This window comes from Enterobacter cloacae complex sp. 2022EL-00788 (assembly GCF_026627565.1).
In the GTDB taxonomy this organism is placed as follows: Bacteria; Pseudomonadota; Gammaproteobacteria; order Enterobacterales; family Enterobacteriaceae; genus Enterobacter; species Enterobacter pasteurii.
Genome location: NZ_JAPNMC010000002.1, coordinates 171595 through 224814, shown reverse-complemented (window position 1 = coordinate 224814; position 53220 = coordinate 171595). Strand labels below are relative to the sequence as shown.

The 53220-nt window shown below is 54.0% G+C and carries 72 protein-coding genes, 3 tRNA genes and 2 pseudogenes (1 of these 77 only partly in view); 25 read left to right on the top strand and 52 right to left on the bottom strand.

The window, feature by feature from the left end; all coding sequences use genetic code 11:
- From pheP to OWK27_RS03645, 6 genes are all read right to left on the bottom strand, one after another.
- Positions 1–876, bottom strand: the 5' portion of a protein-coding gene (gene pheP, locus OWK27_RS03670; protein WP_267589858.1) for a phenylalanine transporter. Its footprint begins 510 nt before the window's first position; only the first 876 of its 1386 coding nucleotides appear in the window; the start codon lies at positions 874–876; its stop codon lies beyond the left edge, outside the window.
- 102 nt (positions 877–978) lie between these two features.
- Entirely contained in the window at positions 979–2952 is a 1974-nt protein-coding gene (locus tag OWK27_RS03665) for a PhoX family protein (RefSeq protein WP_267589857.1), read from the bottom strand.
- Positions 2953–3078: 126 nt separating this feature from the next.
- On the bottom strand, positions 3079–5262 hold the full coding sequence (locus tag OWK27_RS03660; protein WP_267589856.1) for a TonB-dependent receptor: 2184 nt from the start codon (positions 5260–5262) through the stop codon (positions 3079–3081).
- Positions 5263–5483: 221 nt separating this feature from the next.
- Positions 5484–5759, bottom strand: coding sequence for a DUF1471 family periplasmic protein YahO (gene yahO / locus OWK27_RS03655; protein ID WP_267589855.1), 276 nt, complete (start codon positions 5757–5759; stop codon positions 5484–5486).
- A 458-nt stretch (positions 5760–6217) separates the two neighbouring features.
- Positions 6218–6601: a LexA family transcriptional regulator gene (locus OWK27_RS03650; RefSeq protein WP_267589854.1), complete on the bottom strand. Its 384-nt coding sequence runs from the start codon at positions 6599–6601 to the stop codon at positions 6218–6220.
- Positions 6601–6840 carry a hypothetical protein gene (locus OWK27_RS03645; protein ID WP_267589853.1) on the bottom strand — a complete coding sequence of 80 codons (240 nt, stop codon included), beginning with the start codon at positions 6838–6840 and terminating at the stop codon, positions 6601–6603. Before OWK27_RS03645 ends, OWK27_RS03650 begins: the two co-directional genes overlap by 1 nt.
- Before the next feature lie 446 nt (positions 6841–7286).
- Between OWK27_RS03645 and OWK27_RS03640 the strand changes: the two genes are divergently transcribed.
- Positions 7287–7676 carry a hypothetical protein gene (locus OWK27_RS03640; protein ID WP_267589852.1) on the top strand — a complete coding sequence of 130 codons (390 nt, stop codon included), beginning with the start codon at positions 7287–7289 and terminating at the stop codon, positions 7674–7676.
- 33 nt (positions 7677–7709) lie between these two features.
- Here OWK27_RS03640 and OWK27_RS03635 read toward each other — a convergent pair whose 3' ends face one another.
- The 45 genes and pseudogenes from OWK27_RS03635 to OWK27_RS03420 form a co-directional block, all read right to left on the bottom strand.
- Positions 7710–9980 carry a GDSL-type esterase/lipase family protein gene (locus OWK27_RS03635; RefSeq protein ID WP_267589851.1) on the bottom strand — a complete coding sequence of 757 codons (2271 nt, stop codon included), beginning with the start codon at positions 9978–9980 and terminating at the stop codon, positions 7710–7712.
- A gap of 57 nt (positions 9981–10037) precedes the next feature.
- A complete protein-coding gene (locus OWK27_RS03630) occupies positions 10038–12515 on the bottom strand; it encodes a host specificity factor TipJ family phage tail protein (RefSeq protein ID WP_267589850.1) in 2478 nt (825 codons plus the stop codon).
- Positions 12502–12894 carry an NlpC/P60 family protein gene (locus tag OWK27_RS03625; RefSeq protein ID WP_267589940.1) on the bottom strand — a complete coding sequence of 131 codons (393 nt, stop codon included), beginning with the start codon at positions 12892–12894 and terminating at the stop codon, positions 12502–12504. The genes OWK27_RS03630 and OWK27_RS03625 overlap by 14 nt, the downstream gene beginning before the upstream one ends.
- A gap of 9 nt (positions 12895–12903) precedes the next feature.
- Positions 12904–13374: a hypothetical protein gene (locus OWK27_RS03620; protein WP_267589849.1), complete on the bottom strand. Its 471-nt coding sequence runs from the start codon at positions 13372–13374 to the stop codon at positions 12904–12906.
- Entirely contained in the window at positions 13374–13871 is a 498-nt protein-coding gene (locus OWK27_RS03615; protein WP_016245414.1) for a hypothetical protein, read from the bottom strand. The genes OWK27_RS03620 and OWK27_RS03615 overlap by 1 nt, the downstream gene beginning before the upstream one ends.
- The gene (locus OWK27_RS03610; protein WP_267589848.1) at positions 13871–16798 is read right to left on the bottom strand and encodes a tail protein (tape measure); all 2928 of its coding nucleotides are present in this window, start codon (positions 16796–16798) and stop codon (positions 13871–13873) included. Before OWK27_RS03610 ends, OWK27_RS03615 begins: the two co-directional genes overlap by 1 nt.
- Positions 16799–16810: 12 nt before the next feature.
- A complete protein-coding gene (locus OWK27_RS03605; protein ID WP_267589847.1) occupies positions 16811–17482 on the bottom strand; it encodes a DUF6246 family protein in 672 nt (223 codons plus the stop codon).
- A gap of 57 nt (positions 17483–17539) precedes the next feature.
- Positions 17540–18283: a phage tail tube protein gene (locus tag OWK27_RS03600; protein ID WP_267589846.1), complete on the bottom strand. Its 744-nt coding sequence runs from the start codon at positions 18281–18283 to the stop codon at positions 17540–17542.
- Between the two features lie 63 nt (positions 18284–18346).
- Entirely contained in the window at positions 18347–18730 is a 384-nt protein-coding gene (locus OWK27_RS03595) for a hypothetical protein (RefSeq protein ID WP_267589845.1), read from the bottom strand.
- Positions 18727–19191, bottom strand: a complete 465-nt coding sequence (locus OWK27_RS03590; protein ID WP_267589844.1) for an HK97 gp10 family phage protein — start codon at positions 19189–19191, stop codon at positions 18727–18729. The genes OWK27_RS03595 and OWK27_RS03590 overlap by 4 nt, the downstream gene beginning before the upstream one ends.
- A gap of 2 nt (positions 19192–19193) precedes the next feature.
- Complete coding sequence (locus tag OWK27_RS03585) at positions 19194–19544, bottom strand: hypothetical protein (protein WP_267589843.1); 351 nt, start codon at positions 19542–19544, stop codon at positions 19194–19196.
- On the bottom strand, positions 19544–19717 hold the full coding sequence (locus OWK27_RS03580; protein ID WP_103856694.1) for a 50S ribosomal protein L13: 174 nt from the start codon (positions 19715–19717) through the stop codon (positions 19544–19546). The genes OWK27_RS03585 and OWK27_RS03580 overlap by 1 nt, the downstream gene beginning before the upstream one ends.
- Positions 19717–20097, bottom strand: a complete 381-nt coding sequence (locus OWK27_RS03575; protein ID WP_125913376.1) for a DUF7370 family protein — start codon at positions 20095–20097, stop codon at positions 19717–19719. The genes OWK27_RS03580 and OWK27_RS03575 overlap by 1 nt, the downstream gene beginning before the upstream one ends.
- Before the next feature lie 2 nt (positions 20098–20099).
- On the bottom strand, positions 20100–20501 hold the full coding sequence (locus OWK27_RS03570; protein ID WP_267589842.1) for a hypothetical protein: 402 nt from the start codon (positions 20499–20501) through the stop codon (positions 20100–20102).
- Between the two features lie 11 nt (positions 20502–20512).
- The gene (locus tag OWK27_RS03565) at positions 20513–21598 is read right to left on the bottom strand and encodes a major capsid protein (RefSeq protein ID WP_267589841.1); all 1086 of its coding nucleotides are present in this window, start codon (positions 21596–21598) and stop codon (positions 20513–20515) included.
- A gap of 11 nt (positions 21599–21609) precedes the next feature.
- On the bottom strand, positions 21610–22041 hold the full coding sequence (locus OWK27_RS03560) for a hypothetical protein (RefSeq protein ID WP_023311436.1): 432 nt from the start codon (positions 22039–22041) through the stop codon (positions 21610–21612).
- 3 nt (positions 22042–22044) lie between these two features.
- Positions 22045–23430: a DUF2213 domain-containing protein gene (locus OWK27_RS03555; protein ID WP_267589840.1), complete on the bottom strand. Its 1386-nt coding sequence runs from the start codon at positions 23428–23430 to the stop codon at positions 22045–22047.
- 209 nt (positions 23431–23639) lie between these two features.
- Positions 23640–24626: a phage minor head protein gene (locus tag OWK27_RS03550; protein WP_267589939.1), complete on the bottom strand. Its 987-nt coding sequence runs from the start codon at positions 24624–24626 to the stop codon at positions 23640–23642.
- On the bottom strand, positions 24574–25962 hold the full coding sequence (locus tag OWK27_RS03545; RefSeq protein ID WP_267589938.1) for a DUF1073 domain-containing protein: 1389 nt from the start codon (positions 25960–25962) through the stop codon (positions 24574–24576). Before OWK27_RS03545 ends, OWK27_RS03550 begins: the two co-directional genes overlap by 53 nt.
- An 80-nt stretch (positions 25963–26042) precedes the next feature.
- A complete protein-coding gene (locus OWK27_RS03540) occupies positions 26043–27602 on the bottom strand; it encodes a terminase (RefSeq protein ID WP_267589839.1) in 1560 nt (519 codons plus the stop codon).
- Positions 27599–28249 carry a hypothetical protein gene (locus OWK27_RS03535; RefSeq protein WP_112032432.1) on the bottom strand — a complete coding sequence of 217 codons (651 nt, stop codon included), beginning with the start codon at positions 28247–28249 and terminating at the stop codon, positions 27599–27601. The genes OWK27_RS03540 and OWK27_RS03535 overlap by 4 nt, the downstream gene beginning before the upstream one ends.
- Before the next feature lie 3 nt (positions 28250–28252).
- Positions 28253–28471: a hypothetical protein gene (locus tag OWK27_RS03530; RefSeq protein ID WP_267589838.1), complete on the bottom strand. Its 219-nt coding sequence runs from the start codon at positions 28469–28471 to the stop codon at positions 28253–28255.
- 120 nt (positions 28472–28591) lie between these two features.
- Positions 28592–29146 carry a hypothetical protein gene (locus OWK27_RS03525; protein ID WP_267589837.1) on the bottom strand — a complete coding sequence of 185 codons (555 nt, stop codon included), beginning with the start codon at positions 29144–29146 and terminating at the stop codon, positions 28592–28594.
- 49 nt (positions 29147–29195) lie between these two features.
- A pseudogene (locus tag OWK27_RS03520) lies at positions 29196–29522 on the bottom strand (Rha family transcriptional regulator); the annotation flags it as partial.
- 10 nt (positions 29523–29532) lie between these two features.
- Positions 29533–30027 (bottom strand): GIY-YIG nuclease family protein, encoded by a 495-nt coding sequence (locus OWK27_RS03515; RefSeq protein ID WP_267589836.1) that lies wholly within the window; start codon positions 30025–30027, stop codon positions 29533–29535.
- A 227-nt stretch (positions 30028–30254) separates the two neighbouring features.
- Complete coding sequence (gene lysC / locus OWK27_RS24345; RefSeq protein WP_420712929.1) at positions 30255–30503, bottom strand: Rz1-like lysis system protein LysC; 249 nt, start codon at positions 30501–30503, stop codon at positions 30255–30257.
- The gene (locus OWK27_RS03510) at positions 30397–30873 is read right to left on the bottom strand and encodes an Rz lytic protein (protein ID WP_094948165.1); all 477 of its coding nucleotides are present in this window, start codon (positions 30871–30873) and stop codon (positions 30397–30399) included. Before OWK27_RS03510 ends, lysC begins: the two co-directional genes overlap by 107 nt.
- Positions 30861–31505: a glycoside hydrolase family 19 protein gene (locus tag OWK27_RS03505; protein ID WP_267589835.1), complete on the bottom strand. Its 645-nt coding sequence runs from the start codon at positions 31503–31505 to the stop codon at positions 30861–30863. The genes OWK27_RS03510 and OWK27_RS03505 overlap by 13 nt, the downstream gene beginning before the upstream one ends.
- The gene (locus tag OWK27_RS03500) at positions 31489–31860 is read right to left on the bottom strand and encodes a phage holin family protein (protein ID WP_048961198.1); all 372 of its coding nucleotides are present in this window, start codon (positions 31858–31860) and stop codon (positions 31489–31491) included. The genes OWK27_RS03505 and OWK27_RS03500 overlap by 17 nt, the downstream gene beginning before the upstream one ends.
- A 173-nt stretch (positions 31861–32033) precedes the next feature.
- Positions 32034–32108: transfer RNA gene (locus tag OWK27_RS03495), tRNA-Thr, on the bottom strand.
- Positions 32109–32113: 5 nt separating this feature from the next.
- Positions 32114–32188 (bottom strand) — tRNA-Asn (locus OWK27_RS03490).
- 98 nt (positions 32189–32286) lie between these two features.
- Positions 32287–32976: a bacteriophage antitermination protein Q gene (locus tag OWK27_RS03485; RefSeq protein WP_267589834.1), complete on the bottom strand. Its 690-nt coding sequence runs from the start codon at positions 32974–32976 to the stop codon at positions 32287–32289.
- Positions 32973–33089: a hypothetical protein gene (locus OWK27_RS03480; protein ID WP_267589833.1), complete on the bottom strand. Its 117-nt coding sequence runs from the start codon at positions 33087–33089 to the stop codon at positions 32973–32975. Before OWK27_RS03480 ends, OWK27_RS03485 begins: the two co-directional genes overlap by 4 nt.
- Positions 33086–33718 (bottom strand): recombination protein NinG, encoded by a 633-nt coding sequence (locus OWK27_RS03475; protein ID WP_267589832.1) that lies wholly within the window; start codon positions 33716–33718, stop codon positions 33086–33088. The genes OWK27_RS03480 and OWK27_RS03475 overlap by 4 nt, the downstream gene beginning before the upstream one ends.
- Positions 33711–33881: a NinE family protein gene (locus tag OWK27_RS03470; protein ID WP_267589831.1), complete on the bottom strand. Its 171-nt coding sequence runs from the start codon at positions 33879–33881 to the stop codon at positions 33711–33713. Before OWK27_RS03470 ends, OWK27_RS03475 begins: the two co-directional genes overlap by 8 nt.
- On the bottom strand, positions 33874–34329 hold the full coding sequence (locus OWK27_RS03465) for a recombination protein NinB (RefSeq protein WP_267589830.1): 456 nt from the start codon (positions 34327–34329) through the stop codon (positions 33874–33876). Before OWK27_RS03465 ends, OWK27_RS03470 begins: the two co-directional genes overlap by 8 nt.
- Before the next feature lie 228 nt (positions 34330–34557).
- Positions 34558–34803: a hypothetical protein gene (locus tag OWK27_RS03460; RefSeq protein WP_267589829.1), complete on the bottom strand. Its 246-nt coding sequence runs from the start codon at positions 34801–34803 to the stop codon at positions 34558–34560.
- A complete protein-coding gene (locus OWK27_RS03455) occupies positions 34803–35381 on the bottom strand; it encodes a hypothetical protein (RefSeq protein WP_267589828.1) in 579 nt (192 codons plus the stop codon). The genes OWK27_RS03460 and OWK27_RS03455 overlap by 1 nt, the downstream gene beginning before the upstream one ends.
- A complete protein-coding gene (locus OWK27_RS03450) occupies positions 35378–35803 on the bottom strand; it encodes a hypothetical protein (protein ID WP_267589827.1) in 426 nt (141 codons plus the stop codon). Before OWK27_RS03450 ends, OWK27_RS03455 begins: the two co-directional genes overlap by 4 nt.
- Positions 35800–36030 (bottom strand): hypothetical protein, encoded by a 231-nt coding sequence (locus tag OWK27_RS03445; protein WP_267589826.1) that lies wholly within the window; start codon positions 36028–36030, stop codon positions 35800–35802. The genes OWK27_RS03450 and OWK27_RS03445 overlap by 4 nt, the downstream gene beginning before the upstream one ends.
- Positions 36027–36602, bottom strand: a complete 576-nt coding sequence (locus OWK27_RS03440) for an ArsR family transcriptional regulator (protein WP_267589825.1) — start codon at positions 36600–36602, stop codon at positions 36027–36029. The genes OWK27_RS03445 and OWK27_RS03440 overlap by 4 nt, the downstream gene beginning before the upstream one ends.
- 1 nt (position 36603) lies before the next feature.
- Positions 36604–37293, bottom strand: coding sequence for a replication protein P (locus OWK27_RS03435; RefSeq protein WP_267589824.1), 690 nt, complete (start codon positions 37291–37293; stop codon positions 36604–36606).
- Positions 37290–38189, bottom strand: coding sequence for a replication protein (locus OWK27_RS03430; protein WP_324291165.1), 900 nt, complete (start codon positions 38187–38189; stop codon positions 37290–37292). The genes OWK27_RS03435 and OWK27_RS03430 overlap by 4 nt, the downstream gene beginning before the upstream one ends.
- Positions 38190–38274: 85 nt before the next feature.
- The gene (locus OWK27_RS03425; protein ID WP_176608612.1) at positions 38275–38820 is read right to left on the bottom strand and encodes a toxin YdaT family protein; all 546 of its coding nucleotides are present in this window, start codon (positions 38818–38820) and stop codon (positions 38275–38277) included.
- 29 nt (positions 38821–38849) lie between these two features.
- Positions 38850–39077 carry a transcriptional regulator gene (locus tag OWK27_RS03420; RefSeq protein ID WP_016042179.1) on the bottom strand — a complete coding sequence of 76 codons (228 nt, stop codon included), beginning with the start codon at positions 39075–39077 and terminating at the stop codon, positions 38850–38852.
- 110 nt (positions 39078–39187) lie between these two features.
- Between OWK27_RS03420 and OWK27_RS03415 the strand changes: the two genes are divergently transcribed.
- The 22 genes and pseudogenes from OWK27_RS03415 (at position 39188) to OWK27_RS03310 (ending at position 50679) form a co-directional block, all read left to right on the top strand.
- Positions 39188–39892 carry an XRE family transcriptional regulator gene (locus tag OWK27_RS03415; RefSeq protein ID WP_267589823.1) on the top strand — a complete coding sequence of 235 codons (705 nt, stop codon included), beginning with the start codon at positions 39188–39190 and terminating at the stop codon, positions 39890–39892.
- 14 nt (positions 39893–39906) lie between these two features.
- Positions 39907–40596, top strand: a complete 690-nt coding sequence (locus tag OWK27_RS03410; protein WP_267589822.1) for a hypothetical protein — start codon at positions 39907–39909, stop codon at positions 40594–40596.
- A 578-nt stretch (positions 40597–41174) separates the two neighbouring features.
- Positions 41175–41459, top strand: a complete 285-nt coding sequence (locus OWK27_RS03405) for a hypothetical protein (RefSeq protein WP_267589821.1) — start codon at positions 41175–41177, stop codon at positions 41457–41459.
- A 281-nt stretch (positions 41460–41740) separates the two neighbouring features.
- On the top strand, positions 41741–41938 hold the full coding sequence (locus OWK27_RS03400) for a DUF1482 family protein (RefSeq protein WP_126525405.1): 198 nt from the start codon (positions 41741–41743) through the stop codon (positions 41936–41938).
- Positions 41939–42008: 70 nt separating this feature from the next.
- Entirely contained in the window at positions 42009–42980 is a 972-nt protein-coding gene (locus OWK27_RS03395; RefSeq protein ID WP_267589820.1) for a hypothetical protein, read from the top strand.
- 7 nt (positions 42981–42987) lie between these two features.
- Positions 42988–43266 carry a host nuclease inhibitor GamL gene (gene gamL / locus OWK27_RS03390; protein ID WP_267589819.1) on the top strand — a complete coding sequence of 93 codons (279 nt, stop codon included), beginning with the start codon at positions 42988–42990 and terminating at the stop codon, positions 43264–43266.
- Between the two features lie 11 nt (positions 43267–43277).
- Positions 43278–43476, top strand: a pseudogene (locus tag OWK27_RS03385) (hypothetical protein).
- Between the two features lie 23 nt (positions 43477–43499).
- On the top strand, positions 43500–43781 hold the full coding sequence (locus OWK27_RS03380; RefSeq protein ID WP_162148171.1) for a hypothetical protein: 282 nt from the start codon (positions 43500–43502) through the stop codon (positions 43779–43781).
- Positions 43778–44401, top strand: a complete 624-nt coding sequence (locus OWK27_RS03375; RefSeq protein ID WP_267589818.1) for a lambda exonuclease family protein — start codon at positions 43778–43780, stop codon at positions 44399–44401. Before OWK27_RS03380 ends, OWK27_RS03375 begins: the two co-directional genes overlap by 4 nt.
- Complete coding sequence (locus OWK27_RS03370; protein ID WP_267589817.1) at positions 44398–44826, top strand: regulator; 429 nt, start codon at positions 44398–44400, stop codon at positions 44824–44826. Before OWK27_RS03375 ends, OWK27_RS03370 begins: the two co-directional genes overlap by 4 nt.
- Positions 44823–44975 (top strand): DUF1317 family protein, encoded by a 153-nt coding sequence (locus OWK27_RS03365; protein WP_006809793.1) that lies wholly within the window; start codon positions 44823–44825, stop codon positions 44973–44975. The genes OWK27_RS03370 and OWK27_RS03365 overlap by 4 nt, the downstream gene beginning before the upstream one ends.
- The gene (locus OWK27_RS03360) at positions 44972–46033 is read left to right on the top strand and encodes a DGQHR domain-containing protein (RefSeq protein ID WP_267589816.1); all 1062 of its coding nucleotides are present in this window, start codon (positions 44972–44974) and stop codon (positions 46031–46033) included. Before OWK27_RS03365 ends, OWK27_RS03360 begins: the two co-directional genes overlap by 4 nt.
- A 2-nt stretch (positions 46034–46035) precedes the next feature.
- The gene (locus OWK27_RS03355; protein WP_267589815.1) at positions 46036–46500 is read left to right on the top strand and encodes a hypothetical protein; all 465 of its coding nucleotides are present in this window, start codon (positions 46036–46038) and stop codon (positions 46498–46500) included.
- Positions 46497–47156 (top strand): MT-A70 family methyltransferase, encoded by a 660-nt coding sequence (locus OWK27_RS03350; protein ID WP_267589814.1) that lies wholly within the window; start codon positions 46497–46499, stop codon positions 47154–47156. Before OWK27_RS03355 ends, OWK27_RS03350 begins: the two co-directional genes overlap by 4 nt.
- Positions 47153–47371: a hypothetical protein gene (locus OWK27_RS03345; RefSeq protein ID WP_032737341.1), complete on the top strand. Its 219-nt coding sequence runs from the start codon at positions 47153–47155 to the stop codon at positions 47369–47371. The genes OWK27_RS03350 and OWK27_RS03345 overlap by 4 nt, the downstream gene beginning before the upstream one ends.
- Positions 47368–47979 (top strand): hypothetical protein, encoded by a 612-nt coding sequence (locus tag OWK27_RS03340; protein ID WP_267589813.1) that lies wholly within the window; start codon positions 47368–47370, stop codon positions 47977–47979. The genes OWK27_RS03345 and OWK27_RS03340 overlap by 4 nt, the downstream gene beginning before the upstream one ends.
- Positions 47980–48070: 91 nt before the next feature.
- Positions 48071–48286 (top strand): TraR/DksA family transcriptional regulator, encoded by a 216-nt coding sequence (locus OWK27_RS03335; RefSeq protein WP_267589812.1) that lies wholly within the window; start codon positions 48071–48073, stop codon positions 48284–48286.
- A complete protein-coding gene (locus OWK27_RS03330) occupies positions 48286–48798 on the top strand; it encodes a class I SAM-dependent methyltransferase (protein WP_267589811.1) in 513 nt (170 codons plus the stop codon). The genes OWK27_RS03335 and OWK27_RS03330 overlap by 1 nt, the downstream gene beginning before the upstream one ends.
- Positions 48761–49000, top strand: a complete 240-nt coding sequence (locus tag OWK27_RS03325) for a DUF4222 domain-containing protein (protein ID WP_267589810.1) — start codon at positions 48761–48763, stop codon at positions 48998–49000. Before OWK27_RS03330 ends, OWK27_RS03325 begins: the two co-directional genes overlap by 38 nt.
- A 9-nt stretch (positions 49001–49009) precedes the next feature.
- Positions 49010–49195 carry a hypothetical protein gene (locus OWK27_RS03320; protein WP_047058280.1) on the top strand — a complete coding sequence of 62 codons (186 nt, stop codon included), beginning with the start codon at positions 49010–49012 and terminating at the stop codon, positions 49193–49195.
- 18 nt (positions 49196–49213) lie between these two features.
- Positions 49214–49639 (top strand): helix-turn-helix domain-containing protein, encoded by a 426-nt coding sequence (locus OWK27_RS03315; protein WP_324291164.1) that lies wholly within the window; start codon positions 49214–49216, stop codon positions 49637–49639.
- Complete coding sequence (locus OWK27_RS03310; RefSeq protein ID WP_267589937.1) at positions 49522–50679, top strand: tyrosine-type recombinase/integrase; 1158 nt, start codon at positions 49522–49524, stop codon at positions 50677–50679. Before OWK27_RS03315 ends, OWK27_RS03310 begins: the two co-directional genes overlap by 118 nt.
- Before the next feature lie 15 nt (positions 50680–50694).
- Here the strand turns inward: OWK27_RS03310 and OWK27_RS03305 are convergent.
- A tRNA-Arg gene (locus tag OWK27_RS03305) sits at positions 50695–50771 on the bottom strand.
- Positions 50772–51074: 303 nt separating this feature from the next.
- On the opposite strand from OWK27_RS03305, the gene OWK27_RS03300 reads away from it, so the two are divergent.
- The gene (locus OWK27_RS03300; RefSeq protein WP_267589936.1) at positions 51075–51737 is read left to right on the top strand and encodes an EAL domain-containing protein; all 663 of its coding nucleotides are present in this window, start codon (positions 51075–51077) and stop codon (positions 51735–51737) included.
- 24 nt (positions 51738–51761) lie between these two features.
- Positions 51762–52478, top strand: a complete 717-nt coding sequence (locus tag OWK27_RS03295) for a helix-turn-helix transcriptional regulator (protein WP_267589809.1) — start codon at positions 51762–51764, stop codon at positions 52476–52478.
- The last annotated feature ends 742 nt before the right edge of the window (positions 52479–53220 follow it).

Genomic DNA, 53220 nt, shown 5'->3' with positions numbered 1-53220 from the left:
GTTCAGATCGTGGAAAATCATCACGAACGGGCTGCTGGCGGATTTCACCTCCACCCACGGGTAGAGCGCCAGCAGAACGACCAGCGAGCCGATGTAGAACAGCAGAATACGGTACACCACCTGGTTGACCGCTTTAGGTATGCTTTTGTGCGGGTCGCGCGCTTCCGCCGCGGTGATGCCAATCAGCTCCAGCCCGCCGAAGGAGAACATGATCACCGCCAGCGAGAGGATCAGCCCCTTCCAGCCGGTCGCCAGGAAGCCGCCGTGCTGCCACAGGTTGTCGATGGTCGCCCGCTCGCCGCCGTGGCCGGAGAACAGCAGCCACAGGCCGAAGCCGATCATGCCGATAATCGCCAGCACCTTGATCAGCGCGAACCAGAACTCGGTTTCGCCGTACAGGCGCACGTTTACCAGGTTAACGGCGTTAATAATGATGAAGAAGGCCGCGGCCCAAATCCACGTCGGCACGTCCGGCAGCCAGTACTGCATATAGATGCCTGCGGCGGTCAGCTCGGCCATTCCCACCAGCACAAACATTACCCAGTAGTTCCAGCCGGAAAGGAAGCCTGCGAACGGGCCCCAGTATTTATAGGCAAAGTGTGCGAAGGAGCCTGACACCGGCTCTTCGACGACCATCTCGCCGAGCTGGCGCATGATCAGGAAGGCGATAATTCCCGCGATAGCATAACCCAGCAGAACCGCCGGACCGGCCATCTGAATGGCGGGGCCGATACCGAGAAACAGCCCGGTACCGATCGCGCCGCCAAGGGCAATTAACTGAATATGTCGATTTTGCAAACCACGTTGCAGCGTCGGATTCTGATCCGACGAGGCTTCAGCGCTACCACGGCCTGAAGCGGATGACGCGTCTTTCACGCCCTACCCCTGTCTCTTTTTTAGAAGGGGCACGTTTTAACACTTCATGCTGGTGGTAGCAAGCTTAACGCCGGGCCACCGTCTGCACCCGGCGGATAAACGTTACGACCCGATGATCCCGCCGTCCGCTTTGGTAATCACCACCGTTGACGATCGCGGGCGGCCGTTCGGGCTGGCGTCAGGCCAGTTAGAGACGGCGCGCGGATTAGCCGGATCGGTAATATCATCCCCGCCCTCTCCCGGATGCTGAATATTAATAAACAGCGTGCGGTTGTCCGGCGTAAACGCAATGCCGGTGATTTCGCACCCGCGCGGGCCGGTCAGGAAGCGGCGATACTCATTGGTGCCCGGAATGGTTGCCACCATCTGGTTATTGCCCATCCCCTCGTACGCTTTCTTATTGATGGTGCTGGAGGAGACGTCGGTCTGGATCCACAGGACGCCCTGGTGATCGAACGACAGCCCATCCGGGCTGCCGAACGCCGCGCCCTGCATGGAGCCTTTAGACTTAGGATCGTCGCCGTCGGTGCGTCCTGCCATGACCAGAATATCCCACTTAAAGCGGGCGGCAGCAGGGTCTGCTCCCTCTTCGTGCCAGTGCATAATATGACCAAACACGTTGTTGGCGCGCGGGTTGGCGGCATCGACCGGCGCCTTACCCTCTTTACCGCGATCGCTGTTGTTGGTGAGCGTACAGTAGACGCTGCCGCTGGCGTGCGGATCGACCGCTATCCACTCGGGGCGATCCATTTTCGTCGCCCCCACCACGTCGGCCGCGAGGCGGGTTTTAATCAGCAGATCGCCCTGGCTTTCGAAACCGTTGCTTTTATCCAGCCCATTTTGCCCGAAGATCAGCGGCAGCCAGTCGCCGCTCCCCTCCTCGTTGAACCGGGCAACGTACAGCGTGCCGGACGTCAGCAGGTTCATATTGGCTTCACGGTTCGCGGGATCGTATTTTTTGTCCGAGACGAATTTATAGATGTACTCAAACTTCTGATCGTCCCCCATGTAGACCACCACGCGGTTATCGGCGGCGAGCGTGACGGCAGCGCCCTCATGCTTGAAGCGACCGAGCGCGGTGTGCTTGCGCGGCGTGGAGGTTGGGTCGTAGGGATCAATCTCTACCACCCAGCCGAAACGGTTGGGCTCGTTAGGGGTTTTATCGACGCTGAAGCGGTCATCCACCTCGTTCCAGCGGTACGATTCATCGCTGTCGCTGATGCCGTAGCGTTTTTCCAGCGGGTTGAGGTCGGCTTTTTTCACAAAAATGTCCGACCAGTTCTCCTCGCAGGTGAGGTAGGTGCCCCACGGCGTATGGCCGTTGGCGCAGTTTTGCATGGTGCCCAGCACGCGCTCCCCCTGCGGGTCGGCGGCGGTTTTCATTAGGTCCTGATGCCGCGCCGGGCCGGTGAGCTGCATTGGCGTATTGACGGTAATACGGCGCGCGAACGAAGACGGACGAACCACCTCCCAGCCGCTGCCCGCTTTTTTCACCTCCACCACCGACACGCCCATCGCGTTCTGCCCCTTGCGGGCCTTGTCGAGGCTCCAGTTCGCCGTACCGTCGGTAAACAGCATCCCGTTGTCGATGTATTCATGGTTCAGCGCCAGCAGGCCATGCTCCGGGCTTTGCCCCCCCTGCGGCAGGCTGAACCACGCCATGCCGTCGTGGTGCATGCCCGCCTGCACGGCCTGTTCGTCCGTGGTGTTGCTGGCGTCCGGCTTAAACGCCGGCATGCTGTTTTTGATCCCCGTCGGGTCACCCCAGCGATAGAACGGGCGGGCAATATAGCCTTCCGGCACTCTTACCGTGTCTTCCGTTGAGACAGCGATACTGGTGAACCCAAGGGAAACCGCTTTTGCCAGCGCGGATGGTTTTGAGACCGCGGCAATGGCGTTCTCAGGTTTGATCAGAAAGGGGAATGAAACGGCGGCACCCGCAACGGCGCCCATCTGGAGAAAACGGCGGCGGGAGAGGAACACCTCCGCCACCTCGGAGAATACCGGGTTAGCGCTGCGGTTAGCGATATCGTCTTGATGTTCTTTTTTAAATACGGATTTGAGGGGTCTGCCCATAGCGGCTTCCTGTCATTGGCCAAGAGGTAAGGAGTTGGCGAACAGTGTAAGAAGCTTTTATTACAATTTTATAACACGATACGGAAGGATGGGGGCATCCCTGCCCCGGATAACGAGGTGAAACGCTTAGAACTCGTAGCCCACCGAGACCTTAAAGGTACGCGGTTCGCCCTGAGTGATGTAGGTGCCGGAATCGTCCACGCTTGACCAGTAGTTTTCGTTAGTCACGTTGTCGATGCCCGCGCGCACCGTCATCTGGTTTTCATTGTGGTTCACCGCGAAGCGATAGCGCATGCCCAGATCCAGCGTGGTGTAGCTGTCCAGCTTTTTGGTGTTCGCGAGGTCGGCATACTGCGCGCCGGAGTGGTTAACGCGCGCGGTAGCGGTCAGGCCCTCAATCGGCCTGATGTCGTACTCTGCGCCCAGCACGGCGTAGAAGTTCGGAATACCGATCGCGTCGTTGCCCTGGTTCACGCCGTTTTTGGTTTTGGTCAGCTCGGCCTGCAGCCAGGTGGCGCTGGCGTTCAGACGCATCCCGAGCGTTGGTTCGCCGAAGACGTTCAGCTCCACGCCACGGTTACGCTGTTCAGCGTCCAGGCCGTAGTGGCCGCTGTCGTCGAGAATAGCCGACGGCATTTTGATCTCAAACAGCGCCAGGGAGCCGCCCACGCGGCCAAAGTCCGCCTTTACGCCCACTTCATTCTGCTTAGAGTGAACGATACCGGTGCTCTGGCCGTAGTTGTTCGCTGAGCGAGGCGCGGTTTCACCGGGCTGTAACGCTTCGGTATGGTTGGCGTAGAGCGAGATTTCCTCCCACGGTTTATAAACCACGCCATAGGTTGGCATCCAGCGGCTGCCGTCAAAACCGTCCGCGTCGTTTTCCGCACCGGTAATTTTGTTGTACCCGCGAATCACCACTTTCTGATGGCGTGCGCCTGCGGTAAACAGCAGTTTGTCGTCCAGCACGCCCAGGGTATCGCTCAACAGCCAGCCCTGCGTGCGGGTGCGCCCGCTGGTCAGCGGATCGCTGTATTTGCCGCCTGAGCCGTTGAAGTTGGAGCTGTCCGGCATCGCAACGCCGGTGTTGTGGTAAATGTTGGTGGTCGGGTTATCCGCCGTCGCCGACATTTTCCAGGCAATTTTTTCGTTTTTGGTCATCGCGGAGTACCCCACGTTGACTTTGTGCGATACGAAGCCGGTAGTGAAGTTACCGCGAATGCCCGCCATGCCGCTGACGGAATCGCTGATACGGTTGGTATCAAGACGGCTGACCACCGCATTACCGCTTTTATCCATCAGCTTCGGCGCGCTGTAGATCCCCTCTTCGTGCGCGTGCTGCGCGCCGAGGCCGGTATAGGCCGTCCAGCTATCGGTGATGTCATACTCGCTGCGCCACATCCCGAACTCGTTTTCGATATCGCTGTAGGCCCACTTCTGCGAGAAGTTGCGATCGTTCTTCGGTGGTTCAGGCACGAAGTCCACCGCCGAGATGTTGACGCTGGTCGGGCTGCCGTGGAAGGTTTTTTTCTGATAGCCCAGATCCAGGGAGGTGCGGAAACGGTCGCCTTTGTAATCCAGACCGGTAGAAAGCAGCGTGGTGCGGCGGCGGTCGTTCGGCACGCCGGTTTCGCCTTCACGATGCACAAGGTTCACCCGCGCGCCAAACTGGTCGTTATCGCCAAAGCGGCGGCCCGCATCCAGCGTGGTGCCAATCAGGGAATCCGAGGTGTAGTCCACGCCCACTTTCGCCTGCGGGGTGTCGCCCGCGTGTTTTGGCTCAAGGTTAATCATTCCGCCCACGCCGGAGCTTGCCGCGCCGTTCATCAGGGAGTTTGCCCCTTTGAAGATCTCGATGCGGTCGACCATCTGGGCATCCACCACCTGACGCGGCAGCACGCCGGACAGGCCGCCAAAGGTCATGTCATCGCCGTCAAACTTCAGGCCGCGAATGCGGAAGGTTTCGGCGCTGTTGCCGTACCCCTGAACGAACTGCACGCCCGCGTCGTTAGCGACCACGTCGGCAATGGTTTTTGCCTGCTGATCTTCCACCAGCTTCGAGGTGTAGCTGATGATGCTGAACGGCACGTCCATGGCGTTCTGCTGACCGAGCATCCCCATGCGGCCGCCGTTGGCCACCTGACCGTCGAGGAAGGCGGGTACCAGCTGGTCGCCGCCGGGCGTAAAGTCACTGGCCGGAGACGACTGAACAACAATGGTCTCCTCTTTTTTCTCATCCGCCGCGAAAGCGGAGTGTGTCACCGCGCCAACGGCAAGCGCCAGCAGCGTTTTGTGCATTGTGGTGTTGTTCATAGTGAGCTCTTAAAGTGCGCGCAAAAATGGCCCGTCGTCGGGCCTTAGAATTTAATGGATGAAATGCAAATGAGAACTATACGTATTATCTATGCGTTATCAAGCGTCGCTGCGCATTTCTGGATGAGAAAAAAGTTTAAGCGTTGAGAGGGGCCGGGAAGACGGGGAGGCGGGTAAACGTGACGCGCAATCACCCCGCGCGCGGGGTGATTGCTAAGTTATTATTTCTTCTTGTAAATATCTGCGGTGCCGTGAATTTTGTTGTTCGTGTTACCGGAAGTCAGCACCAGCACGTCTGCGCCTTCTTTATCGGCTTTCTCAATCAGCTCTTTTTTCGCGTCATCAACCGAGACTTCATTAGACGTATTCACCGTGCCAATTTTTTCATACTGTGATTCTACTTTCTCGAAGTCATTTTTTGTCATCAGTTCAGCGGCAAAAGCGTTAGTGGAGAACAGAAACGCGGTTCCCAGCAAAACAGCAGTCGTTTTTTTCATAACATTTTTCCTTGAGATTAAGCAGCAATTACGAAAAGCCCCGCCATTCAGAGCGAGGTAGTATGAGCATGGTAGAGGAACGGCAGAATTGCCATAGCCTAAGGAAAATACTGTTATAACAGACAATTGTGCTGTCAAAAATGCGCGGTAACTCGATTTTCGGGTTGGGTGTCCCAAATATGTCCCTTAGGAGAAATGAGGAGGGAGTAAAGCAGGCGAAATGCTATGAAATTTAATGGCACGCCCTGTAGGATTCGAACCTACGACCTACGGCTTAGAAGAACGTAGAATACTATTTAACGCACTGTAATATAATTGATTTTTCCGCGCTCGCACCGGAACTGTGTCATTACGTGTCGTTATATGCTCCTGCGTTTCGTTATGGCTCATCCATGCATGACACATCTGTGACACAGAGTGCATAGCCATGCCGCAAGGCATAGCTATGCCTTTTCCCATCACATCACAGGGCAATCATCAAACTCACCTGTCCGCGCATCGTTGATGATGTACGTAATCACCCCGAATATCGGGCTAGCCTCCCCTTCATCACTTCCTGGTAGTCTTTCCATTTTTCCAGTCGATACATTTTCCAGATGCGGGCGCGGCAGCGTTCGGTACCGTTTTACTTTAAAGGCGCCATCTGATTCACAAATCAGCAGTGAGCCGTCGCATGGACTGAGCGACGCATCCACTACAAGGAGAGCGTCTTTCATGATGCCGCAGCGATAGATGGTTTCAGCGGCCAGCATGAAGTAAGTGGCAGCGGGCTTTTGAATCAGGCGCTGATCTAGAGATATCCTCTGCTCTTCAAAGTCAGCGGCCGGTGAAGGAAATCCCATCAGTGAACCCTCCCCATGTTACGCAGGATCCAGTACCTATTATCGCTGTTGTCAGTTGTTTTGTCGGCGAAGTCAGGCTGGTAGCGCTCAATCCAGGAGTTAGCATCAGATCGGGTGAAGTGCCAGTTGAAATCCCGCAACTTCTCGATGAAGCTGTCTGTGTTCAAATAGCGATAGCCCTTAGGGTTGAGCTGTATGACCGCAACGAAGGCGGCGTGTATGTCTGCTGTGCGTGGCATGATCCAATCCCAATAATTACTGTTTTAATATACAGTAGTATCATGATAGGTCTGGATCAAGGGTCGAGTGACATCCTGATGGTAAGTGTCTGGGTGGAGATAAAATTTAGTTCGTAAACATAACTTTCAGGTGTCGCTTGTGAAGTAAAATGAGATAAATATTGCGTGTCATAAAAAACATATCTCATTGTTTATTATGACTTATCATTGTTCTTAACCTTTTTCTCTGATTGAATGAAAACAACAATCATCAGCAAGCTAACCATTACTGAAGTTGTATCAACCGATGTAAAACCTGATAGTGCTCTAAATAGGTACAGTGCAGAAACTGCAGCGGCGAATCTGATAAGGTATGTAACTATAGTGAACATCAAACCTCCTATACTTTTCAAGAAGTTTATCATTGGTAGAGTTTGATAACAATTATTACATTTTGGAGTTAAAAAATGCTCGACAACTTGAAAAATAAAATATTAACAAAGAAACAGAAGAAATGTTTAGAAATTGCGATCCTAAACTTCCCATTTAATTGGTGTAAGTCATGCAATGTTTCAGACACTATTATATTTGATAATCCAGACCCATGGATAGCAGGGGTTGTTGATCGCTGCAGAGTTGAAGATGTTGTTTACTACTCCAATAAAGTTAAAGCTAATTTTTGTTTTATTGTTGAGGACGATTTTGATAACTATGCAACATTTATGGTTCCAATATGTTTTGAATATAATGCAGGAAGTATCAATGTGAGCATCAACAACAAAGTAAATATGATACTTCACGAATCAACTATGTATGATATTGCCAAAGAAATAATATTATCTGCAGAGGATAACTAGTGCCTGGAGGGTGGTAACCCTCCAAGCATTCAATCAAAAAGCAGAACTCATTGGGGCACCGTTAAAGTCCTGGGCGATCACTTCAATGTCCCAATATGCAGTTTTTGAGCCACCACTAACTGCACTCCAATCTGCAGATATCGTTAGCCAATCACCCATGTCTGTTCTTCCAGAACCAAAAGCAACATCATTGGCAGTGAAAGCCATATCCCTTGTTGGCATCCCGGGACCAAACTGGTTGGCCGTGAAATTATTAGCTTGTTGTTTGGCAGTTCTTGTGAAAGAAAACACAGGATAATCCGCAGCAGTGCCCGTCTGAATAAGAATTGTAGATTGGAATGTATCAACGTTTACAGTTGATCTATAGATAAGGAATTCAATTACATGAGTACCAAATGTTCCTCCTAGAGCCTTAATAGTTACTCGCGCTGTTCCGCAGTCAAAGAAATCAACTTTGTTGTTTCTTACTCTCCCTTTTAATGCCTCAGGCATTGGAAGAACGACATTTGGAAATGTAGATGCAGCAGGAACACTGCTGTTACTACCTACTGCATCAGGTATCAACTGTCTGGTAACGCCCATACTTCCAAGCTGATACCCCCTTCTGTTAGGGTTTGCCCTTCGCAATGGAACTGGACGAAGTGTTAACATCTGAATATATGATTCAGTTGTCGTTGACCCATCAAGTGCGTTAAAGAATGTGATGGTCTTCCAGCCTCTCCCATACAATGTACCGACAAATTTCGGAGTGCCACGGGTCACCGCACCATCCTTTGCTGTCAGGGTTCCTAAGGAATAACTTGATTTAAAACCCATGGACCTTTCATTGCTAATCTGACCAGATAGGCCATAGAAAGGAAAGTTTCCTGAGTTAGTGAACCAATTCCCAGCTACGCAACTTAGCGCACCATCTTGCCACGCACCAATAATATCAAATTCCAGCGCTTCGCAATCTTGATAGAAATGGAAAGATCCGACAGCTGGCTGATTAGCTGGGAAGGATGCTGTAATGCCAGGAATGGTGTAAGCGGCCGAGCTATAAGAATAAACCATGTTATTTTGAGGGTTACAGAAACCTATATGGTTATTTATCTGCCCTGGCCACATTTGTATTTCCTGAGAAACACCCTGATAAGTTTCAAGAAGACCGCCGGAAGCACACATTGAAACCAAAGATTCTCCAAGTTTCGCGTACCCCATGGAATTAAAGTGCGTATTATCTGACTGAACTGCACCATACAATCGGTTGTATTGAACCTCATGAGCATCAAAGAATTGGCATCCATATATTTTAGCCATATTCTTTACCTGCTCAGTCCAGATTTGAAAAACAGGGTTATTTGATCCTTGAGCTCCGCAGGCATTAGTCAAAACTACAACTCCAATTCCCCACTTTATAAACCGTCTGATCAACAGTTCCATATACTGCATAAATGTCTCATGGGTCTGACCATCTCCGCCTCCAGCATCGTTGATTCCATACATTAAAAACACAAGGTCAGTGTTAGGATTTACCTGCCAAGCAGCATTAGTATAAGCTCGGTATGCGGTCCACCCTGACATCGCACGATAAACTGGCGTGACGGTAACTCCGCACTGCTCAAGCATAAAATCAACAAACCTCTTAGGGTATGTTGTGGTGGCGTGGCGCGCTGTGTCTCCGTTCTCCGGAGGGACAGTGTCTGTTGTCACGATATCATAGCCAGCAGTCATTGAGTCCCCTTGAAAGAGGACGGAAATCGGTTGCCTCATGCGAATTTTGTAGTTCACTGATGCGAGCTTAGCTATGTTTTTAGAGCGATACTCAGCGCTATCGTTGGCAATAAGGAACTCCTGAACAGTGCGAGGGTCTCCGTCAGAATCTTGAGATCCTACAAGGGTTGCGCCTGTTGGTGCTGCCAGCGCTGCGCGGAGAGAAGCATCGCCAACACCAATCCATGCACCCGGGCCTATGCCGCCAGTGCTCGCTGGGGTTGAGTTAGCTGGAACCACCTTTGGCCCAGATGCAAATGAACCAGTCCATTTGTAATATTCACCATCAGCAGTATTCAGAAGCACTTCATTAGGCTGGTTAATAGTTGCGCCAGTGGTAAATGTCTTTCCGGTTAGGATCACATAGCCAAAGGCGGCCATTGCCTGTTGGGCAAGATAGTTATTACCTTCAATCGTGTAGTGCTTTTGACCAAAGCGATCGGTATACGTCCAGCCCATAGATGTGACGTATTCATCAATTTTACCGGTGTTAAATTTCAAATCGCGCGGGGATTCGCTTGGGACTGGATTCTGAGTAGGTGTAGTAGCCATATTGATTCCATAAAAAACCCGGCACTATGGCCGGGTCTGGTTGGTCGGGGACGGTTCTTATTGGTAGATGGCGTCGCTATATTCTGCGACGGTCAGAGATACCGTGTTATCTGTATTCGGTTTGATGCTGTTGACCGTCCATAGCTGACTGTCCAGTTCTTCCACCGTCGCAATGAGGTAGCGCGACGGGAGCTGCACAGTGTCTCCGTTCCATATGTTGAGCTGAATGTTGGGTATTGCCGCGATGAATCCGTACTTCGTGTCGCTACGGGCGGTGGCCGGATAGCGCTGAGTCGGGTTGCCCAGGCTGTCTGTAACCAGCACATACATCGAGCCGGTAAACGCGATCGGCTCGCTGGTATCAAAGCTATTACCGGCGCGGCCGGTGATGTAACCCTGTTGCTGGTTGCTGTCGTAGATATCCGCTATCTGCACGACACTGCCCACCTGCATGATCCCGTCCTCAAAAACTTTTGCGTTCATCTTCACCCGGGAGTAAACCAGGCGCTTTGTTTCGCGCAACGCGCGCTCCCGCGCTTGATACTCGTTACGGAAGCCGACTATCTCGATCTTGTTGGGGTTCTCCGCTTCCTGCTCGACGATAGCGCCGTTCAGGACGCGGTAGTTGATGTACGTCTTGTTGTTGGTTGTCGGATGAACGTATGACACTTGCACGCCGTCGTAACCTCCGGGCAGAGTTGCCTCGTACGTCATTTTGTACTCGTCCGTCTTCATGTTTGCCCGGTTGAATACAGCCGCCGGGTAATCAACCTTCTGATCACGGGTAAACGTCAGCACACCGTCGTCCCAGTACGCAATCACAGAGGCTGCATTGCAGATCGCCTGCACGCGGTCGCCGAGAGAATCGTTCTCGTCGTCAAACGTGTAGTCGAAGTAACCCAGGCGCTCATCAGGCAGGCTTTCAGCGATCGAGTACAGGCCGTAAAGGTCAATGCTGCTCACCGGCTGCTCACCCATAACGAGCCAGGTATGCGCCACTGCATCAGCGAACGAACGCGACGGCCTCAGCGTGTAATCAACGTCCTGCGTAGTCAGGTTGTAGCTGATGGTATGACGGGTAACCAGGGCGTTGTATTTGCGGTCACGGCTGCCCAGGGCGTTCTCTGTCGCCCTCACCTTCACGCGCACCAGCGTATCGGTTGGATGGACGACGTTGGTTCTGACGTTAACCGAGTGGATCTCCTCAACCTTCAGGATCGAGGCGTCACTCGAGTTATCAGTGCGCTGGAAGTTAATAGCATACTTGCCAAAACCGCCGGTTGGCGTCAGCTTGTCGGTGCGGTAAAACACCTCGCTAGATGATTTGTGCGGCGTTCCCTGATGATAGGTGAACGTCTGCTGAGTACCCGGAACCTGGTTGTAGTCGTCATCAATCTTCCAGATCGTGACCTTCCAGTCTGCCGACTTTTTACCGCCCAGCTGCACCTGAGTGTGCAGCCATAACTGGGCAGATTCGACCGGTGAGAAGAACGGGCCAACCACGAGCGCTTCGTTATCGTTTAGGATGAACTTCGTCGTGTTGATTGTCGCTGTCGCCGGAACGTCAGGCGGGCCAATCAGATCCGTCATGGTGAAGGTGTACCACCGGACCGGGTTAACCACCGCGCCGTCGTTTGTTTCGACAGCCGATATCAGCGTGCCGGAGAAATCGACATCCTGCGTAACGTTTCCGGTTGGCGTGCTGTAGGTGACGTTAATCGTGAAGGTGACGGCGTGCGGCAGGACCAGGCCCATGAAGTAATCAAAATCATCCTGCTTGACGATTTTTACTGCAATCTGCCCGCCGGAGTAAGTTCCGCTAACAACCGTAGTTGAGGTGGCTGTCTCGATCGGGAAATTGTCCGATTCGTTCTGGCCGGGCACTTCCTGACCGTCAACATCGTCGAACCCGTAGCCTTCGTTGATGGTAGGGATCACTTCACCCGGCTGGTAAAACTGGAACTCTGCACCGGCCATGCTTCCGAGGCTGGACTCTGAATAACGCACAGACTCGTAATCGTATTTGCCGATCCCGATGCACATCCACTCAGTAACGTACTTCAGGCCGCCATCCGTGTCGCTCTGGCGCACGTATTCGAACAGCGACTCCTGAATCAGGTCCGGGAACGAACGGATTTTTCCGTAGATGTCCGGTTTTGCTTTGTAGACGCGTGCCGTATTCGTCTGGCCGGTTAGGCTATTGTTTGGCGAGTCAATCGTGTTGCCGCCGGTATTGGCGATCGCCGGCTTTGGTGCAAGGAAAGAGAATACCGCGCCGACAACTTTGAAAATCGGGCTGAGAATGTCGCCAATGATACCCTTCGGCTGGTCGAATATTTGGACGGTGTCCAGTTCGCATAGCTCAAACGCCAGCTCATCATCTTCGCCCAACTTTACGCCGTTGCGGACGATCAGCAGATCGCGGTGAAAGGTAGCGTCATTGGCTGCAAGCCAGTCATAAAAAAGGGTGCCGTTTGGCACCCTGCAACGCAGCTTAGGCGTTCCTGGAAAATTCGATATCTCAACCAGCGCCATAAGAAAAATACTCCACTTTAGTGAATGCTCGCTGAATGACCAGCAACGAGTCCATGCGTACGCTTCCGTTCTCGCCGCGCGAGTGCAGCGCCTGCCTGTTAACCACCAGCCCAACGTGCGCTGGTTGCGCGCCGCGGTATCCAACAAATATCCCGCCCTCGACCGGTTTATCGACCTGGCGCCAAAAGACGACGTCGCCCTGATAGCAGGTGAAGAAGTCCTCACCGGCTTCGTAGTCCGGTGTCTGGTGCAGCTCAATGCCGAGCACATGCCTGTAAAACAACACGCACAATCCCCAGCAGTCGACTTTCTCAAACGAGCAGGCCCGGTTAGCCCACGGCACACCAATGACCAGCCGAATAAATTCATCTTTAGTCATGAGCATGCCTTATAGGTACTGGAGTCCAGTGTATTCGCGGGGATCGTATAATCTTCCAATATTATTATTGAGCGGATTTGTGACAGACAGAGTGACCGATGCGGCATCAGCGTCGATATCCACCGTCTTGACGTAAAGCTGCCAGGACTTAATCGGCACAGACACGTCTCCGCTGTCGAAGATCTGCCGGGTGGCCGTGATAGCTGTTAGCCGGGCCGCCCCCTTCCACTGCTTCATCAGCGCCTTGATATCAGACGACAGCCGCCCTAATTTCACCGTCGCGTCGATCACCGGCGTGCCGCTCTGCTGGCTCTCTTCGATTTCAAAGCGCGCCGGGGTGTACGCCTGGCCCCCGAGCGTCTTCGGAAAGAACTGCTTGTCGACCATGCGGACGTAACCAAAGGATGGATGGTAGAACGTGATGGTGTCGTACAGACCGCGCGTCGGCCGCTGCTGCTTATACTCCCTGAAGCTCGGCATTACGGCACCCTCGGTAGTGATTCCGGATCGCGTCCGTCCGGATAGCCAGTGACAACGATATCCAGCCACGAATCCCACGGCGGCGGCAGTTCAACAATGATGTCGTCGAATTCGTCGTCGGCGTTGTAGAGGTGGTTCGCAATAACTGTCCCCGTCCAGGTCACCACACCGCCGTCGATACTGGTTTGCACCGGCATCTGCGTGAAGTGAAGCTCCTGCAGCTGCAGGCCACTGCCGCCCAGGTTGATATTCATCCGGAACCAGTTCAGACCCCGGTTGAGGTAGTTCGGGCTGCGCAACCATTGCTGGAAAGCGCGCTCTTGCGCCAGCGTGAAGATCCACGTCAGCGACCATGTCACCTTCAGGTCGTCGGTCTGGTTTTCAAAGATGGCCGGGCCGACCGCTGGCTGATCGGTCTGGAACCCGGTGTCGAGCGTCATGTTTTTGCTGGCCTTCTGCGCCAGTGGCAGCCAGTCGGGATAGTCGATAATTGGCATCAGCCCTGCCCCCTTGGCGTGCGTTTAACATTGAAGTTACTGGTTATACCGCTGCTGATTGGCCCGCCGTTGTTCAGGTCTGCAACAATGACATCAACGGTAAGCCCACCATTTGCATCAGTACCAGCCTGTGCATCAACGGACGATGACGTGTAGTTCTGGATGTTGATAACTACCCCTCCGCCGCCAGCAGTCATCTCCTTGTTGCTGATCACCCTGCCATTGTCGCCCGGTATCATGTACTGCTTACCGGTACTGGCCTGATAGATCTCCGGCATGCCGCCTTCGCCGACCTGATACATCCCACCAGCCGAGACAGGCCCGCCGTTCTTGCGTTTGCCTGACAGTGCCAGGATGCCGGCCATCGCGCCAAGACCAATAGCAACAGCACCACCGAATGAAGCCACGGAGGACATGATGGCTGCTGGCGTCCATGCAGCAGTCGACGCAGCGGCTGCCGTGGTGCTGGCAGCGGATTGCACACCAATACCTGCAACCTGAGCTGACGTTGTCGCTGCAATTGCAGCCTGCTGGGCTGTGGAACCCATGATTGCCGACTTAGCCCAATCGACGCCCATTTGCACAAAGGAGTTAATCAGTTGGTTAACAACAGAGTTGGCGAGTGAACGAACAGCTTCCTCACCACTTTGCGTGCCAGTGATAATTCCAGCGAAAGCGCTGGATGCATTATTGCCAAGAGCATCAAGCGATGCCGCAAGCATCTGGTTGGCTGCGCTTTGCTGAGAGAATAGAGTCCACTGTGCCGCAAGGCGTTGCTTCTCGTATTCAGTGTCGGCTGCTGCGCGCAGAGCCAGTGCGTTCTGGTGAGTGATAAGCCCCTGTTGCTCGTATGCCTGAATAAGCGCGAGTTTTCGGGCGTTTTCATTCGCCAGTTGCTGAACCGGGTCCACGCCACCTACAGCATCTTGCTGTGGTGTCACCGCCTGCTGCGCGCGGATTTTTGCGAGATTTGCCTGGTGTGTGGCCTCGAGTCTCTCAGATGTCTGATTGAACTGCTCCTGACTGATTTTCTTAGCAGCCAGAGCGGTATTCAGATCCTGAACATCCTGTTTATAGCTTGCGTTTTCACGCGCTTCTGGCAGGAGTTTCTCGGCTGCGGCTTGTGCTTTGAGTGCGTTGGCCGTATCCCATTTTGCCGCCGCATACTGCCCAGCCAGCGCGATCTGTTCTTTAGTGGCTCCTTTTCCGAGAGACTGCTGCGCATTCAGAATCGCCTGCTCGCGACTCAGATTATTGGTTGAGTCGGCAGCGAGCTCTGACTGCTGTTTGAGGTTAGCAAGTTTCTGAGCAATAGAATCAGCCTGGGAGGCTCCTTTCTTCTGTTCGGATTTTAGGGCCTTCTGCGCCTCTGTATTTTTGTAAGTGGCGGCAGCGTCATCCTCCATCTGCTTGGCATGCGGATCATCCTTCGCAAATCCGGCATCTTCGGCAGCGTATTGAGCCTGCAACCGCGCGCGGGCCTCCCCCTGGAGCTTAGAAAGTGCCAGATTACGTTCTGACTGCTTAATCAGGTTCTTCTGTCCGCTGGTTAGATTGTCTGTCTCTTGCTTGAGCGCCGCGACGTTGCCTTTGGCGATTACCGCCTCACGCGAAAGTTCTACCAGCTTACCAACGAACGCTGTGAGCGCAGTTTGCCCCTTTTCAGTAGAGCTCTGCGTGTTCTGCAACTCTGTAGCCAAACGCTGTAAAGCCTCTGGCGATGGGTTTTTGGCAATATCTGAAAGCTGCTTGCTCAGTTCGAAAGCTTTCTGCTCGGTAATGCCGAACTTATCCGCCACAGCGCCAACCGTATTGCCGATGCTGTTCGCTGTAGCCTGGAACGCCTGACCTGCCCCATAAGCCTGCTTCATCGCATCGGAATAGTTATCCGTGGTGATTTCCAGAGTAGCCAGACGATCGTTAAAACCATCGACTGAAGCATAGCCACCGGAAAATGCAGAAAGCGCCTTGTCACCGAAGGAAAGTAACGAGCTCGAAGCATCGCTAATCGCCTTCGGTATCTTGTTGATAGCCTCGTTGTATTCCAGCAACGCCTGGTTACGCATCAGCGTTGCTACTTCGGTATTCGTTTTCGCGAGAAGTGCGTACTTATCAGACAGTGCGGCCACGCCATTTTGGGAAATGGTGATCACCTTATCCATCGCTTCGGCAGCATCTTTCAGCGCGTCCATGGCGTTCTTTCCACCATTAAGCGATGTAATCAGCACGCCAGCGATGACAGAACTCAACGCGATCACTGCGCCAACAACCGCGCCGCCCGGACCAAACGCGCCAGCGAGTTGTGAGCCCTGCTGGGAGAATGCTACCAATGCAGACTGCCCACCCTGGACTTGTACGATAAAGTCCTGCACCTGGTAACCGGCCTGCTGCATGCTGCTCTTCCAGCTGCCAGTGCCTTTTGCGCCACCCTCAGCGCCAGTCTTCATGTCATACAGTCGACCGGTCAATTCGCCGATCTTCTGTTTTTCTTCGTCTGTCGCTTTCGACCCGGCGCGGAGCTGTGCAGCAAGAACAGCCGCGCTGCGCGCTCCGTTCTCCTGCGCTTCATCCAGCACAGCCAACTGGTTACCCAGCGCCTCGATGATTGATTCTGCACGGCTAAATTCACTGCTCGCACCACCGGTGCCGCTCCTGGCCTCTTCCATTGCACGGGCAATGCCACTCACGTTGGTGTTCAGCTTGCGCAGCTGGTTGTCCATGGAGTTGGCATATCCAGCCAGCTCTGTAAACGCGGCCCCGGTTTGTGAGGTACTCTCGTCGAGGTTATCCATGCCCTTTCCAGATTGCTTGGCCGCAGCATCCAGTTTATCCAGTGCATCAATGGCCTGTTTGCCACCTTGTAACAGCGGCTCAACGTCGGCGCTGATTTCATAAACGATGCTACCGGCGCTCTTCTCACCTGCCATGTCATTCTCCGGTTATTGCTTTGCTTTTGCCCTGCGCGCGGCCTGTTTAGCCAGGTATTCGTCGGCGATGCTATCGTATTCATCGCGAGTGAAGCCTTTCTGGTCCGGATATTTCGCCGCCAGCAGCATCTGAAATTTTGTCATTGTCAGCCTGACCGCCTCGGCCTCGCTCATCCGAAAATGAGTCTGCGCGGCCACGACGTAATCCAGCGCCCTAAACTCGGTTGTCTTCTCGCCTGTTTCATGTCGTTGTAGCTGCCTTACCTTGGCTTTCCCTACAACTCCGTGCTGCATGAGGTGCTGCGCCAGCACGATGATGTCGTTCTTTGGCAATCTGCCCGGTCGGTAGACGACGCAGTGCCGCCACCCCTTCCACTCGCCTATCATTGGCGTCAGGTCGTCATCGCAGCACGCCTGAAGTACCAGCATGCACGTTGATAACAGCTTCTCAGCAGCACGGTTGAATGATGGGGATAACCACGCCGGGAAGCGCCCCAGCGTGCCTGCGCACACCTCTATGAGCTGAGCGACATCATTACCGTGGATGGTGGCGTACGCCTGCACAATCTCTTCCGGAGTGCCGATCCTCGTCATAGCCTCGAATGAAGGTCGCAACAGATAATCTTTCCCGCCTTCGCGGCTGTCGCTGATAGAGAGTTCGCCAATATCGGTTAAAGCGGTCATAGGCCTTCCAGTAAACGGTCATTATCAAGGGCAGCACGCCGCCCTTTGGAATGTCCGTTAGGTAACGGTAACCGTATGCACGGCCACATAGTTGCCGTCTTCGGTGTTGATGATGATCTGCGCGCTGCCGGTGGCTACACGCGTCACGGTAACGGTATTGCCGGAGGCAGTGGCCGTTGCTTTGGTCGCGTCGGTAGTCGCCACAGTGAAGTCTTTGTTGGTTGCGCCGGTTGGTGCGATATTCACCGTGAAGGTGCTGGTACCACCCGCAGCGCCCGTGCTGGTAGCCGGGGTTACCGTAACGCCAGTCACCGCCACCGCAGTCAGCTCGTTCACTTCGATGGTTGTGGCATCACCGACTTTGAACTCGGTGGAGAATGTGACGATATCGTTGGTACCGCCGTCAGAGCTCAGTGCCGTGATGTTCATGTAGCCGACGAATTCGACCGGGCCGTAATCCATGCGCACCCAGATACCCGGCTGACGCTTGGCCTTGAGCTCGTCAGCGAAATACTTGATGAACTTGCCGACGCCGTACTGATCCAGTTTATCCTTCTTGCGAACCTCGCCTTCAAAACTCAGGGTGAAGTCGCTGTTGGTGATGATGGTCTCGACATAGCCGCCGCCGTCATCCGCATCAGAGGTAACCGAGTTCGGGTTGAAGTCGAAGCCTTTCGACGTACCAGCGGCCAGCGCCATCCACTCAGACTCAAGTGGCTTGACGTCCGGGCAGCCATCGGCGACTTCCAGCACGACCGCACCGCCGAACAGGCGCTCGTTCGAGTTCTGGCAATTAGCCATGAGAAACTCCTCTTTGATGTATAAAAGAAAACCCGCAGAAGCGGGTTATTTGGTTGGGAATGGCTATTCGCCGTAAGTGCAGGCGAACTGGAGTCGGAAGACTATTCGCCCTTCTTCTGTGAGCACCGGCGCGGGAATTGCGCCCATGTTCTGGATGTAGCCGACACACTCGTCAGTCATGGGGTTGGCCTGGACGTAATCGACGATGCGCTGCACGGCATTTAGCGCGTCTTTGCGCTTATCTTTCGCGCCGACAACGTCGACCAGGACGTGATATTCGGATCCGAGATCAGTGCGGATATTCGACCCGCCATTTGGCCTGAACACCATGATCGCCTTCGACAAGTCTCCAGGGTCGTCGTACATCAGCTGCTGCACCGTGAAACCGGCAGTTAGCCCGGCGTCGCCGAACATGTTGCGCACCCGCTCGTGCATCATGGGTGTCATAGCGAAAGCTCCTTGCGCATCACCGCATCAACGTTATCGCGCTCGTCATTCGCGCCTTTGGTCAGGAATTGCGGCTCACCATGCGGATCCCAGTAGTTGCCCTTTCCGGTGCCGCCGCCGAACTCTTTCGGTTTCTGCGGACCGAACTCAGATCGGTTGCTGGTTATACCGAAGTGCGCGCGCGGCTGACCTTTCAGTTTGCCTGACGCTTCATGCACGTACGCGGCATAGTTGGCTGAGTAACCGATGCGCCCGGTGATGAGAACCCCGCCAGCGTCGATTTCGCGGAACTGGCTATTAATCAGAGTTGAAGTGTCGATCGGGGTGTAATATGCCGCCCGGGTGCCGATAAGCATCATCGCCGACTGTAGTGCGCGGATTACCTTGCGGCCCCTAACGTCATTTATGACATCGTTCAGGTGCTTTTTCGCCTGGCTGAAGCCCTTCACTTTGATGCCCATGGTTACACCCCGGTCAAAATTGCATAGTCATCTGCCAGGCGCTCGAACGTATCGGCGTAGCGGATAACCTGCCGCACCTCGTCGGCACCGGCCACAACCGGGTCCGCTTCGGTCGATACGCCAATCAGCAGGTAATCACCGGCGGCGGCCAGCGCGAACTCCGTCCAGACGGTATTCTTCACGACGATTTCAGCGCCAAGGCTGGCTAACTTCTTACTGAGCCCGCCCTCATAATCACAGAGGATTTGCTCAGGCTCGGCATATCCTTTCGGATCGCCGTATTCGTCATTGCCTTCCAGTTTGCGCCAGATAGTCGCTCTCGCGGTATAGCTCCAGTTCGCTACCGATGACATCAGCCCTCCTTCCAGCGCAGCACCTTCGCGCCAGTCGCCCGGATGCGCGCGCAGTTGATGAACCACTCGCCGTCCGATTTCACGTAGCCGGTAGTTTCCCGCCCGGTGTCGGTCATCACCCAGACGCGGGTGAACGAGCGCGGCAGCCCGTGCTTAACTGATTTGTATGTCATCAGCATCCCCCGACCACCATGAACAGACCGACGCTGTTACCGGCGCTGATCGGCAACTCACTGGTGCAGCCGCTGGTGTCGAGCCGGGCCAGCGAGTCACGCAACCAGGTAATGCTGTCGTCGCCATATTCAAACGAGCGGGACGCGCCAGACGGCGCTCCCTGGGATTTGATGCGGCGCGCGCCGGACGACGTAGCCATAAGCGCGGCGGCATACATCAGGATCAGCTTCGCGGTGCACTCGTCATACCCCGCGCCATCAAGGCACGGAATAATCTTGTTCACCACGCAGAGGATCGGCTCCAGCAGCGCGCCCGGAATGGAGTAACCCAATTCACCGAGGAACGCCTGCACGTCTGCCGCTGTAATTGGGTCAGCCATGGTTATTTCGCCTTCTTGGTGGCTTCTGCCAGTGCTGCCTCTGCGTCATCGACGCGCTTAGTGGCAGTTTCCAGCTCAGTAGCATGTGCCTGCTTCAACTGCTCCAGCACGTCGGCGTGCTCTTTGTCTTTCACTTCAGCGTCAGAATGAGCCTGCTTCAACTGCTCCAGTGCTTCATTGAGCTTGGCCTGCAGCGATAATTGGTCAGAAGAGACCGGTGCTGATGGCGTTGCCACCTCAAACACCAACTTTTCGCCCTTCTTCTTATCAGTGTCCTTTGCTTTGCCAGACGCTTTCCAGCGCGCTGCTGTTGCATCGTCCACTTCTACGATCGCACCAACCTCCAGTTTGCGGAGGTTGGCACCGGCGAAGACGTTACCTGCTGTGATTTCTACCAGTGCCATTAAATTTCTCCTTAGCTGCTCGCGAAGAGCACGCCATGTTTGAGGTTGATATCCTGCTTGACCATCAGGCCCATAGCGCCCCAGGTGCGCCAGATGTAGTCGCTGTTATAGAACTGACGAGGGTCAGCAACAGTGCCCACAGCCTGACCAGTGATCGGAGCTATAACGCCGGCAGTCAGAGGAACCACCAAAATCTGGTTACCTGTGAGTTCGGCGTCTTCTTTCACTGCGACAATGCCTGACAGCTTCAGGATTTCCTGCAGGATGGTGCCGGACTGGTAATTGTCGCTGAAATAGCGCTCCCAGTTGGACATGATCTCGCTGGATACGTACCAGGTCTGCGGAGCGTACTGGTTATTGGTGATTTTCATGGTGTCACGCAGGGCGATCGCACCGTTTCGGTTCTGTTCTGCGGTTGTAGTGCGGCTGGAGAAGTCGATGTTCAGGCCAGATGCGCCCAAATCAACCTGGCCGACGCGCTCATCGTTCTTCAGGCCTTTCCACGTTTTGCCATCGAAGGTAACGAAGTTGCCTTCCGAGTCGCGGAAACCGTTGAACATGTAGTCCACGATTTTACGGCGCACATCATCAACAGAGCCGCGCTGCGCATCGGCAAGTGATGCCAGTGCTGACCCTTTGTTGAAGATTGGATCACGCCAGTGGAACTTGAAGCCGCTGTCGTGCACCGGAACCATGGTGCCGTCAAAGCTGTAGGCGCGAGCATCCAGCGCCGCACCGATTTGGCCGGACATGGAAGTGTGCGCCCAGCCACGACCGCCGGTGCGCGCATATTCATACACAGACTCTTCCAGGCGGACAGAACGGGAGAGTGGCATCAGGTCGTTGAACAGAGTGAACTCCGTGTTCGGCTCGAACTGAGCCAGCACAGTCTGGTCATACGCGCGGTACATGCGGCGAATATCGTCGACAGCGTTCACTGCGTCCAGATGTCCGTTTTCACCGAAACGAGCACGGGCAATGAAGTCAGCGACAGACTGCGCACTCATGTTGCGCGCCATCTCCAGCTCGCGGAACTGTGCCTGGTTGACTTCGAGGTTACCGGTGCGTTCACCGATAGAGCGAGAAAATACAAGCATTCAGGTGCTCCTTACTTGATAACGACGCGCAGCAGATCGCCTGCAGCAACGGTGTACGCCGTGTCTTCTTCGACATATGCGCGGATGGACTCTCCAGAAGCGTGGGCTTTCACCTGGCCGTTTGCGATGGATAAAGGTTGGCCTTTTTTGTACGTGCCGGCAGCGGCTCGCACGTTCAGGAACATGCCCGGCATCGGATGGATGCCAACCACCAACTCATTCACAGGGATTGAGTCGTCAACCGTCTGGCAGCGCAGATAATCAAAGTCAGCGACATAGAGGATCGCCTCTTCGTTGCCATCAACCGAGGCCGTGAACTTGGCGGCGGAGAAGAAGCCAACAGTACCTGGCTTGGTGGCGGCCGCCGCGGCACCTTCACGGTTAAGCAGCGGATTAGGGAATACGCCACCGGCGTGGATTACGTGTTTTCCGTCTTTAGCCATTTTTTACTCCGGCATTTCGCTGACTGATTGGGTGTTGGTTGCCTGGCGGAATGCACCGTTCAGGCCGAAAGAGGTCTGGCATTTGGCGTACATGGCATCGAGCGCCTTGCCGTCCAGATCTGCGACTTCTTCATCGCTCATGTTCATCGCCAGCTTCACAGCCGCGCGCTTTTCGCCTTTCTCTTTGTCGGCGTTAGCGTTCAGGCTGTTGAAAACGACGTCCACGCGATCGGCGAGTGTTTTCGCCCACGCTGGCATCTCTTCGTTATTGGTGGCCTGCTCTTTTTTCTTGGGCTTGCCGGTTTCCGGATCGATTTCTTCATCGCCTTTTTTCTTGGCGGTGGCTTCTTCGGCCTTCATCTGGTTGTATGCGTCCATCAGCTCGGTGTCGGACTTGCCTTCGGTCGGCTTACCAGCGGCTTGCAGCGCATTGATAATCAGTTCTTTCATCGGATCGTTCTCTCCGTTGGTTTTAATCTCGTACTCAGTGGGTTTGCGCACGACTTCTACAGGTTCGCCGACGAACACGGCCTTGCCGTCGTCATCGATGAGGTACTTCTGCTTCAGGTATTTGGTGTCATCGCGGTAGATGAAGCTGTCCGGCCACACCGTTTCAGGCCAAAGCCACTTATCTTCGGCGTCACCCTCGCGCAGCTTGTCGCTGATAGCCCGGGAGATGTCGTCGAAAGAGAAGTTAGAGGCGTTGGTGAAGAAGAATTTGGTCTTGTTGAGCAGGCCATCGCGGGTGCAGTCGATACCATCAGCAAGGCGGGCAACTTCGATTTTCTGCTCATCACCTTCTGAGTTAACGAAGATGCCCACGCCCTCCTCCGGCGTTCCGGCTCCAGGCTCATCAAGCAGCACCGCCACATGGTCAAACATCATGTTTGTGGCGATCTCGTTGTACTTTTTGCCCTTCGACTCGCCGTTGGCAGCGATGCCGGAATACAGCAGGCCGGTGGAGATGTGGATCGGGTCGGAGTTGGTACTGGCCAGCATCTCATCCAGACGGTTAATCAGGCGCTTGCCCTTATCGCTGGATTCGGCGTACTGGCGGTTAACGTACATGTCGCCCGTCACCTTCCCGTCGTTGTGGCTGACGTTCTGCAGCCAGGCTCCGACGTGGTACTCGTTCACCGCCCTGACATCGCGCGCCGACACATGCTTGCCGTCCACTTTCGGGTGGCCCAGCGGCATCGGATTACGCTCAAGCGTGTTGTAGGCCTTTTCGATTTCTGCTGCCGGGTACAACTTCCGGTTCATCACGATATCGTCCACGACAGGCGTGATGCCGCGAACCACGATATGTGGCTTGCCGTCGATGGTTTCAGTGGTGATATTTGAAGCGGAGTTGACGACGGTCAGCACGTTAACGCGGTTGCGTTTCATGCTGGGTCCTCATTGGTGTGATTTCGGTGTTACTCTTCGGCGATACTCGTCGCTTTTCCTGTCTACGTCCCAATCAGCTAGCATCCTGTCATGGACTATCAGACCCTGAGCAATTGCCTTGAGCCTTTCTCTTGGGCGGCATATGGTTTCTGCGAATGAGTAGTGGATGTTCAATATCTCCACTGCATTGGCGGCATCACATGGATAAATCACGCAGCCTCCTTGACTGTCCATTGCTGACGCTCTTTCTTCAGCTTATTCGCCAGCCCTTCGTTGAATATGCTGCCGTCGTCGTTGAGCAGCACAGGTATCTGGCTGCAATAGCAGTTGTACCGGTTGCCGTTCTCAGCGTAGAAGTCCCGCACTTCTTCGGTGGTGTAGACCTTGCCATGGCGGCTGGCGTGCCAGGTGCGCGTCGTCGGCTTGAGTGCTGACAGCCACACCAGGCCGGTATTTAGCCCCAGCCTGTCAGCAGCCCAGTCGGTTTCGTTCCACTGCGCCTGTCGCAGCGCGCCGACCTGCTCAGTCTGAGCGATGGTCTTGGCCTTCGACATCGACACATCGAGGCGCTTGCTGATGACGCCGGCCGTCTCGCGAGGGTTTACGCCCCGCGCCACCGCATCGGTGATGATGTTGGTCAGGTCGCCGCGAGCTGTGTCACTGATGACTTTCCAGTCACTGAACGTTGTCAGTCGGGCCGCCGCTATCTGGTTCAGATAACCGGGGCTGCTTAAAAGTTGCTGTAGCGTGGTCTGGCTGGCGTAAACCTGCGACTGCACCGACAGGTTGGTGAAGGCGTTTAGCGTTCCACGGTCATACTCCGCAATGATGTAGTCCATAGCCCAGAGGTTCTGGCTGCCACCATCAAGAAGCTCATCATCCAGAATCGACTGCACAACCTGCAGCAGGTCAGCAAGTTCAGCAGAGGTCATGTCGTAGATGAACTTACCGGCATTGACCTGATACAGCGAAGGCTCAGCGCCCTCGTTGTTGCACATCATCCAGGACTGCTGTGCGTTTGCCTCTCGCTGCTGTCCGGTAAGACGCTGATCAAACAGCGTCTTAAGCCTGCGCTTGATGTTCAGATACCGGTCTTCGATATCATTGAACATCCGGCTTACCTGCCGCGATGACTGCGTGGGGTCAGTTTTGTTGCGCGGTACGATTGGCGTCCCGATTCTGGTTTGCGCTGTCATCATCATCTGTCAGCGGATCCTTATCGGTTTGCTTCACATCAGGGTTAGGGGTCTGGACGACCTTGCGAGGCTCCAGCTCCCCGACTGCGCGGATTTCGTTTTCATCCACCGCCGGTGTGCCGTATGCCTGCTGGGTATCTTTCGCCACGGCAGCCATTGCCTGCATGTTGGCAATCTTCTCTTTTTCGCTCGGTGCGAGCAGATCAGACCATGCCAGCGTGACCTCACCGGATGAAGGCGGGTCAATGACACCAACAGTCCAGAAGCGCTCAAGCACGCTCTCTACAATCGTCGACTGGAATCCCCAGCGGCGACCGTTACAGCGCTTCGCCCAGTCTGTCTTGTCCTCATCTGAGGCAAGCCTCCCCGTCTGCTGACCAAACAGAATGGTGAACGGGCATTGAATCGAAGATGCAAACTCGTTGGCGGCCACTGTCCATGTAGGGGATGGATCTGCAGCTGCAACGGAAAGCACCGACGGCGTGCCAGCCTGCATTACCAGGGCGGCATCAGTGCCACGGTTCATCTTGGCAACTTTGTCGTTAAGCGCTTCTCCAAGGTCTTTGTAGCCAGCGTCTGTGGCTGCCTTTGTCAGGTTCGCGATATTGGTTTCTTTATCGAACGCAATCCCGAGTTGGCGACTGGCATTCTTCAGGAACCCTTCAGCACTACCACCCGACACCTTTTCAAGGTCGAGTAGCTTGTTGTATCCAGCACGCAGGAATGGCACGCCTGAGAGCATGTTTTCGTCTTCAGACCCTTCGCAAAGGATGATGATTCGCTCGGGGTGTACGGTGACGCCGCGCACCGGGCCGTACGTGCCATCATCACCAACGGGCTGCTCGTTGAAGTTGTACGAAACTGGCTGGCCGTACGTTTCTGAAAGCGTGTCAGTGTCGAAGTTGCCCGGCTTTATCTGCGATTCCCACGCGGGGATCAGCTTAACGATGGCCTTGTCTTTCAGCCGTGCCACCACCGACCTGTCTACCGGCTCACTCCATTCCCTTCCGTCCCGGAACTGGATGAGCAATGCCGAGTACCGGCCAACCAGGTTACGGCGATCCGCATCCTTAATTTTCGGCCAGTGCTTCTTCAGCAGCTTAGTAGCTGATTTCTCCCAGTCCGTTGTCTCGGTTGACTCCTTGCCGTCGTCGCCATCGATGATCGTCGGGTTATCAACCCAGCACGAATCAAGAAGCTTATGTACGGCAGCAAAAGCTACAGCGTTGCGCTCATAGGCCCGGTAGTATCGGTCGAACTCGAGACTGTTTGGATAGCCGAACTCATCCCACAACTTCGTGCGTTTGGTGTTTCCCGGCTGGCCCGCGTACAGCATGCGCTGCCGCCCGATAGCTTCAGCAAGGGCATTAACGAGGAACTGTTCCCCGGTGCTTAATTCACTCACTGATGAGCTCCTTAGAAGAATACTGCGCCGACCTGCTTCGGCGAATGCAGTACGCGATAACGTGTTCCATCCCAGTCGTGGTCTTCTTGCTGAGTATCGACGTCATCAGGGTTTTTATCGTCACGAACGAGCACCGGGATGCGGCTTATCCAGCCACGGCAGTAGTCAAAAACGTAGAATGCTGGCTTCTCAGGCATGCCTGATTCCAGCTTCACGCCTTCAATCACCGCTTCGAGCATGTCCGCAAAAAGAGATGCGCCATTGATACGGGAGCCAGGCTTCTTATTAGCTGGCAACCAGGTAACGCCCTGCGCTTCCATCTTCTGAGCTATCGATAACTCGTTATCGCCGGTGTTGAATATCGCCCCGTCAGCTGGTCCGGGGATCACTTCGCTACAGATGCCCGGCATAATGTGAAGCTGGCCCTGCGTGACACCGTCGATTTGAATCTCTTCCGGCTCGTCGGCTTCTTCGCCCACCAGCCGCTTGTCAATCCACGCCACGCCTTTCGCGACGTTGGTGGATGACATATTCAGGCCTTTGTTCAGATCGTCAGGCGGGCAGCCGTACCACTCGCCGATCAGGATTATCGAACCTGCCGGCGGGCAGAACTGTCGACCATCTGGCAGCTCGGCGGCAGTACCATCAGCCTGCGCCCACCAGAGGTTAGAGAACGGCTTCGACTCACCCCAGTCATGGGAGCGGTCGACGGTCCAGCTATCCGGTATGCGGAACGGCTTAATGACGTGCAGCGATTCATTCCAAAGGTGGTCAAATCGCCCGCCGCTGGTCACATCCCAGGAGCCCTCTACCCACGCTTTGCGTCGGTTAGGGTCTTTGATGGCCATCAGGGTAGCGATGTACTGCGGGTCGAGGTACGGGTTCTCTTTGAACGATCCGTGGATTGCCACGCGGGTCAGCGTGATTTCCTCTTCTCGCTCATTCTGAGGGTTGAATACCATTTGCCGGTCGCGCTGTACGGTTCCGCGCGGCGCTGGCTCAATGAATCGCTTCTTCACCCAGGTATGCCCGATGCCGAACGGGTTGGTCGTGCTGAACGTCTCCAGCGGGATTGGCCTCAATAACTTGCCATTCTCCAGCGGGTAGTTTTCCGGCCTGAACGATGAGCGGCGGCAGGAGAACATCATTTCGTAGAATTCCGGGGACTGCTGCTTAGTCAGCTCGTTAAAGCCAATGAACGGGAATTCCTGCCCGTGGAAATCCCAGTAGTCGTCCGCCTCTTTGCCGAAGCGGAAGAGCAGTTCCTCGCCAGTAGGCCATACCCATCGCAATTCGCTCGCAGATGACAGATAGCGCGCGCCGTCGTTGAACAGGCGAAACATACGCTTAGACTGCGTAATGATGTCGGCAAGGTTCTTATATTCGGTGTCGAAGATGACGCCGCGCCAGAACGAGCCATAGCCCACGCCGACATTGCGCCGGAACCTGGCTAACTGCGCAGCGGTTTTACCCGGTCCACGAGTGCCTTCGAACAGAATTTCGTTACACGGGCAGCTCAGCGCCAGAGACTGAGATCCAGGCAGTGGCTTCCATACAGCTTTGTAATTCATCCACCGAGCACCCCGCCCTGTTGTTTCTGCGCTGCCGCTTCCCAGTCATCCACGCTGTCACTGGTTGGGACCAGCATGACGTTATGCGTTACCTCTTTCGTTTCCGCCTTATTCTCGATGCTGTACGCCTCACGCTCGAGGCCGATCAGCGTCTTCAGGCTGTCACTCAGGTCTTTCATGGATTTAACACGGGAAGGCAGGCTGATTATTTTGTGGTACAGATCGTTGAGCTTATCCTGACCTTTATCGTCCTCACGGCGCATCAGGTCACCGAGCATCTCAAGCGCGGCCACATCGCCACACTCACCGGCCAACTCATCGAATAGCATGTTTGTCAGTTCGCGAGCCCGTCGGATGTCTCCCCTGTGCTCCATGCGTACCGTGGCAATCACCTCGGCAGTCGCCTCTATCAGTACGCGTTCGGTCAAAGTGCTTTCGTTGCGTACCTGTTTGCGTACCTCCTGTTTGCGTACCAGATCGTCAGCCTTTTGCTGAATCTTCGCATTCAGGTCACGCGACCAGTCGTCACGCTTAGCACGCTTACGGATAGCACCTTCGCTGATGCCGTGTTGTGATGCTATTTCTCGGAGGGACATCACTCCGGCCCGGTACGCCGTCTCGATGGCCTCCCAGTCCGGTTTGCTCATTCGTTACTCCGTTGTTTGTTCTTCTGGCTGTACGATCTGCTCTGCCGGTACCGGCGTGAACTCCACGCGCTTCACATCAGCAGGAGCGAAATACAGCCACTCGCCCGTCTCCGTAGCCAGCGGCACAAAGCCGTTCACCAGCTCAGGCTGACGTCGTGACATCTTGCCCGTGAAGGTTTCGCCTGTCTGGGTGGTTAGCGTAATTTGGTAGATGTCGGGCATTGAGAGCCTCTTTATCCGCTTGTGGGGATATTCGCATTATTATCCGCTATAGGGGATAACGTCATTGCGATGGGTTGCCCCATGGGGATGGCAATAAAAAACCGCCCGGAGGCGGTTAAATCAAATCTTCAGTTTATTTCTAATGTGTTCTTTCATGATTAGCATATGCTCTTCTAAATCTATTGAGGACTGGTTAATAATCCTTGAGCTTTCTTCGACATCGGTGATTAAACCCCTACGGTAATTTTCGTAGAGTTCATTGCATTTTTTCATCTCAGACTGAATCAATCCAATGCGCGGGGTAAGCTCATAAAAATAGATGTGCAACAAGGATTCTAAACGATCAAAAACTCCAGGGCCGAGCGATATAGTATTGATGTAGTCATTGAATCCATCCCACTCACGCTGGCTCTTGATATACCTTATCTGAGCCATTTGGATCAGAAACAGCATCTTCTCCCAGCGACAGCAGAGAGTGTATAACTCCTCACCTTTATCCCTGACAACTTTCGAAGATTCCTTACTCGCCTCATGTTGGACTTGTTTCTGCCATCTTTCATCGGCGAAATGATTGGCAAGAAGCGCCCCGCCAAATGCACCAACAAGCCCTACGATTGGCGTAATAATATCTCGCCATGGGAAGGATATAACTGAGGTTGATAGTGATCCGGACATTAACCCTCCTTATCAAGAGTGATAATGTTACACCATTTAACTATTCCATTTACGGTTTAAAATAGTTACCAGCCAAAAGTTCTGGTTGCGTCACCTGCATGATGTGCTCATGCTCGAGTTCCAGAACTCGCTTCTCTTTCTTCCGCTCGTTCATTAACCGGCTGCCGATCGTGCCTTTCAGCTTTGAGCGAGTTTCTTTGATGGCGTAGCGGTGCTGCATTTCTTCGCCCATCGCCATGCGTCGGCTTAGCTGCTCGGCCATCCAGTTTAAGGCATTGATGTAACACTCCTTTACTGCGGCAGCTGTTTTGCCAGTGAATCCCATTACAAGCATCATCCAGCCATCTTTCGTGATGTTGTACATCAGGCGCACTCGTAAATGCGGCTTATGATGGTCGCTTATTGGCAATAAGGTTTCCGGGATATGATGCCAACTCTGAAAGGTGCTCTTTCATTAGACAAAACCACTCCCCATGCGCTCTGAACCCGCCATACTTCTGGTGCAATTCTGTCTCCAAACATCTCTGCGCCGGTATCTTTGCGATCATCTTCAGTGACGCTCCGCTCATCCGGGCAATTTCACTCACTCGCTTGTCTACACGAGTACTGAATCCGATTTTGGTAAGTCCGCTATCTTCTGCATGCAAAACATACACATGGGGTTCACCATCCGCCCTCTGTTTATTTACAGAAATCATGTCATGCATAAATCCGTGCCTAAGTAAGGCATCAAAGAAATGGGAGTTAACACACCCCGCTGCTTTAAGCTCATCGCCCATCTTCTGAATTTCAGCTAGAACATCCATCTCACCGGCCTGAGTTCGTAAATACTCCGAATACAGACGACCAATTCTTGATGCTCTCTCAATAAATTTATTCATCGCGATTACCTTTTAGTGAATAAGCCTCGTTGCCCAGATAACCGCCCACAGAGAAGCCGCCGCTTATAACGGTTATTTCCGAAGCTGATTCCTGAAAGGCTCTGTGTTGTTTAAAGCGCCGGGCATGGCGCGTGTGGTTTTAACTGCGGACATAAAAAAGCCCCGCCGATGCGAGGCTCTGTGATTCTGCTACGGTTAAAGTCCAGAGGAGAGACTGTGTCAGAACCTCAGGGATGAGGCTCTTTATCTGTCACCTGCAGTTTTCTAATCGCTGCCCTGTCGTAATTGCACTGGCCGACGATCCCGTAAAGTGTTGCGTTCATCGATACGCTGTCACCGTATGAGGGATTGTCTGGCAGATCAGGCACATCAATTCGCGACGTCAGATCCGCCGGAAGGTTCAGGGCCGGCTGCTTTATCACCCGGTATTCCACGGGCGGCTTCTGCTGCTGCGCGCAACCGCTCAACAGCGGCATCAGGAACAGGAGCAGCAGCGCACTTATCTGCCGCCAGGTAGCGCTTAATCTCGCTCTGGAGCATTCGGTTCTGCTTGGCCGACTCAGCCCGTTGTTCTGCGACTTCAGACATGACCACGTTTTGCCTGTTAACGGCGCCAGCAAGTTCTTTAACACTCCCCGCCAGATCGTCATTTTTAGCCCTCAGGTCGTTGATCTGCACATCCTTGCTGTCGTTAAGCTGTGTCAGCCTGTCGTTCGTCGCCGTCAACTGTTGGTTGCGGGCATTAAGCCCCCACAGGCAAATGGCGACAAGGATGATGAACGCGCAAGGAATGAGAATGTGCGCATTGTTTTTGAAAATGCGGAATAAACTGATTAACCCGAACATAAAACCCCCTTAGCTTTAGTCAAGCGGGCTTTCCTGTCCTCCAGTCCGTTGGTACCACCGTTGATGATTCTGGTGATGCGGCTAACATCATCTGAGTCAGCGATAGCGTTAAGTCCGTGATTGCTCCACCAGGCGGCTGCGGATTCAGCAGCATATTGATGCTGAGTGAGTAGTTCCGGGCTCTTCACGATATCAACGCCAAGCTGCTTCACCAGCGCGGCGTAATTCGCTTTCCCCGTCACCTGAATCAGGCCGCGCCCGCGGTAACGATATCCATCACCACTGTTGCGATCGCCGTTCCCGTTCCGGTTGGCGTAGATGATGCTGCCAATCATTTTCTGGTCGGCCGGATGAGCATTCTGGCCGGAATCAACACGACCATATCTGAAAGCATCTTCCTGGCTGATTCGATTGCCGAACATTGCCAGCAATGCGCCGTAGCGGTAATTCAGGCTCTCTTCCACATGCACGAAGCCAGATGATTCATGCCCAACCTGTGCGAGGAAGTGCGCCTGCCTTAAAGGTGTGCTTATGTCGTACTTCTGCATTGCTGCCAGCACGACTGGAAACCACTTCCCGGCCAGTGCCGAACTGGTGCCCGTTGCTTGCTGGAATTTACTGAGGGTCAGCATTTGCTTTGTCTCCCGGTTCATTCAGGCCAAGGCGACGGCGCGCATAGGCGAAAAGCGAATCCACCCCCACATACCCGACGCCAGCCGAGATCGGCCAGCAAAGCTCAGGGGGGAAATTCCAGTTAAAGATTGCCCATATAGCCGTAAGTGTCGGCTGAGCGAAAAAGCAAAGGATCCCGCACATCGTTGCGCCGGCGATCCGGTCTTTCCACTTTGATTTCGCGCCGCGCGAGGTAGCGAGTATCGACATGACAAAAGCCAGTACCGAATAGCCAGCTTCGTTTTTGTGGTTTACAAGCCACGCAAGCATCACCGCCCAGGTATCTGGTCTGTCTTGCATAGTGGTTTTCTTCATGTTCGCACCTACTTGGTGCTGGTTGATAAGGTCAGGCCCTCGGGACGATTTAACAAGTAGGCGTGTCGATGATGGTTCCCGGAGCCTGAAAATAAAAAAGCCAGCGACAGGCTGGCAATGTGAGGGTAAGGCAATGTCGGCTCTCTGGCCGAAGGGTCCCAGGTAGTGGGTTCTGGTGCCGGGCAAAGGAATCGAACCTCTGACGCGCAGCTTACAAGGCTGCCGTTCTGCCACTGAACTAGACCGGCGAATTTGGCGGGACAGGAAGGATTCGAACCTTCGACCATTCGGTTAACAGCCGAACGCACAACCGCTGTGCTTCTGAACCTGAAACGAAAAAGCCCCGCACGATGGCGAGGCTTGTAATTTTTTGTCGACCTACGAAGCTATGGTGACGATATCAGATTTACATGAAATATATGCGTTTCAGTTCGGTTTTGCAAGACTTACATCTAAATATGTCGCCTTTTGTTGTGAACGTGATCGCGTTACTGAGATAAGCGCACCGCTATCGAGCCGCTTAAAGTTGTTACGCATCGCCAGCCAGTGAGGCAGATACGTTTCCGTCCAGGTGGATTTCGCCACGCCAGCCAGTTCCGCCAGCACCTGGTATTCGTATGTCTCACGGCCCGCCAACTCCGCTTTAACGTCCTGCGCCGCCAGCCAGATAAGCTTCTTCAGGCGCTCCATCGTCTTACCGGCCACCTTCTTCGCGCCGAGCTGCTCCCGGAACTCTGCCCACGCCCACTGGGTGATAGCCACCTGGTGCTCAAAGCTAACGCTATCGCTGTAGTTCCACAGCAGCCAAGCTTTCTGGTGGTCCTCCAGCGACAGGACAGCGCGGCGCCACGATGCGGTCTCGAACTCTACCGGACTGACCAGCGCGATAGATGAGCCTTTAGCGCGGGACTGGCTGCCGCTCATCGCCGGGCCGTCCGGGTTAACTTTCCGGCCGGTAACCGGGTCAGTGATTTTCTTCCGGCCCCGGCTGCGCGCCGTCGCGGTGAATTGCGCATTCTCGGCGAAAGCTACCAGCTGCCCTTTCGTCGCCCCGCTCAGATCTGCGGTAGCCACAATGAGCTGCTGACGTACGTATTCCAGTTGCTGACTGTTCATGCGGCTTCCTTCTGTGGCTGTTTGTTTTTGGTCTGGCTGTGTTTTGCTACTGGCGGCATGCTGGCGCGCTTAACGCTTTCGGCCTGGTACCGGAGGAAGTCGTTGTGGTTCATGCGGCCTCCTGTCGACGGGCGCGGCGTTTTTCCAGTGCGCGGGCTTTGCGTGTGAAAATGGATTTGATGCGCTGCAGGTATGGGATGTCGAATCGGCGTACGGAGTTATCGTTGTTTATCGCATCAACTTTTTTGGCACCGATACGCTCAATGAGGCCCTGCTCGAAAGCCTTTTGCGCGCCGTCGCGATCCCGATTGCAATAAACGCACTGGGCAGCTGTATTGTGAAGGTTGAAAGCCAGGTGCGCCGCTGCGCCGCGGGTGCGGTAGTGGCCGCAGTCCATGGTTCCGCCAAACTTCTGCTCCGGAAGCCTGCCGCAGCTGATGCATGGCTTACCAGCATCCCTCAGACGGACATACCGGTTGAAAGCCGCCTGCGCTTCAGCCCTCCATTGCGGTTTCGTTTTTAGTGCCACCTTTCTCGCTTTCAGGTCCCGGCGTTCCGCGCGCTCTTTCTCTTTGCGCTCCTTGATGCGCTTAGCCATGGCCTTCACCTTCTCCTTTTCGCGCTCTTGCATCGCTAGGATTGCGCCATGCTCCGGGCAGCACCAGCGGATCCGGATGTCGTGGAATTTCGGCACGAAGTATTCACCGCACACTTTGCACTTACGGCGGGATGGTTTACGCATGACTCCTCCGTGCCGCGAGACGCAGCCATTTCTGATCCACCAGGCGGGCGGTGTAGTCTTTCAGTGTCGGGATGTCTGACGGCTTAACCACGGGCTTACGCTGGCGGCGCGCCGGAACGCGGAAGATTTCATTTGTGATGACGCGTGCGAGAGGACTACCCACGAGAAGCCCTCCACTCTTGCGCCCAGGCAATGCGCTTACTGGATGCTTCTGAGAACTTCACGCCGCGTTCGGTACCGAACCAGTAAATCGCCTCGATGACGTCGACCATGTAGCGCTTGCTGGATTTGGATGTGCTGACACCGAAATAAACGCGTCCGCCATTAATGCCCGGCGCTGATTTCTGCTCATTCTCCGGGTCCTGCATCTGGCTAACCAGAACAGTGATCAGGTCTTTCCATTCCTTCGGCTCAAGCTTTTCGCCGTGCCAGACGACTTGGACAGAGAGATCTTTCAACAGCGGCCACATCAGGCGGTTCTGTTTGTCTGTACGCGTCTCTTCCCGGGCCTCGACCACCATCGGCGCGCGAGGGTTTACCGGCAGGGTGCGAATGTACGCTATGAGGTTGTCTTTAACGGTGTCGTTAACGATGCAGTAGTGCTGTTTCATACGCCACCCCCGAGAGGTAACGCAGAATGCAGAAAATCGCAGGTGCCGATAAGCATCTGTGACAAGGTGAGGAGTTCAGATTGTGATCGCATTTAAGTCCCCTTAAATGCGCAGAAGTCACCAACGGGTGTTCAGGCCGCCAGCACAGATAGTATGGCTGCTTGATTCCATAAAATCAACGCAAGAGAAAGGCCTCCGAAGAGGCCTGTTTGTTATGCGTCGAATGGGTTAGGCATCGATCGGTCCCCACGCAGCTTCCGGAACAGTGTCAGCAATATAACCGCCACACTTGCGGCATTTGAACGTAGTCACGCCATCCTGGGTATATGTGAATTGCCCCACCTTGAATGGCTCAACGTTTTCGTCCGGATAGAACGGGCGCTTTCTGTCGGTACGTCCGCATAGCTGTGGATCGGCGTTTAACTCGATGCTGATTGGCTCGCCGCAGCTGCATGTACCCAGGATGATTTCCATCACTTCACCTCCTGCACCGGCGCCGCTGCGAGCATGGCTTTATAGCGATCCGGGAATCTCGGTCTCTCCCACGGCATGCCCATTGCCTCGCACATCTGATAGGTCGGCTCAACCGGCACCAGCACCCAACCATCCGGAATCACCGGAGAGTTGCCATCGGCACCCTGAAGCATGGCGGCGCGGCAGGCGTTCCACCATGAGGCCGCGCAAATGCATTCGTTGATGGAATATTCATAGCCTTGAGATGCTGTAATTTCTGCGATTTTCTCAAAAGTTATTTCATCAGGCACAGATACCGGCGCTGGCGGGGCGGTGTAAACGATGCGCCCACGCACGCCAGTGCCTACAGCATTAAGCACAGCGTCGTAGGTTTCCTTTTGCGTATCGTAATAACCCTCATCCCACAGCTGGTAAATCGGCTCCGCTTCGAGCGATGCCAGCGCTATACGCGCCAGCTTCAGTTCTTCTTCAAGCTCTGCGCGTGAATCGGCAAAGGCGGTCTGTGTTACCGCAAGCTCCAGCGACTTAACCTTATCGCGCGCACGTTCGCGTAACTGCTCTTTGGTAAGAGAGCTCATGATACCTCTCCTTTACCTGCTGCGGCGCCGGTTTCAGCTTCACTGCGATGATCGCCACTGATAACAACTTTGAGGCGACCGATGTTTTCCCAGACGTTTTCCGTGTTGGCATCGTTCAGGAGCGACAATGCGCGTTCGTTGCGCCTGTCTTTGGCTTCCAGCTCATCCTTCAGACGCTTTGTTTCGCGCTGAACGTGCTCACTGATAAACCTCAATCCAAGTGCGGACGCGCAACCCTTCGGTGTCAAAAGTCCAAGCTGAGTACAGATAGTTGTTGCTGTGTAGCCGCAACGCCAACCCGCAGCGGCATCAATAACCGTTTCGGCCAGAATGTTTTTAAAGTCATCTCTGCCAAAATTTGTACCAGCAAAGGCCTTGCTGATTGCTTCGTCTGTCAGCGCCTGTTTGTCGATGTTGCTCATTGGGCGGCTCCTTCTGCTTTCTTTTCGTCAACGCTCCAGGCGTTAGCCAGTGCGCTTGTTACCTGCATAAACGAGTGCTTAACTTTCACCGAGAATGTTTCTCCTGTTGCCGATACCGTTTCGATGGTGGTCAGCTCGCCGCCGCTTTCGAAATCAGGGTAGAACTGCGTTACAAGGTTACTTTCGACAATCACCGATCCGTCCGGCGTGTGCATTTTCAGTTTCATACCCCTACCCTCCCCCAAACCATCAATACTCGCTTCATCGCCGGACTGTTCCGGCACTCCTGGCAGATCACGTTTACCGACTCCGCACGGCGGCCGGCTTTCTTTCTCGGCTTCGCGAGCGAATAAATGCGATGGCCTTTTGGCCCTTCAAACTTCAGCTCACCCGCGTTAACCATCACCGAAATTACGCTGGATATGCTCCGGTAGGTGGCGCCCATGGCCTCAGCGATTTGGGAGGCTCCCAGCTTACTGCCATCACTCAATACCGAGATGATGCGCGCCGGGTAGCTGTTCTCGCTTTGTCGGCGGGCCTCTACGCTGCGATAACCGCCTTTGATTGCCCGGTCCCTCAGGTAATTTGATCCAGCGCCTTTAAGCCATTCCTGATAAGACGTTTTGCTGGTGAAGTAGCCGAAGCCCGCCATGCTGAAAATCATCTCCAGACCGCGCAGTGCAGCGATTTCCCGATCCAACCCCTTACCACTAATGCCAATCGCCACGATAAGGTCAGCACGCTTAACAGGCTGGTTAGCGGCCACGTAATCAACGATGCGTTGCTTTAAGCTGTCCATCTCACACCATCCCGTTCGACTTGTTGCGGTTGTACTTGGCCTGCAGAAGCTGGATAGGAGTCGGTCCGTGCTCTGCAGCCGGTGCAGCAATTGCCCGGCGTACCGGCGGCACTGGTTTGCCCTCCGTGACACGTATCTCCCACATATCCAGCAGTTCACCCGCTTCCCGCGCTAGCTCACCATGCGTTAACTGGCGCTCAGTGCTGCGGTGGCGCAGTTCGACGCAGATGTGGTACATGACAGGCTGCGACCAGGGGAATTGCTCGCTGGAGGTGAATTCGAACGAGCGGTTACGCCATTCCCAGTATTCGGCGATCACCTGGTCAACGGTGATACCCAGCGCCCCGCCACTCTGTTTGCACCAGGCGACGAACTGGCCCGGCGACGGCAGGAATGGGCGCTCCTGGCGGCGGGCAATGCGCATACCGGCATCGACTTGCGCCATTGAGTGGATCCCGTTTTCCTGAAACGCCAGCAGCCACTGACGGCGGAATTCGTCCAAATCACGCTGCTCGCGGAAGTTCGCCATGCTGGCCGGGAACGCGGCGCGCAGCTCGTTGAACAGCTTGTTGAATATCTGAGCCACCTGCTCTACCGGCGCGCGCTCCTGATACTGCTCTGGCAGGTTATGGGCCATGCGGCCCATCTGCTCGCGGTCGTGGTTACGCATCTGCTCTGCAAGAGATTTCATCGAATCACCTCATAGGCCCAGTCAGTGTTGTTGAAGTCCAGATCTGGCTTGGCGGCTGGTTTGACAGAGAACTTCGGCTTAAACAGCCCCTGATATCCGTTAGCAATACTGGTGTTGATCACGTCTACCGGGTTATGTCCGTCTTCCAGGCACTCTTTCAGCAGCTTGAATGCCTTCGTGACGGTCAGCTCAGTTTTGATCGGCTTACCAGACTGTTTGCGGTAAGCAACCCATTCATGCCAGGCGGTTTGATTTAGCCACTCAGGAACGTCAACACTGAGCGGATCAAACTTGTCCTTCCCCCTTGGGGGATTAGAGGGGGTATTAGGTTTTATATTTGTCTTTGGAAGAATGTCTTTGGTGTTCCCTGTTTTCAGGGATACCTCTCCCTGTTTTTGGGGATGGTTATCCCTGTTTTCAGGGATGGTTTGTGGGGTGATTTTGCCATCCCCGATTTCAGGGATGGTAATAACATGCGTTACAACTTCAGCGACCGGGAAACTGACCGGGCACTTTGCACATTTTGGCTTTGTGTAAGCCCAGCTATCCAGGAGCGTGTTAATCCCGATGTAACGTGTCTGCCCGATTCTGCGCATCTTGATGATGTTGCGATAAGCCAGGCTGAGCACAGCTTCAGAAACGTGCTTAACGGCCAGCCTGGTTTTATCAGCAATGAGACTGTTGGTGATCCGGTCCTCTTTCTTGGACCAGCCATACGTCAGGCGAACAATAGCATTCAGCACGCGGAACTCACGCCCCGAAAGCTCTACGAAACACAAGGCATCCTGAATCTGGTTAGCAAGGCGTAAATAGCCATTTTCCAGATCGGCCATGCGATTCTCCTGCTGCGCCGGTTGCTGCGCAGGGAATTTGATTACTTTGGCGGTGTTTGCCATAATTACTCCCGTTACTTGGCGTAACACAGTGTTTGGAAGGCCTTTGAAGTGACCGCTTCAAGGGCTTTTTCTTTTCTGATGCCTCTCACATAACCCCCAGCATCGATGTAACCATCGTCATCAGAGGCCCTACCTGCTCCGGCATGAGGCGGAACAGCGACGCTATACCCTCGCTCACCTCTTTCAGCTTCTGATGCTCTGGAGCGTCCAGCAGCACGGCCTGCTTAGCTTCGGCACACTCTTTCATCGCAGTAGCGATCAGCGACATCGTGTCGTTCTGCGGCGCCAGGCGGTTGCGGTATTCCAGCGGCATCACGGACATAATTGCCGGTGCCAGCTGGCGAATGTTGTTGGCGGCGTACTCGGTGTCGCCATCGATCCAGCGAAACACTTTCTGCATCTGACGGTGCGAGTCGGTCGGGATATCCAGCCCGGTGCCGCCGGTAGCCCGCCACTCTTCAACAATCAGCGCAGCGACAAATTCACGGCTGCGGCAGTCAGCTGCCCAGGCGCGAACAGCTGCGCGGATCCCATCGATGTTTAACGCCTTGGAATCAGGTTCCCGGCGATTCTGGTAAATCATCGGCGACACCGATAATTTGGTATTTTGTTGGTACGCAAGTGAATGCATTGCTTTCCCTTTCGTGGTTAGGGCCGCCGTTAAGCGGCATGGTTCTCTGGGTGTGGAAATAGGTCGGGAAGATCAGGTCGAATTTCGTGTGCCTTAATCTCGCCGCCAGTAGCGTTTACGATGGCTGTTACTTTTTCCGGAGATACGGAACCACCGTTAAGCCACTTGTGAACCGCTGGCTGGCTGACGCCGCAAATATCTGCGAGTCGCTTCTGGCTGCCAACGATTTCTAAAGCTCGTTGAATAACTTTGTTCATGGATTTTACCTATCCGATTACTGGATTAATTAAAAGATAACCCAAGTTATGGGTGTTGTCCATAACCTTTGTTATTTTACTCTGCATAACCTGAGTTATATATTGGCGCTATGAAAACATTCGCAGATCGACTAAACGCGGCTATGAGCGCCGCAGGCATATCCCAAGGGCAGCTGGCTGAGAAGGTCGGCATATCTCAACCTGCAATTCAGAAAATGACATCAGGCAAAACCACAGGCAGTCGTAAGATGGTTGAGCTTGCTCATGCATTGAATGTGCGCCCGGAATGGCTCAGTTCTGGCATAGGCTCAATGCAGGACGAAGGACGCATGGAATCCGCTATCCCACCAGAATCGGAATGGGGTAAAGTTGACGCTTGGGATAGCAAAACAGATCTGCCAGATGACGAGGTCGAAGTGCCATATCTGAAAGACATAGAACTTGCTTGTGGTGATGGTTCCTGCTTGGAAGATGACTATAACGGATTCAAACTCCGTTTTGCGAAGTCTACCCTGCGTAAGGTGGGAGCCCAGAAAGATAGTGTGCTGTGCTTCCCGGCATCAGGAAATAGCATGGAGCCTATGATCCCAGAGGGAACAACCGTCGCTATTAACACGAACGATAAAAAAATCGTCGATGGCAAAGTCTATGCAATCAGCCAGGATGGATGGAAAAGACTAAAATCCATTTATCGTGTGAGCCCTACTCGTATCGTGATTCGCAGCTTCAACAGTGAAGAGTACCCTGATGAAGAGGCTGACATTGAAAGCGTAGAGATCCTTGGGCGCATGTTCTGGACGTCTACTATCTGGTAATTCAGAGGGCATGGATGAAATTACAACTTATAGCATTATCTTTTCTGGCCTTAACAACGAACGCAATCGGGTCAACCATTCTGAGCTGCGATTACGCTAAGTCCGACATAAGCAAAGGTGCTAATGCACCTATGATTCCCGGCGGTAAAGGCACTGTAGAATTTGATGGCAAATCCTTTAAAGCCACCCGTCCAGCTGGCGGCGTGGTCATTTCCCCGATAATCAGTGAACAAAAAAACGGAATGCTTTTTCTTGATGATAAGACAAAAGTATTCGCCGCAAGCCTTTCTAAAACTGAATTCGCCATCTCAGACCGTATTGCTCGAATAACTGAGCAATGGGCTAACTGCATTGATGTAAGTCCAACACCTAACACTTCTGATAACGAGAAACCGGCAACTGTCTGGAAATATAGATCTCTCACGAAGCAGGAGATTAATGCTGTTGAGAACGCAGTAAAAGACCAATTGAAGGATCCTGAAAGCGCCAGGTTCAAGCACTCAAAGTTTGTGAGCAACGGGAAAGGGGCCTACTGCGGCCTAGTTAACTCGAAAAACTCATACGGCGGCTATGCTGGAAACACCCCATTCATGGTCATGCTTATTAATAATGGCAAACCACACGCTGGCTTTATAGGTATGGGCGGTGATGATGCCGAGACCCTATCAACGATATCAGTCTGCAAAGACAACGGTTATTTCTAACCCCCATTTGATTATGAGCCCCGCAATGCGGGGTTTTTTATTGCCCAAAATCCATCAACCCCACCTTTTTACAAAAATAAATTCTTTTAGTTATCATGCCATTATAACTTTTGTGATGATAATCATAAATTAGGTTATTGCCATCACTCATAACTAAGGTTATCTTTAATCCATCGAAACGAAACATCGACAGCTGAGCGAAGTTAGCCAGCGGCGGACAGCAAGTCGCCTGCTTTTTAACAACATGCAGATTTACAGCGTCAATGACCTGTTAAGACCCCCACACGAAAACGTGCTGTATCACCGGGTGCGATCCGGTCGGTGAGAGAGTATCCCCGCGCGAGAGCGAGAACGGCGTGAGAACGGGCAACACTGGCAGGGAGTTGGCGCTGACCAATACAGGGAATGTTTTGGGATGTGGTGAAGGGTTCATGGACGGGAATATGTCGCACGTAAAGCGGCGAGGCCCGAGGAGCTATTGCCGAAGATAAGTAGGCCGAATCGGGTCGAAATGGGTCTCCCACCTACCACATCGCCAAAACATTTCACCCGCATCAGCGGGATACGATAGAGGGTTTATGGCAGACGACGATTATACGATGGGGGAGTTTTGGCGAGACATGAAGCCAGAACTCAAAGAGCGGCGCAGAATGGCGCGCAATTCGGCACATGAAGGGATGAAGGCATTCTTTCTGCGTAATGGCGTTGAGTTCGAAGAGGGAGAGAACACCCTCATATTTCGCACGCCGCAAGGGACTGTTGCTTATTACCCGCCTAGCAAGCGTATGCAGCATAAAACCACATGGCGAACATGCAGCCCTACAGCGTGCATGAATTACGTCAACAAACTCAGAGCCGCCTAACCAGCGGCTTTTTTCATACCTCAGTCGCTTCACCGAGGCGGCTTAGTTATGACAACCGGCGGCCATCCACCGCCAATTTTTTTGTTTTGCCGCGCATGCGCAGAAGTCTTGTATTAACCGTTCCGTTAGCCGCGATAAGGCCAAGAGGAAATCATGGTAAACCAGCAGCAGATCAGAGAGGCCCAGCGACTCGCGTCGTTCGCGGTGCTCCATCGCAATGCTCCGGCATGGGAAGAAGCAAAGCGCCTTTACGCCGTCGCCATCGGGAGGACTCTTCACTGATGGAAACTTTATTCGCACTCGTCCTGACCGTGGCAATGACCAACGGTGACTATCAGGATGTCATTCTCGGCGTTTACGACAGCCAGCAGGAATGCAGCCAGGCAGCTACAGAGCAGAAAGTGTCAGCTGAATGCTGGCCAGTAGAGAGCATCCTCCGCAACGGCGAGTTCCCGGCTAAAGACATCGCGCAGCAGTAACCACCCTATTCAACCGATCGGCCTGGCTTTCTGCGGGCGGGATCTGCACATCCAAATTTCAGGAGAAACCATGAGCGAAGTAACGGACTTAACTGTCATCGAAATCAAGCCGGAGCAGGCGCCAGTGCTTTACGTATCGGGTGGCCTCGACGCTTTTCTCGAACAGATCCGCCAGGCAGTAAACGAAGTGCCGGACCTATCCACGAAGAAAGGCCGCGACCGTGTCGCTTCTCTGGCGGCGCAGGTGTCTCGCAGCAAGACGGCAATCGAAAAGCCTGGACGTGAGTACCTAAAGCGCCTGAAAGAGGCTGTGCGCCCGGCTGAGGCCGAAATTAAGCGTTTCGTTGATGCCTGCGACGAGCTGCGCGACGCGACCCGCCTCCCACTCACCGAATGGGAAGCCGAGCAGGAGCGCATCAAGGCTGAAGAAGCCATGAACGCGATGCACGCCGAAGCGCTTGAAATGAACATCAAGTTCGATCAGGAGCTGGCGGCCAAGTTTGAAGCTGACCACGAAATGGCTCTGCTGATGAATAAGGATTTTGACCGTAACCGCGAAGAGCAGCGCCGCCAGGAGGAACAAGCTCAGCGTGAACGTGACGAGCGACTGAAGCAGGAAGCAGCAGAACAGGCCAAACACGAAGCCGAAGCGAAGCACAAGGCTGAGATTGAAGCCGCAGCGCGCCGTGAAGCCGAAGAGAAAGCCCGCGCTGAACTGGCGGAACGCCAGCGCATTGAAGCGGAACAGCGTGCGGCACGCGAGAAGAAGGAAGCAGAAGACCGGGCGGAACGCGAAAAGGCCGCGGCGGTTGAAGCTGAGCGGCAGAAAGCACAACAGGCAGAAGAGAAACGCTTGGCCGAAGAGAATCGCAAAGCCGACGAGCAGGCAAAGCGCGAAGCTGATGTGAAACACCGCAAGACGGTCGGCACCAACATCGTTAACGCGCTCACCAGCAATACCAGCTTAACCCGCGAACAGGCTATCGAAGTGCTTACCGCTCTCAAAGATGACCTGATCCCCTGCGCGAAAATCCATTACTGAGGCAACCATGAACGCATTCCTCACTTACGACCGTATCGAAGACCGGAGCTGGGTCGAGCAGCAGCTCACCGACGAGAAAGAGAAGTGGATCTACGACCGGGCGAAAGAACTAATTGCCATGTTCCCTGCGAAACCTCTGGAGATGAGCAATTTGTTCCTGCCTCAGGAAGCTCAGTTTGCGCTTATCGGAGAAAAGGCCGAAGAGGCATACAACGAATACATTTCTGCCTGTGCATATGCCCGGGCCGAAGAAGAATGGCAGCGACAAGCTCCCTGCCCGTTTTAAGGATGCATGAAATGTCTGAATCTAAAACTCACTACCGAAAAGCTTTTGACTCGCCTTACCTGAGCAGTGCCGACATCGTTGAGCCAACCGTGCTGACGATCGCCCGGGCAACGTTAGAAAACGACAAAACAAAAAAATCCAAAGACGTTTTTAACACTGCTTATTTTGAAGAGCGCGAGCTGCGCCCTGGCGAAAAGCTTAAGCCGATGATACTGAATGCCACGAACAGCAAGATGCTGAAAAGCATTACCGGATCCCCCTTCCTTGAGGATTGGGTAGGCGTGAAGGTCACTGTTTATGTCGATAAAAATGTCCGGTTCGGAAAGGAATCGGTTGAAGGTCTCCGCTTAAGTCCGGCGCGCGTTACAAAGCCGGTGCTTTCGCCGGAAAAAACGCAGGCATGGAATAACGCTAAGGCCGCCTTCAAGCGCGATGGGAACCTTGATGCAGTGCTGGCGAGAATGGACATCTCTCCAGAGCATCGCCGCCAGCTTGAGCAGGAGTGTTCATCATGATCTGGCACGACGTCGAGCAAAACGGTGAAGAGTGGGACACTCTTCGCCTGGGTAAGGCCACCGCTTCAAACTTCGGCCTGATCATGGCTAACGATGGGAAGGCTTTTGGCGAACCAGCCAAGCGTTACGCCCTTCAGTTGGCGCTTGAGCAAATTAAGGGGTGCAAGTCTGAGTTTGGCTTCTCAAACGAGCACATGGAGCGCGGGCACGAACAGGAGCCAATTGCCCGCATGCTGTACGAAGAGATGAACTTCGTCGACGTGGATAACGGCGGTTTCTTTGATCACGACACGTACGGCGACAGCCCCGACGGCCTCGTTGGCCAGGACGGGCTCGTTGAGATTAAGTCGGTCATTGCCGCCACTCACTACACCACCCTCACCCGCGGCTCCTTCGATCCAGCATACAGATGGCAACTGGTCGGTCACCTTGATTGCTCTGGCAGGGATTGGGTGGACTTCATCAGCTACTGCTCAGACTTCCCGGACGGTAAACAGCTCATCGTCTATCGCCTTACAGCTGCCGAATGTGAATCTGAAATAGCCCGGCTTCGCGCGCGACGAAAAGACTTCCTCGAACTTGTTGCGGACACGAAGCGCCGCATTCTGGAGCTCGAATGAAACGCACACCCTTTTACCGCAGGCCCGGGCGAACCGGGCAATTCTCCGGCCTCCGTGAACGCGTGATCTGGATGATTCAGACGCGCGGCCGCCCGGTCACCGGCAGCGAAATCGCTGAGAAGTTTGGCGTAACGCTCATTGAGTTTAACCGGGTGGCCAACGGCATTACCCGCGGCGCCGGACAGATAGCGCAGATCGTTGAGTCTGAAAAATGGCTCAACGAGGACGGTATCTGCGACCGGACATTTAGCCTGGCCAGCAAGCCAAAGGTCGTAACGCCGCAGGGTAAATCGCGGCTGTTCACCCGGCGCGCCATAGAGCAATCGCAGGAAGGCAGACGGCAGGAATGCATTGCTCGCGCCGCCCGCCGTAGCCGCCTGATTGCTCAGGGCCTCTACATCGACGAAATGGAGTCCATCCTATGACTCACGCTCACGACGACATCAGGGTTGGCACACTGTGCCTTCCCTTCATTGGTAACGGCTGGCTAATGCCATGGGGTGAAGTGGTCAGCAATCCATTAAAGGCGCAGCGCCTCGCTGAAGAATATCGGGAAAGGCAGGAGGCGGCATGAGCAAAGTAGGCGATTATTTCTTTGAGTTCCCGGCGTCGCGCGGCATGCAGGGTAGCACGGCGACTTACATGATCACGGCGCCTGCTCGCGCGCTAACGCGCATACTTGCGTCTGACAATCACGGCAGCACGCTCGAGCGCTCTCAACGCGAAATTAACCAGGCGCGCGTGAAGAAGTTTTACCAGTACCTCGTCAATGCCTACAAAAATAAAGAACCCTTCATCATTCCACCGCTGGTAGGCAACTGCGACGCTGATATTGAGTTTGAAGAGTTCGGCAATACGAATGTAGGCGTCGCACGTTTCCCGATGGATGCGGTGATCAAGCTGTTCGACGGCCAGCACCGCGCCGCCGGATTAGCCGAGTTTTGCCGGACATACGGAGAGCCGATCAGCATCCCATTAATGCTGACCCATAACCTCCCACTGAAGGCACGCCAGCAGTTCTTCTCCGATATCAATAACAACGTCTCGAAACCTTCCGCTGCGATCAACATGGCCTATGACGGGCGTAATGATGTGGCCCAAGGGATGGTGTCGTTCCTGTCTCAGCACGACACCTTCTCAGAGATTACAGACTTCGAGCACAACGTCGTTCCGGCGAAAAGTAAGTTGTGGGTTAGCTTCAAGGCGCTTAGCGACGCGACGGCCAAGTTTGCCAGCGCGGGCAGCAAGCCGCTGGAAATGGGAGACATCGAATCCATCTGGGAGGCCTGGTTGGCCCTGACGCAGATCGAAGCGATTCGCCACGGCACCAGCCAGGCAGACTACAAGCGCGACTACATTCAGTTCCACGCAGTGATAATTAATGCCTTCGGCTACGCCGTTCAGCGGCTGATGGCTGAACACTCAATCGTCGATATCGTCCAGATGATTGAGGAACTGGCAAGCAGCGCGGGCTCCTCTGAGATGGAAGACTTCTTCCTGATTTCGCGCTGGGGCGGTATCTGCGTGAATGCCGAAAAAGAACGTCCAACGATTATTGCCTCCGTTCCGGCGCAGAAATCTGCTGCTGAGAGGCTCGTCAAAGTTATCCTGGCGAAAAGCCTTGAGGAGTAGTTATGACAATGCAGATGCACTCAATGCCCTGGCCTGAATCTCAGGCCATTTTTTTGTCGAAAACTTATCTGTACATGGATATGGATGATCTGTGCGCAACGTTACAGCGCACCAAAGCGTCTATCCAGATGAAAGCCAGCAGCATGGGCCTTTATCGTTGTGGGAAATTAACAATCGACGATCTGCAATTGATTGAAGCCCTGCTTGATGCCGGTCTTGAGCATGCGTCTATCGCCAGAAAGTTCGAACTCACCGAGCCTCAGCTAATGAGGGTTCTGGAAACAGAATCCTTTCATTGCGATATCTGCGCCACGTTCTCCGCCTCTATGCGTTCCTCTTACTGGAAATTCGACGGAGAGCCGCAAAGGACTTATAGCTGCTGTCCGGCGTGTTGCCGGGCGATGGTTGAAAGCTTTAACGCAGGACACGACGGGCCGTTGCTGGCACGCAGACGGGAGGCGGCATGACCGGCAAATACTCTCTTATCTACGCAGATCCTCCCTGGTCTTACGGCAACACCATCAGTAACGGTGCCGCTGCCGATCACTACTCCACCATGAAGTTAATCGACATCAAGCGCCTTCCGGTATGGGAACTTGCCGCCGAAAACGCGGTGCTGGCGATGTGGTACACCGGCACGCATAACCAGGAGGCGATCGAGCTGGCCGAGGCCTGGGGCTTTACCGTTCGCACAATGAAGGGATTTACCTGGGTGAAGCTGAATCAGAACGCCGAGCTGCGCATCAACAAGGCGCTGGCCGAGGGTGAAGTCACCGACTTTTACGACTTCCTCGATCTGCTTAACGCCGAGACGCGCATGAACGGAGGCAACCACACCCGGGCCAACACAGAAGATCTGCTGATTGCCACCCGCGGCGCCGGGCTGGAACGGAAGCACGCCGGGATTAAGCAGGTGGTATACAGCCCGCTCGGCGCGCACAGCGAAAAACCGTGGGAAGTACGCCACCGGCTGGAACTGCTGTACGGCGACGTGCCGCGCATTGAGCTGTTTAGCCGCAGCGCGGAGCCAGGCTGGGATCACTGGGGCAATCAGTGCGCCACAGCCGCGGTTGAATTGCTGCCCGGCTGCGCCATCGACGTAGTGAAGACGGAGGCCGCATGACGCCAGAAAAAGACAACGCAATCCGCGCCGCCTGCCGCCGCTGCACCGAGGAAATCCAGCAGGCCATGCGCAAGAAGCCAAAGCCTAACTGGAACGAAACGGTGCCTCCCATCATCAACAAGCATCACAAGAAAATTGAAGCTCTGGGAGTTAGCCTCCTGGAGTTCGTCGTCAAAACTGGCCGCCTTAACGGGCGGTTTGGAGCCGAACAATGAATATGAAAACTGAAAAAATCGTGATGATGGACAGCGATGAAGCGGCCAGCATCCAGACTGTAACTGGTTGGGTAGACCGCCAAGGGCGTTACTGGGGTAAAGACGAACACCAGGCGCGCTGGTGCGGCGCTACTCATCGCAAATGCAAAAACAAACCTGACGAGCACCCCATTCATAGCACTAATGGCTATTGCGAAGAATGCCACCGCGAAAGCCGCCAGGCTAAGTTCGCCACCTATGAGCGCGCGGTATGGGCCGGAGAGCCGCTGGTTATCTTTGATGATGAGCATTATTTTTTCGACGCTGAATCACTGGCTGACTATTGCTGTGAGCACTCCCTGCTTCCGAGCGAATTGCAGTTAATGATTTGCGAACCTAATTACCCTCCAGAGTTCGACCTAGAACAGCACTGCGAAGAGATAATGCCTGATGGTGATGACTATTACTGCTTGCCGCAAGCTGTGCGTGATGCTGCTGAGGCGCTGAATAAGGCACTGAAAGAAAGTGCTCCAGTGTCGTGGAACGCCAGCAATCGCGTGGCGATCGTCTCTGACGACATGCTCAACGACGAACAGAAGGCCGAAATAATAGCGGAGCGCGCCGCATGAAGTCACTAATAACCAGGTCGCTTAGTCGGCCTTTTTTATTGCTGGCGTTCACCTTCAACCGAATTAACCGACAGTTCCGGGAGCATTGACCATGGACATCATCGATACCGCAGCAGAGATTGAAGAGCTTCAGCGTAACGCTGCCCTTTCCGCTCACCGGATCAACCGCAACGCCGTATCAGCTGAGCGTTGTGAAGAATGCGACGAACCGATTCCCGAGCCGCGGCGCGCTGCCGTGCCCGGCTGCCAGACGTGCGCGGATTGCCAATCTGTTATCGAACTGAAGAATAAGCAGAGGGGACTGTAATGCAGCAGGCAATTTTAGACATGTGCTGCGGGTCGCGCATGTTCTGGTTCGACAAGCAGGACGAGCGCGCCGTGTTCAGTGATATCCGCGCCGAACAGCATGAGCTTTGCGATGGTCGCCAGCTGGTCATAAGCCCGGACCTTATTGCTGATTTCCGCGCCCTTCCCTTTGCCGATAATACTTTTCCTGTCGTCGTATTCGATCCGCCGCACCTCGAGCGCGTCGGTGATAACGCATGGATGGGCAAAAAGTACGGAAAACTAAACCGTGAAACGTGGCGTGATGACTTGCGCGCCGGGTTCTATGAGGCGTTTCGCGTATTGCGGCCACACGGCGTACTTATCTTCAAGTGGAACGAAACCCAGATACCGGTAAGCAACATCCTGGCGCTGACCGACGAAAAGCCGGTCATCTGGCAGCGCACTGGCAAGTCAGACAAAACCCACTGGGTGATTTTCGTCAAAGGTGGTCCAAATGTTCCAGCTAATTCAACGGGGTCAGATTTACTCTGACCATTCAGGTTGGCCCGTCATCATCGACAGCTGCACATCACAGATAGTCCGCTACTGGCGACAGGGCCGGATCAACACCGCATCAATCGACCGCTTTAATAATGACTTTGAATACCTCGATCACCGTGAGGCGGCACAGATACGCGCCGAACTGGAGACGAGTGAGCACATTAAATCGCTGCGTGCCCAGCGCGCGGCATGAGGAGGGATTATGGGAAAGATGACGTTCGTCTTTGAGTATGAGGACGGTAAAGAACCGTCGGTTAACGCTGGAATGGAATTTATGGGTGGGAAGATTGTAGCGGTTGCGTTTCGCGATGCTCTCGAAGAGCCAGAAGTATGTGATGAGATCGTTCCTGACCCTGATTATCTGAAGAACGCCCGCAGTCAACTATGACGCAACTGATAGCCAGTTATGAGCTGGCTATTGGGTGCGAAAGCACTGCTCCGTTATCCCCCATTTTACCCGGCCCCGCGCCGGGTTCTTTTTGCCTGGAGGAAATGCATGGTTGAGGCAAAAACACTGACAGCCAGACAGGCGGCTGAACTCCTAATCACCTCGCCGAGAACTGTCTACCGACTTATCGACTCCGGCCAGCTCGCCGGGAAGAAGATTGGTAACAAATACCGCACGACCGACGTCGCCTGTATTGCGTATTTACATGACCCGCGCGATCCTGTTTCCGCGAGCGCGGGTGAACATAAAGGAGAAATTTTATGTCAATCACCCTCAGAGGCGGCGTCTGGCACTGTCATTTCGTTACGCCGTCAGGGAAAAGAATTAGACGATCTCTTGGCACGGGGGACAAGAAACAAGCGCAGGAGCTGCACGACAAGCTGAAGGCTGAAGCGTGGCGGGTTGATAAAATCGGGGAACTGCCGACGAGGACGTTTGAGGAAAGTTGCATCAGGTGGATCCGCGAGAAAGAACATAAGCGGTCCCTCGATGACGATAAGACCAAAATCGAATACTTCCTGCGGCATTTCTCTGGTCGGGATATTTCGACCATCACGGCGGATCAGGTGCATGAAGCTGTTTCGAAGATGGTCAACCGTAAGCATATTCAGATCTGGGAGTCGCGCCGGGACGCGGCAATCCGCCGGGGAAAGGTACCACCTCCGTATGTTGAGAAACCGGTAAGCCAGGCTACAAAGAGCCAGCATCTTTCTTTTATGCGTTCTCTGTTTAAGGCTGCGGCTAATGACTGGGGCTGGATTAAAGCGGCCCCGGTTATTAAAACGAAAAAGCCGATCAGCAAACGCATCCGATGGCTGACCAGGGACGAGGCAGAACGGTTAATTGCCTGCATGCCGGAGTCGATAAAGCCGGTGGTGATATTTGCACTGGCAACCGGCCTGCGCCGCTCCAACATCATTGATCTGGAGTGGCAGCAGGTCGATATGCAGAGAAAGGTTGCATGGGTAAATCCGGAGAACGCGAAGGCGGGCAAGGCTATCGGCGTTGCTCTGAATGATACCGCATGCAGGGTGTTAAGAGATCAGATCGGGAAAAGCTCCAGGTGGGTATTCGTACACACGAAGCCATCGACGCGCCCGGATAAAACACTGACTCCAGCTGTCAGGAAAATGCGTGTGGACGATAACAGCGCCTGGCGCATTGGTCTGGCAAAAGCGGGTATTGAGGATTTCCGTTTTCACGACCTCCGCCATACCTGGGCGAGCTGGTTAATTCAGTCCGGCGTGCCGCTGTCCGTGCTGCAGGAGATGGGCGGCTGGGAGTCGATCGAAATGGTCCGTCGTTATGCTCACCTGGCACCGAACCATTTAAGCGAACACGCACGGAAAATAGATGCCATTTTTTGCAACCATGACACAAATACGACACAAGGAGAAAATCAGGCTGGTTTGAAACTGGCGTAAGTTACTGATATTGAATGGTACGCCCTGTAGGATTCGAACCTACGACCTACGGCTTAGAAGGCCGTTGCTCTATCCAACTGAGCTAAGGGCGCACGGAGAAGAGTGTACTTCGCGGTGATGAAACGCCTGGAATTATACGGTCAATGCGTAGTGAGTCAATGCCTTTTCCGTCTTCTCTGCCGATAATAACTAGCTGATTGTAAATACGGCTGTTTTTTCAACATTTACCCCCCTTTCTCCTGCTGCGAAAAGGCTTAGCCGCTTTTAAGTAACGCCTGCTGTTTTCCTGTTTGCTTCGCCTTCACACTGTCCTGCGGTATCCCGGCCGCCAGGAGGCCGGAATAAAACAGGACGACGGAGTGACGGCGCCAAATCAGACATGCTTCCCCTCGTGCGTGCAGCACATCTCACGCGACATTACCGGCATCAAGCTTGAACCCATTGTCGCCCTCTCCTCTTCACGCACCGTGGGGGCCGAAGTGCTCAGCGTGCTGTCAGGGCATCAGCAAAGCGAAGGATTTTTCCGCAACTGGTCCGCAGCCCGCGCGCTTATGCTGCTGGAAGCGCAGATCGCCGCGTTAAAAAACCCCTTTCCCTGTGACAACCTTTTCATAAATTTGCCGATAACAGTTCTGATCATCCCGGAAATGTTCCAGCGTTTACTGGAACTTAAAAGCCCGCCGCTGAACATTGAGCTCACAGAGCCAGCCACGTTCTTTTCGCTCTCAGAAACGACGCGTCTGAGGGTGGTTGGTGCGCTTGAGCAGCTGACCGCGCGGGGGCACCGGATCTGGCTGGACGATATTGACGAGGCGTCGGGTCGCGCATTTTTACCCTGCCGTCTACCGTTAAGCGGGATAAAAATCGATAAAATCGCTTTCTGGCGTTTACGTGCAACGCCGGCGCTGACGGAGTTGGTCACTCTTTGTTCGAAAATCGCTGCGGATGTGCTTATCGAAGGCATTGAAACGGAAAAGGATCGTGCGTGCGCGCTTCAGGCTGGCGCGCGCTTCGGTCAGGGATATTATTGGCCATCCTGGAGATGGCAGGAGGACTGAACGGTCATCGCCAAGAGGGAAGCTATGCGAATGACAGTACGCCGTTACCGGCGGCGTCGGACAGGAAGTGATTCACTGGGTTTTACGCACTCGCCTTTTGCTCTCCCATTTTTTGATCGTCTCGAATATTTGAGCCAGTCAATCAACCAGACCCGCAAAACCGATGCTCCCTTTATCATTCTGGTCACGCAGGATAATTTTTTCCGTTCCGGATTTCTGAGCGGACAGTCGCCCCTCAGCAACTGCTGTGACTATCCCACGCTGGAAGCCGCCCTCAGCGATTTAAATCACTGGCCTTCTTCACGTCTGGTGGTCGACATAGAGAGCCGCGCCTCTCCGCTAATCGATCAGCTGGACCGATTAAGACGCCACAGCCTGTTCCCGCCCTACCTGACGCCCTACCTGCTTATCCGCGCTGACGACTACGACACACGCCTGTTTTGCAAAGCGGCTGGCCCTTTCCACGTGCTTGAACGGCAGCTTACGGCCCCCGCCATGCAGCAAGTGCTTCTCGAAACGCCTGCGCCTCCCGGCCAGCGGAAAGAGTGGTTTTCGCGTGAGGAGTGGCCCATCCTCCAGGCGCTGTCGCGGGGAAATTCCCTGCGGCAGATCGCACAGTTACAAAACCGCCCCTACAGCCGCATTATTTACCGTCTCAGCTGCATTCTGGCGAAACTGGGGCTGAATCATCGGCACGAGTTGCTACATCTTCTCAACAACTTATCAGATTTCACGTATTAACGTATTCAGTAACCCTATAATTCCTAAAGGGCTTTAGGAATTTACTTAGGATATATGTTAAATTTATGTTATTTTTAACATAAGTTTCGATTTTATAACTATTCCTAATTTCTCCGTTTGAACCATGTGAAATGCTGCATTTATAAAAAACGCCAGGGCTTTAATCCATGCGTTAAGGATTTGGCGCTTGCGTTAACAGGATGATAATGGTGTAAAAACAATCGATTCAGCTGTAAAAGAAGCCCATGTGACGGTCAGAGAACAGCAGATCCTGCTGTTGAGGTTCCTCTGGCGTCCAGCCGGGATCGAGTCTAAAAAAGGGAGAAAAAGCACGCGGGACGGCGGCAGTGAAGGGTGTTAAACGTCCGAGGAGGAGGCTATCAAAGCGCCATTTCTGTTAACATTCTTGCAACACACAGGAAGATCGTTTATTTTTTGTTATTACATAAAGACGAAAGCGTGTGGTAAATGCAATATCAGGATAATTTTGCTAATTTTAAAAAATTAGCGTTTCAGATCCAGAAGATAATAATCAGCAATACAGCGATATTAATTTACAGGCTTTTCGGACAATACTTAAGCGGTATAATAAGACGTGTTTGACACACGAATAAGAAAAATCATTTTGCCCTGACCAGCCTTATGAGATAACTGCGCTGAGGCATTGATATCACACTACGTAAACAAGGATGCTTTCGCTCTTCACCGGGACATTTACCGTAGAAGGATCTGCGCAATTATC

Coding starts and splice junctions, on each gene's coding strand:
- OWK27_RS03665 (WP_267589857.1), bottom strand. CDS start 2,952: ATGGGCAGACCCCTCAAATCCGTATTTAAAAAAGAACATCAAGACGAT.
- OWK27_RS03660 (WP_267589856.1), bottom strand. CDS start 5,262: ATGAACAACACCACAATGCACAAAACGCTGCTGGCGCTTGCCGTTGGC.
- yahO (WP_267589855.1), bottom strand. CDS start 5,759: ATGAAAAAAACGACTGCTGTTTTGCTGGGAACCGCGTTTCTGTTCTCC.
- OWK27_RS03650 (WP_267589854.1), bottom strand. CDS start 6,601: ATGGGATTTCCTTCACCGGCCGCTGACTTTGAAGAGCAGAGGATATCT.
- OWK27_RS03645 (WP_267589853.1), bottom strand. CDS start 6,840: ATGCCACGCACAGCAGACATACACGCCGCCTTCGTTGCGGTCATACAG.
- OWK27_RS03640 (WP_267589852.1), top strand. CDS start 7,287: ATGCTCGACAACTTGAAAAATAAAATATTAACAAAGAAACAGAAGAAA.
- OWK27_RS03635 (WP_267589851.1), bottom strand. CDS start 9,980: ATGGCTACTACACCTACTCAGAATCCAGTCCCAAGCGAATCCCCGCGC.
- OWK27_RS03630 (WP_267589850.1), bottom strand. CDS start 12,515: ATGGCGCTGGTTGAGATATCGAATTTTCCAGGAACGCCTAAGCTGCGT.
- OWK27_RS03625 (WP_267589940.1), bottom strand. CDS start 12,894: ATGACTAAAGATGAATTTATTCGGCTGGTCATTGGTGTGCCGTGGGCT.
- OWK27_RS03620 (WP_267589849.1), bottom strand. CDS start 13,374: ATGCCGAGCTTCAGGGAGTATAAGCAGCAGCGGCCGACGCGCGGTCTG.
- OWK27_RS03615 (WP_016245414.1), bottom strand. CDS start 13,871: ATGCCAATTATCGACTATCCCGACTGGCTGCCACTGGCGCAGAAGGCC.
- OWK27_RS03610 (WP_267589848.1), bottom strand. CDS start 16,798: ATGGCAGGTGAGAAGAGCGCCGGTAGCATCGTTTATGAAATCAGCGCC.
- OWK27_RS03605 (WP_267589847.1), bottom strand. CDS start 17,482: ATGACCGCTTTAACCGATATTGGCGAACTCTCTATCAGCGACAGCCGC.
- OWK27_RS03600 (WP_267589846.1), bottom strand. CDS start 18,283: ATGGCTAATTGCCAGAACTCGAACGAGCGCCTGTTCGGCGGTGCGGTC.
- OWK27_RS03595 (WP_267589845.1), bottom strand. CDS start 18,730: ATGACACCCATGATGCACGAGCGGGTGCGCAACATGTTCGGCGACGCC.
- OWK27_RS03590 (WP_267589844.1), bottom strand. CDS start 19,191: ATGGGCATCAAAGTGAAGGGCTTCAGCCAGGCGAAAAAGCACCTGAAC.
- OWK27_RS03585 (WP_267589843.1), bottom strand. CDS start 19,544: ATGTCATCGGTAGCGAACTGGAGCTATACCGCGAGAGCGACTATCTGG.
- OWK27_RS03580 (WP_103856694.1), bottom strand. CDS start 19,717: ATGACATACAAATCAGTTAAGCACGGGCTGCCGCGCTCGTTCACCCGC.
- OWK27_RS03575 (WP_125913376.1), bottom strand. CDS start 20,097: ATGGCTGACCCAATTACAGCGGCAGACGTGCAGGCGTTCCTCGGTGAA.
- OWK27_RS03570 (WP_267589842.1), bottom strand. CDS start 20,501: ATGGCACTGGTAGAAATCACAGCAGGTAACGTCTTCGCCGGTGCCAAC.
- OWK27_RS03565 (WP_267589841.1), bottom strand. CDS start 21,598: ATGCTTGTATTTTCTCGCTCTATCGGTGAACGCACCGGTAACCTCGAA.
- OWK27_RS03560 (WP_023311436.1), bottom strand. CDS start 22,041: ATGGCTAAAGACGGAAAACACGTAATCCACGCCGGTGGCGTATTCCCT.
- OWK27_RS03555 (WP_267589840.1), bottom strand. CDS start 23,430: ATGAAACGCAACCGCGTTAACGTGCTGACCGTCGTCAACTCCGCTTCA.
- OWK27_RS03550 (WP_267589939.1), bottom strand. CDS start 24,626: ATGACAGCGCAAACCAGAATCGGGACGCCAATCGTACCGCGCAACAAA.
- OWK27_RS03545 (WP_267589938.1), bottom strand. CDS start 25,962: ATGCTGTACGCGGGCCAGCCGGGAAACACCAAACGCACGAAGTTGTGG.
- OWK27_RS03540 (WP_267589839.1), bottom strand. CDS start 27,602: ATGAATTACAAAGCTGTATGGAAGCCACTGCCTGGATCTCAGTCTCTG.
- OWK27_RS03535 (WP_112032432.1), bottom strand. CDS start 28,249: ATGAGCAAACCGGACTGGGAGGCCATCGAGACGGCGTACCGGGCCGGA.
- OWK27_RS03530 (WP_267589838.1), bottom strand. CDS start 28,471: ATGCCCGACATCTACCAAATTACGCTAACCACCCAGACAGGCGAAACC.
- OWK27_RS03525 (WP_267589837.1), bottom strand. CDS start 29,146: ATGTCCGGATCACTATCAACCTCAGTTATATCCTTCCCATGGCGAGAT.
- OWK27_RS03515 (WP_267589836.1), bottom strand. CDS start 30,027: ATGAATAAATTTATTGAGAGAGCATCAAGAATTGGTCGTCTGTATTCG.
- lysC (WP_420712929.1), bottom strand. CDS start 30,503: ATGCCGCTGTTGAGCGGTTGCGCGCAGCAGCAGAAGCCGCCCGTGGAA.
- OWK27_RS03510 (WP_094948165.1), bottom strand. CDS start 30,873: ATGTTCGGGTTAATCAGTTTATTCCGCATTTTCAAAAACAATGCGCAC.
- OWK27_RS03505 (WP_267589835.1), bottom strand. CDS start 31,505: ATGCTGACCCTCAGTAAATTCCAGCAAGCAACGGGCACCAGTTCGGCA.
- OWK27_RS03500 (WP_048961198.1), bottom strand. CDS start 31,860: ATGAAGAAAACCACTATGCAAGACAGACCAGATACCTGGGCGGTGATG.
- OWK27_RS03485 (WP_267589834.1), bottom strand. CDS start 32,976: ATGAACAGTCAGCAACTGGAATACGTACGTCAGCAGCTCATTGTGGCT.
- OWK27_RS03480 (WP_267589833.1), bottom strand. CDS start 33,089: ATGAACCACAACGACTTCCTCCGGTACCAGGCCGAAAGCGTTAAGCGC.
- OWK27_RS03475 (WP_267589832.1), bottom strand. CDS start 33,718: ATGCGTAAACCATCCCGCCGTAAGTGCAAAGTGTGCGGTGAATACTTC.
- OWK27_RS03465 (WP_267589830.1), bottom strand. CDS start 34,329: ATGAAACAGCACTACTGCATCGTTAACGACACCGTTAAAGACAACCTC.
- OWK27_RS03460 (WP_267589829.1), bottom strand. CDS start 34,803: ATGGAAATCATCCTGGGTACATGCAGCTGCGGCGAGCCAATCAGCATC.
- OWK27_RS03455 (WP_267589828.1), bottom strand. CDS start 35,381: ATGAGCTCTCTTACCAAAGAGCAGTTACGCGAACGTGCGCGCGATAAG.
- OWK27_RS03450 (WP_267589827.1), bottom strand. CDS start 35,803: ATGAGCAACATCGACAAACAGGCGCTGACAGACGAAGCAATCAGCAAG.
- OWK27_RS03445 (WP_267589826.1), bottom strand. CDS start 36,030: ATGAAACTGAAAATGCACACGCCGGACGGATCGGTGATTGTCGAAAGT.
- OWK27_RS03440 (WP_267589825.1), bottom strand. CDS start 36,602: ATGGACAGCTTAAAGCAACGCATCGTTGATTACGTGGCCGCTAACCAG.
- OWK27_RS03435 (WP_267589824.1), bottom strand. CDS start 37,293: ATGAAATCTCTTGCAGAGCAGATGCGTAACCACGACCGCGAGCAGATG.
- OWK27_RS03430 (WP_324291165.1), bottom strand. CDS start 38,189: ATGGCAAACACCGCCAAAGTAATCAAATTCCCTGCGCAGCAACCGGCG.
- OWK27_RS03425 (WP_176608612.1), bottom strand. CDS start 38,820: ATGCATTCACTTGCGTACCAACAAAATACCAAATTATCGGTGTCGCCG.
- OWK27_RS03420 (WP_016042179.1), bottom strand. CDS start 39,077: ATGAACAAAGTTATTCAACGAGCTTTAGAAATCGTTGGCAGCCAGAAG.
- OWK27_RS03415 (WP_267589823.1), top strand. CDS start 39,188: ATGAAAACATTCGCAGATCGACTAAACGCGGCTATGAGCGCCGCAGGC.
- OWK27_RS03410 (WP_267589822.1), top strand. CDS start 39,907: ATGAAATTACAACTTATAGCATTATCTTTTCTGGCCTTAACAACGAAC.
- OWK27_RS03405 (WP_267589821.1), top strand. CDS start 41,175: ATGGCAGACGACGATTATACGATGGGGGAGTTTTGGCGAGACATGAAG.
- OWK27_RS03400 (WP_126525405.1), top strand. CDS start 41,741: ATGGAAACTTTATTCGCACTCGTCCTGACCGTGGCAATGACCAACGGT.
- OWK27_RS03395 (WP_267589820.1), top strand. CDS start 42,009: ATGAGCGAAGTAACGGACTTAACTGTCATCGAAATCAAGCCGGAGCAG.
- gamL (WP_267589819.1), top strand. CDS start 42,988: ATGAACGCATTCCTCACTTACGACCGTATCGAAGACCGGAGCTGGGTC.
- OWK27_RS03380 (WP_162148171.1), top strand. CDS start 43,500: ATGCTGAAAAGCATTACCGGATCCCCCTTCCTTGAGGATTGGGTAGGC.
- OWK27_RS03375 (WP_267589818.1), top strand. CDS start 43,778: ATGATCTGGCACGACGTCGAGCAAAACGGTGAAGAGTGGGACACTCTT.
- OWK27_RS03370 (WP_267589817.1), top strand. CDS start 44,398: ATGAAACGCACACCCTTTTACCGCAGGCCCGGGCGAACCGGGCAATTC.
- OWK27_RS03365 (WP_006809793.1), top strand. CDS start 44,823: ATGACTCACGCTCACGACGACATCAGGGTTGGCACACTGTGCCTTCCC.
- OWK27_RS03360 (WP_267589816.1), top strand. CDS start 44,972: ATGAGCAAAGTAGGCGATTATTTCTTTGAGTTCCCGGCGTCGCGCGGC.
- OWK27_RS03355 (WP_267589815.1), top strand. CDS start 46,036: ATGACAATGCAGATGCACTCAATGCCCTGGCCTGAATCTCAGGCCATT.
- OWK27_RS03350 (WP_267589814.1), top strand. CDS start 46,497: ATGACCGGCAAATACTCTCTTATCTACGCAGATCCTCCCTGGTCTTAC.
- OWK27_RS03345 (WP_032737341.1), top strand. CDS start 47,153: ATGACGCCAGAAAAAGACAACGCAATCCGCGCCGCCTGCCGCCGCTGC.
- OWK27_RS03340 (WP_267589813.1), top strand. CDS start 47,368: ATGAATATGAAAACTGAAAAAATCGTGATGATGGACAGCGATGAAGCG.
- OWK27_RS03335 (WP_267589812.1), top strand. CDS start 48,071: ATGGACATCATCGATACCGCAGCAGAGATTGAAGAGCTTCAGCGTAAC.
- OWK27_RS03330 (WP_267589811.1), top strand. CDS start 48,286: ATGCAGCAGGCAATTTTAGACATGTGCTGCGGGTCGCGCATGTTCTGG.
- OWK27_RS03325 (WP_267589810.1), top strand. CDS start 48,761: ATGTTCCAGCTAATTCAACGGGGTCAGATTTACTCTGACCATTCAGGT.
- OWK27_RS03320 (WP_047058280.1), top strand. CDS start 49,010: ATGGGAAAGATGACGTTCGTCTTTGAGTATGAGGACGGTAAAGAACCG.
- OWK27_RS03315 (WP_324291164.1), top strand. CDS start 49,214: ATGAGCTGGCTATTGGGTGCGAAAGCACTGCTCCGTTATCCCCCATTT.
- OWK27_RS03295 (WP_267589809.1), top strand. CDS start 51,762: ATGCGAATGACAGTACGCCGTTACCGGCGGCGTCGGACAGGAAGTGAT.